General features: G+C 35.5%; 61 protein-coding genes and 1 other annotated feature (2 of these 62 only partly in view). Of the genes, 54 read left to right on the top strand and 7 right to left on the bottom strand.

The window, feature by feature from the left end; all coding sequences use genetic code 11:
- Positions 1-950, top strand: partial view of a serine hydrolase domain-containing protein gene (locus QM512_RS05010; protein ID WP_282806409.1) — the 3' portion only. It extends 70 nt beyond the left edge of the window; only the last 950 of its 1,020 coding nucleotides appear in the window; its start codon lies beyond the left edge, outside the window; its stop codon occupies positions 948-950.
- A gap of 38 nt (positions 951-988) precedes the next feature.
- Here the strand turns inward: QM512_RS05010 and QM512_RS05005 are convergent, their stop codons facing one another.
- Entirely contained in the window at positions 989-2,341 is a 1,353-nt protein-coding gene (locus QM512_RS05005) for a Mur ligase family protein (RefSeq protein WP_282806408.1), read from the bottom strand.
- Positions 2,342-2,499: 158 nt separating this feature from the next.
- Between QM512_RS05005 and QM512_RS05000 the strand changes: the two genes are divergently transcribed.
- The 19 genes from QM512_RS05000 to QM512_RS04910 all read left to right on the top strand — a co-directional run bounded on the left by QM512_RS05000 (position 2,500) and on the right by QM512_RS04910 (position 16,648).
- The gene (locus QM512_RS05000) at positions 2,500-3,099 is read left to right on the top strand and encodes a thymidine kinase (protein ID WP_282806407.1); all 600 of its coding nucleotides are present in this window, start codon (positions 2,500-2,502) and stop codon (positions 3,097-3,099) included.
- A gap of 21 nt (positions 3,100-3,120) precedes the next feature.
- Positions 3,121-4,209 carry a peptide chain release factor 1 gene (gene prfA, locus QM512_RS04995; protein ID WP_282806406.1) on the top strand — a complete coding sequence of 363 codons (1,089 nt, stop codon included), beginning with the start codon at positions 3,121-3,123 and terminating at the stop codon, positions 4,207-4,209.
- Positions 4,202-5,044, top strand: coding sequence for a peptide chain release factor N(5)-glutamine methyltransferase (gene prmC, locus QM512_RS04990; RefSeq protein WP_282806405.1), 843 nt, complete (start codon positions 4,202-4,204; stop codon positions 5,042-5,044). Before prfA ends, prmC begins: the two co-directional genes overlap by 8 nt.
- Positions 5,045-6,037: an L-threonylcarbamoyladenylate synthase gene (locus QM512_RS04985; RefSeq protein WP_282806404.1), complete on the top strand. Its 993-nt coding sequence runs from the start codon at positions 5,045-5,047 to the stop codon at positions 6,035-6,037. It begins immediately after the preceding gene.
- Positions 6,038-6,148: 111 nt separating this feature from the next.
- On the top strand, positions 6,149-6,778 hold the full coding sequence (gene upp, locus QM512_RS04980) for a uracil phosphoribosyltransferase (protein WP_004897613.1): 630 nt from the start codon (positions 6,149-6,151) through the stop codon (positions 6,776-6,778).
- 91 nt (positions 6,779-6,869) lie between these two features.
- Positions 6,870-7,586 carry a F0F1 ATP synthase subunit A gene (gene atpB, locus QM512_RS04975; RefSeq protein WP_282806403.1) on the top strand — a complete coding sequence of 239 codons (717 nt, stop codon included), beginning with the start codon at positions 6,870-6,872 and terminating at the stop codon, positions 7,584-7,586.
- A 19-nt stretch (positions 7,587-7,605) separates the two neighbouring features.
- Entirely contained in the window at positions 7,606-7,818 is a 213-nt protein-coding gene (atpE, locus tag QM512_RS04970) for a F0F1 ATP synthase subunit C (protein WP_003648563.1), read from the top strand.
- 49 nt (positions 7,819-7,867) lie between these two features.
- Positions 7,868-8,368: a F0F1 ATP synthase subunit B gene (gene atpF / locus QM512_RS04965; protein WP_282806402.1), complete on the top strand. Its 501-nt coding sequence runs from the start codon at positions 7,868-7,870 to the stop codon at positions 8,366-8,368.
- A complete protein-coding gene (locus QM512_RS04960; RefSeq protein ID WP_282806401.1) occupies positions 8,368-8,916 on the top strand; it encodes a F0F1 ATP synthase subunit delta in 549 nt (182 codons plus the stop codon). The genes atpF and QM512_RS04960 overlap by 1 nt, the downstream gene beginning before the upstream one ends.
- Positions 8,917-8,930: 14 nt before the next feature.
- The gene (gene atpA, locus QM512_RS04955) at positions 8,931-10,442 is read left to right on the top strand and encodes a F0F1 ATP synthase subunit alpha (protein WP_004897610.1); all 1,512 of its coding nucleotides are present in this window, start codon (positions 8,931-8,933) and stop codon (positions 10,440-10,442) included.
- Between the two features lie 17 nt (positions 10,443-10,459).
- Positions 10,460-11,416 carry a F0F1 ATP synthase subunit gamma gene (locus tag QM512_RS04950; RefSeq protein ID WP_282806400.1) on the top strand — a complete coding sequence of 319 codons (957 nt, stop codon included), beginning with the start codon at positions 10,460-10,462 and terminating at the stop codon, positions 11,414-11,416.
- A 22-nt stretch (positions 11,417-11,438) separates the two neighbouring features.
- Positions 11,439-12,881, top strand: a complete 1,443-nt coding sequence (atpD, locus tag QM512_RS04945; protein WP_003648568.1) for a F0F1 ATP synthase subunit beta — start codon at positions 11,439-11,441, stop codon at positions 12,879-12,881.
- A gap of 11 nt (positions 12,882-12,892) precedes the next feature.
- Positions 12,893-13,333: a F0F1 ATP synthase subunit epsilon gene (locus QM512_RS04940; RefSeq protein ID WP_282806399.1), complete on the top strand. Its 441-nt coding sequence runs from the start codon at positions 12,893-12,895 to the stop codon at positions 13,331-13,333.
- Between the two features lie 48 nt (positions 13,334-13,381).
- A complete protein-coding gene (locus tag QM512_RS04935) occupies positions 13,382-13,615 on the top strand; it encodes a DUF1146 family protein (protein WP_394358301.1) in 234 nt (77 codons plus the stop codon).
- Between the two features lie 107 nt (positions 13,616-13,722).
- Entirely contained in the window at positions 13,723-14,712 is a 990-nt protein-coding gene (mreB, locus tag QM512_RS04930) for a rod shape-determining protein (RefSeq protein WP_282806398.1), read from the top strand.
- A gap of 2 nt (positions 14,713-14,714) precedes the next feature.
- Positions 14,715-14,900: a DNA-directed RNA polymerase subunit beta gene (locus tag QM512_RS04925; protein WP_282806397.1), complete on the top strand. Its 186-nt coding sequence runs from the start codon at positions 14,715-14,717 to the stop codon at positions 14,898-14,900.
- A gap of 1 nt (position 14,901) precedes the next feature.
- The gene (gene yidD, locus QM512_RS04920; protein ID WP_282806396.1) at positions 14,902-15,195 is read left to right on the top strand and encodes a membrane protein insertion efficiency factor YidD; all 294 of its coding nucleotides are present in this window, start codon (positions 14,902-14,904) and stop codon (positions 15,193-15,195) included.
- 10 nt (positions 15,196-15,205) lie between these two features.
- Positions 15,206-15,433, top strand: coding sequence for a DUF2969 domain-containing protein (locus QM512_RS04915; RefSeq protein WP_282806395.1), 228 nt, complete (start codon positions 15,206-15,208; stop codon positions 15,431-15,433).
- Positions 15,434-15,451: 18 nt separating this feature from the next.
- Positions 15,452-16,648 (top strand): FtsW/RodA/SpoVE family cell cycle protein, encoded by a 1,197-nt coding sequence (locus QM512_RS04910; RefSeq protein ID WP_282806394.1) that lies wholly within the window; start codon positions 15,452-15,454, stop codon positions 16,646-16,648.
- A 51-nt stretch (positions 16,649-16,699) separates the two neighbouring features.
- Here the strand turns inward: QM512_RS04910 and QM512_RS04905 are convergent, their stop codons facing one another.
- From QM512_RS04905 to rpsD, 5 genes are all read right to left on the bottom strand, one after another.
- A complete protein-coding gene (locus QM512_RS04905; RefSeq protein WP_282806393.1) occupies positions 16,700-17,179 on the bottom strand; it encodes a universal stress protein in 480 nt (159 codons plus the stop codon).
- 57 nt (positions 17,180-17,236) lie between these two features.
- The gene (locus QM512_RS04900; RefSeq protein ID WP_282806392.1) at positions 17,237-17,521 is read right to left on the bottom strand and encodes a hypothetical protein; all 285 of its coding nucleotides are present in this window, start codon (positions 17,519-17,521) and stop codon (positions 17,237-17,239) included.
- Positions 17,522-17,806: 285 nt separating this feature from the next.
- Positions 17,807-19,105, bottom strand: a complete 1,299-nt coding sequence (locus tag QM512_RS04895; protein WP_282806391.1) for a replication-associated recombination protein A — start codon at positions 19,103-19,105, stop codon at positions 17,807-17,809.
- Positions 19,106-19,107: 2 nt separating this feature from the next.
- Positions 19,108-19,572, bottom strand: coding sequence for a YueI family protein (locus QM512_RS04890; RefSeq protein WP_282806390.1), 465 nt, complete (start codon positions 19,570-19,572; stop codon positions 19,108-19,110).
- Positions 19,573-19,689: 117 nt separating this feature from the next.
- Complete coding sequence (rpsD, locus tag QM512_RS04885; protein WP_003647084.1) at positions 19,690-20,301, bottom strand: 30S ribosomal protein S4; 612 nt, start codon at positions 20,299-20,301, stop codon at positions 19,690-19,692.
- Positions 20,302-20,580: 279 nt separating this feature from the next.
- Between rpsD and ezrA the strand changes: the two genes are divergently transcribed.
- The 13 genes from ezrA (at position 20,581) to mreD (ending at position 37,568) form a co-directional block, all read left to right on the top strand.
- Complete coding sequence (gene ezrA / locus QM512_RS04880; RefSeq protein WP_282806389.1) at positions 20,581-22,296, top strand: septation ring formation regulator EzrA; 1,716 nt, start codon at positions 20,581-20,583, stop codon at positions 22,294-22,296.
- A gap of 87 nt (positions 22,297-22,383) precedes the next feature.
- Entirely contained in the window at positions 22,384-23,538 is a 1,155-nt protein-coding gene (locus QM512_RS04875) for a cysteine desulfurase family protein (protein WP_282806388.1), read from the top strand.
- Between the two features lie 9 nt (positions 23,539-23,547).
- The gene (thiI, locus tag QM512_RS04870; RefSeq protein WP_282806387.1) at positions 23,548-24,765 is read left to right on the top strand and encodes a tRNA uracil 4-sulfurtransferase ThiI; all 1,218 of its coding nucleotides are present in this window, start codon (positions 23,548-23,550) and stop codon (positions 24,763-24,765) included.
- A 50-nt stretch (positions 24,766-24,815) separates the two neighbouring features.
- Positions 24,816-25,517 (top strand): pseudouridine synthase, encoded by a 702-nt coding sequence (locus tag QM512_RS04865; RefSeq protein WP_282806386.1) that lies wholly within the window; start codon positions 24,816-24,818, stop codon positions 25,515-25,517.
- A 10-nt stretch (positions 25,518-25,527) separates the two neighbouring features.
- Positions 25,528-26,625 carry a glycerophosphodiester phosphodiesterase gene (locus QM512_RS04860; RefSeq protein WP_282806385.1) on the top strand — a complete coding sequence of 366 codons (1,098 nt, stop codon included), beginning with the start codon at positions 25,528-25,530 and terminating at the stop codon, positions 26,623-26,625.
- A 211-nt stretch (positions 26,626-26,836) separates the two neighbouring features.
- A complete protein-coding gene (locus QM512_RS04855) occupies positions 26,837-29,464 on the top strand; it encodes a cation-translocating P-type ATPase (RefSeq protein WP_282806384.1) in 2,628 nt (875 codons plus the stop codon).
- Positions 29,465-29,505: 41 nt separating this feature from the next.
- Positions 29,506-29,714 (top strand) — a binding site (T-box leader).
- Positions 29,715-29,754: 40 nt separating this feature from the next.
- Positions 29,755-32,394 (top strand): valine--tRNA ligase, encoded by a 2,640-nt coding sequence (locus QM512_RS04850; protein WP_282806383.1) that lies wholly within the window; start codon positions 29,755-29,757, stop codon positions 32,392-32,394.
- 2 nt (positions 32,395-32,396) lie between these two features.
- A complete protein-coding gene (locus tag QM512_RS04845; protein ID WP_282806382.1) occupies positions 32,397-33,662 on the top strand; it encodes a bifunctional folylpolyglutamate synthase/dihydrofolate synthase in 1,266 nt (421 codons plus the stop codon).
- Positions 33,652-34,332, top strand: coding sequence for an HAD family hydrolase (locus tag QM512_RS04840; protein ID WP_282806381.1), 681 nt, complete (start codon positions 33,652-33,654; stop codon positions 34,330-34,332). The genes QM512_RS04845 and QM512_RS04840 overlap by 11 nt, the downstream gene beginning before the upstream one ends.
- 38 nt (positions 34,333-34,370) lie before the next feature.
- Positions 34,371-34,982: a JAB domain-containing protein gene (locus QM512_RS04835; RefSeq protein ID WP_282806380.1), complete on the top strand. Its 612-nt coding sequence runs from the start codon at positions 34,371-34,373 to the stop codon at positions 34,980-34,982.
- A gap of 136 nt (positions 34,983-35,118) precedes the next feature.
- Positions 35,119-36,120: a rod shape-determining protein gene (locus QM512_RS04830; protein ID WP_282806379.1), complete on the top strand. Its 1,002-nt coding sequence runs from the start codon at positions 35,119-35,121 to the stop codon at positions 36,118-36,120.
- Between the two features lie 63 nt (positions 36,121-36,183).
- Positions 36,184-37,035, top strand: a complete 852-nt coding sequence (mreC, locus tag QM512_RS04825; protein ID WP_282806378.1) for a rod shape-determining protein MreC — start codon at positions 36,184-36,186, stop codon at positions 37,033-37,035.
- A complete protein-coding gene (gene mreD, locus QM512_RS04820; RefSeq protein WP_282806377.1) occupies positions 37,035-37,568 on the top strand; it encodes a rod shape-determining protein MreD in 534 nt (177 codons plus the stop codon). The genes mreC and mreD overlap by 1 nt, the downstream gene beginning before the upstream one ends.
- A 50-nt stretch (positions 37,569-37,618) precedes the next feature.
- On the opposite strand, the gene QM512_RS04815 is transcribed toward mreD, so the two are convergent.
- Positions 37,619-37,747, bottom strand: a complete 129-nt coding sequence (locus QM512_RS04815) for a DUF4044 domain-containing protein (protein ID WP_003648594.1) — start codon at positions 37,745-37,747, stop codon at positions 37,619-37,621.
- A 98-nt stretch (positions 37,748-37,845) separates the two neighbouring features.
- On the opposite strand from QM512_RS04815, the gene QM512_RS04810 reads away from it, so the two are divergent.
- The 21 genes from QM512_RS04810 to QM512_RS04710 all read left to right on the top strand — a co-directional run.
- Complete coding sequence (locus tag QM512_RS04810; protein ID WP_282806376.1) at positions 37,846-38,181, top strand: DUF3397 domain-containing protein; 336 nt, start codon at positions 37,846-37,848, stop codon at positions 38,179-38,181.
- 179 nt (positions 38,182-38,360) lie between these two features.
- Positions 38,361-38,792 (top strand): division/cell wall cluster transcriptional repressor MraZ, encoded by a 432-nt coding sequence (gene mraZ, locus QM512_RS04805; RefSeq protein WP_282806375.1) that lies wholly within the window; start codon positions 38,361-38,363, stop codon positions 38,790-38,792.
- 6 nt (positions 38,793-38,798) lie between these two features.
- A complete protein-coding gene (gene rsmH / locus QM512_RS04800) occupies positions 38,799-39,746 on the top strand; it encodes a 16S rRNA (cytosine(1402)-N(4))-methyltransferase RsmH (RefSeq protein ID WP_282806374.1) in 948 nt (315 codons plus the stop codon).
- 28 nt (positions 39,747-39,774) lie between these two features.
- Positions 39,775-40,137: a cell division protein FtsL gene (gene ftsL / locus QM512_RS04795; protein WP_003647099.1), complete on the top strand. Its 363-nt coding sequence runs from the start codon at positions 39,775-39,777 to the stop codon at positions 40,135-40,137.
- Positions 40,137-42,287, top strand: a complete 2,151-nt coding sequence (locus tag QM512_RS04790) for a penicillin-binding protein (RefSeq protein WP_282806373.1) — start codon at positions 40,137-40,139, stop codon at positions 42,285-42,287. The genes ftsL and QM512_RS04790 overlap by 1 nt, the downstream gene beginning before the upstream one ends.
- Positions 42,288-42,313: 26 nt before the next feature.
- Entirely contained in the window at positions 42,314-43,273 is a 960-nt protein-coding gene (mraY, locus tag QM512_RS04785; protein WP_282806372.1) for a phospho-N-acetylmuramoyl-pentapeptide-transferase, read from the top strand.
- A 7-nt stretch (positions 43,274-43,280) separates the two neighbouring features.
- On the top strand, positions 43,281-44,663 hold the full coding sequence (murD, locus tag QM512_RS04780) for a UDP-N-acetylmuramoyl-L-alanine--D-glutamate ligase (protein WP_282806371.1): 1,383 nt from the start codon (positions 43,281-43,283) through the stop codon (positions 44,661-44,663).
- Position 44,664: 1 nt separating this feature from the next.
- Positions 44,665-45,777: an undecaprenyldiphospho-muramoylpentapeptide beta-N-acetylglucosaminyltransferase gene (murG, locus tag QM512_RS04775; RefSeq protein WP_282806370.1), complete on the top strand. Its 1,113-nt coding sequence runs from the start codon at positions 44,665-44,667 to the stop codon at positions 45,775-45,777.
- Between the two features lie 18 nt (positions 45,778-45,795).
- Complete coding sequence (locus tag QM512_RS04770) at positions 45,796-46,644, top strand: cell division protein FtsQ/DivIB (RefSeq protein WP_282806369.1); 849 nt, start codon at positions 45,796-45,798, stop codon at positions 46,642-46,644.
- A 64-nt stretch (positions 46,645-46,708) separates the two neighbouring features.
- The gene (ftsA, locus tag QM512_RS04765; RefSeq protein ID WP_282806368.1) at positions 46,709-48,079 is read left to right on the top strand and encodes a cell division protein FtsA; all 1,371 of its coding nucleotides are present in this window, start codon (positions 46,709-46,711) and stop codon (positions 48,077-48,079) included.
- A gap of 18 nt (positions 48,080-48,097) precedes the next feature.
- On the top strand, positions 48,098-49,477 hold the full coding sequence (gene ftsZ, locus QM512_RS04760; RefSeq protein WP_282806367.1) for a cell division protein FtsZ: 1,380 nt from the start codon (positions 48,098-48,100) through the stop codon (positions 49,475-49,477).
- Between the two features lie 18 nt (positions 49,478-49,495).
- Positions 49,496-49,930: a cell division protein SepF gene (locus QM512_RS04755; RefSeq protein ID WP_282806366.1), complete on the top strand. Its 435-nt coding sequence runs from the start codon at positions 49,496-49,498 to the stop codon at positions 49,928-49,930.
- Positions 49,930-50,226: a YggT family protein gene (locus QM512_RS04750; protein WP_282806365.1), complete on the top strand. Its 297-nt coding sequence runs from the start codon at positions 49,930-49,932 to the stop codon at positions 50,224-50,226. The genes QM512_RS04755 and QM512_RS04750 overlap by 1 nt, the downstream gene beginning before the upstream one ends.
- Position 50,227: 1 nt before the next feature.
- Positions 50,228-51,025: a YlmH family RNA-binding protein gene (locus tag QM512_RS04745; protein WP_282806364.1), complete on the top strand. Its 798-nt coding sequence runs from the start codon at positions 50,228-50,230 to the stop codon at positions 51,023-51,025.
- A 4-nt stretch (positions 51,026-51,029) separates the two neighbouring features.
- Positions 51,030-51,824 (top strand): DivIVA domain-containing protein, encoded by a 795-nt coding sequence (locus QM512_RS04740; protein ID WP_282806363.1) that lies wholly within the window; start codon positions 51,030-51,032, stop codon positions 51,822-51,824.
- Between the two features lie 227 nt (positions 51,825-52,051).
- Positions 52,052-54,853, top strand: a complete 2,802-nt coding sequence (ileS, locus tag QM512_RS04735; protein WP_282806362.1) for an isoleucine--tRNA ligase — start codon at positions 52,052-52,054, stop codon at positions 54,851-54,853.
- Positions 54,853-55,062: a cold-shock protein gene (locus QM512_RS04730; protein ID WP_282806361.1), complete on the top strand. Its 210-nt coding sequence runs from the start codon at positions 54,853-54,855 to the stop codon at positions 55,060-55,062. Before ileS ends, QM512_RS04730 begins: the two co-directional genes overlap by 1 nt.
- A 13-nt stretch (positions 55,063-55,075) precedes the next feature.
- Positions 55,076-55,639, top strand: a complete 564-nt coding sequence (locus tag QM512_RS04725) for an NUDIX hydrolase (protein ID WP_282806360.1) — start codon at positions 55,076-55,078, stop codon at positions 55,637-55,639.
- Positions 55,632-55,913 carry a hypothetical protein gene (locus QM512_RS04720; protein ID WP_282806359.1) on the top strand — a complete coding sequence of 94 codons (282 nt, stop codon included), beginning with the start codon at positions 55,632-55,634 and terminating at the stop codon, positions 55,911-55,913. The genes QM512_RS04725 and QM512_RS04720 overlap by 8 nt, the downstream gene beginning before the upstream one ends.
- A 15-nt stretch (positions 55,914-55,928) precedes the next feature.
- Positions 55,929-56,630, top strand: a complete 702-nt coding sequence (locus QM512_RS04715; protein WP_282806358.1) for a 5'-methylthioadenosine/adenosylhomocysteine nucleosidase — start codon at positions 55,929-55,931, stop codon at positions 56,628-56,630.
- A gap of 101 nt (positions 56,631-56,731) precedes the next feature.
- Positions 56,732-57,671, top strand: partial view of a cysteine desulfurase family protein gene (locus QM512_RS04710; RefSeq protein WP_282806357.1) — the 5' portion only. Its footprint extends 215 nt past the window's final position; the window shows 940 of its 1,155 coding nt (coding positions 1-940); its start codon is at positions 56,732-56,734; its stop codon lies off the right edge, out of view.

Genomic DNA, 57,671 nt, shown 5'->3' with positions numbered 1-57,671 from the left:
ACTATGCTTTTATTAAGAAAAAGCAAGTATTCACATCAACAGTTGGATTTGCTAGTTTAATGCCTAAAATAGAACAACTTAGCCCCTTTGCGCTTTATGATTTGGCCAGTTTGACTAAAGTCTTAGGAACTACTAATGTCTTCCTAAAATTAAAGGAAGAAGGAAAACTTAACTTTACTGAGCCACTTAAAGAATTTATTCCTGAATTTAAAGATGATCGAATTAGGTTAAGTCATTTATTAACTCATACTAGTGGTATTCGTGGTTGGATTCCTAACAGGGATGAGCTAGATGCTCCTGATCTCTTGAGGGCAATTATCGGATTACCTGTTACAGAAGAATTTGAAAATAAGATGCGCTATGCGGACACTAATTTTATTTTATTAGGTTTAGTTCTCGAAAAAATATATGGCTTACCTGTGCAAGATGTAATTATGCAGGAAATTATTTTGCCTGCTCGATTAAAAGAGACGACTTTTCAACCTAATCCGTTAGACTGCGTTCCTACTGCTTATACTGAAGAAGGTAAGCTACTTCAAGGAATTGTGCATGATCCTAAAGCACGTGTATTAGGTAAAGATTGTGGTTCTGCTGGATTATTTGCCAACTTAGAAGATTTAATAAAAATGACGCAGTCTTATTTGGGACTGCGTCAGGATATTTTGCCTTTAAAACAAGATACATTGGCTAGTTTATTTCAAATTGAAACACCTAAGAAAGTTCATCCTCGTTCTTGGGGATGGGATTTACGTTTTGATCCAATTGATCAACATCCGCTTATTTACCATACAGGATTTACGGGAACTTTTATCTTAATTGATCGTCTTAATCAGAGCGCAATGATTGTTTTGACGAATCGAATTCATCCTAGTGGCCATAATCATGTTTTTCTGGCAATGAGAGAAAAAATAGTTGATACGTTCTTAAAAGAAAATGTTTATAAGGACTAAAAAAGACCAGTGTCGCACAATCGACATTGGTCTTTTTACTACATTCCTGCTTTAATTATTTTCTTTTCACCCATTGTTTTACGTAGTGAGAGCATAGCGGTATAAGTAGCTAAGATATAAACTTTTTTAGTTGGTAATTTTGAAATTTCGTCTAATAAGGCTTCATTGTTGGTAGCTGTAGTCATTAGACCAGGATCAAATCCAGAAACTTCTAATCTAAAGCCCATGTCATGCCAACGTTTACCACCAACTAGTACTTTCTTGATTTTATCTTTGTTTAATCCTTCATAGTCAGCATCCCAGATCCAAGAAGTATCAATTCCGTCCGCGTGGTTAGCGTTTAAAAGGGTAACTAAAGAATAGTTATCTTTTTCAGTATTGAGCATATGAAGAACTTCATCAAGTCCAACTGGATTTTTAACCAAAATTAGGTCAATTTCCTTGCCAGCATAATTGATTAATTCTTGACGGCCAAAGATTCGCTTATTTTCAGCAAAGCTTTGTGCTACTTCTTCTTCGCTTAAGCCAAACTCTCTGGCTACAGAATAGGCAGCTAAGGCATTATAAATGTTGTATGTACCACCAATGCCGATGCTATAATCTTTTTCACCCATTCTAAATTTTAGGCTATTTGGAGTTTGATCGATAATTTGATTTACGCTATAGGTTAAATCAGGTCTATGATAGCCACAGTTAGGACAGAAATAGTCTCCTAAGTTTGCATAAATACGTTCATGATAATGTAAAATATGATCGCATTTTGGACATAACACACCATCAGTATTCACTGGAGCCTTAAAGTCATTTTCTGCTTTATCGTCAGGAAGTTGAAAACCATAAAATACTTTTTTGTTAGGAAGTTCAACTGATGAAAAAATACTTGCATCACCATTAGCAATAATAGTTGCATTTGGAGCGAGCTTAATTCCATCTACTATTTTTTGATATGTAGTGTAAATTTCACCGTATCGATCCATTTGATCACGGAAAATGTTGGTTAAGACAAATACGCTAGGATGGAGCAGTTTAGTTACCATTTTTACGTTTGCTTCATCAACTTCTAATACAGCAATTTTCTTTTTAGCTCTTTTATTTTTATGTGCCAAAAATGCTGTTACAATTCCTTGCTGCATGTTTGAACCAGATGGATTGGTTAAGATGTCGCCGTATTTTTTCTTCAATGCTTCTACGATTAAAGCGGTCGTCATTGTTTTACCGTTAGTTCCTGTAACAATGATTGTTTCATAGCCTTTTGCTAATGAATTTAATACTTCAGGATCAATTTTCATGGCAAATTTTCCAGGAAAACTCGTCCCGCCCTTTAATACATTATGAAGAAACCAGTAAGATGATTTACCGGCTGCCTTAGCGATGCCTGATTTTAAATTCATATTATTATCCCTCACTTTAAAACTAAATTTTACTATAGCATATCAATAAAATGAAAACGACCTTTTTATTTTTACCTGCACGATTTTTAAATTTACTTTATACTAATTAAGATAATATTAGTGAAGGTACATAAACTGAATAATGGAGGAATTTTGCAGTGGCCCAATTGTTTTTTCGCTATGGTGCAATGAGTAGTGGTAAGTCAATTGAAATACTAAAGGTTGCCCATAACTATGAGGCGCAAGGACGAAAGATTGCTTTAATGACAAGCAGTGTAGATGATAGAAGCGGAGTGGGGACAGTCGCTTCTAGAATCGGATTACACCGCAAGGCTGAACCAATCAGTGAAGACATGAACTTATTTGACTATGTTTCAGAAATGAATAAGAATGACGTTAAGTCTGGTAAAGGTACCGTAGCCTGTGTTTTAATTGACGAGGCGCAATTTTTAAAAAGGCACCATGTATTAGAATGTGCAAAAATCGTTGATGAATTAAAAATCCCCGTAATGGCATTTGGTTTAAAAAATGACTTCCAGAATCATTTATTTGAAGGTAGTGAAAATTTACTGATTTTTGCTGATAAAATAGAAGAAATGAAGACTATTTGTCACTATTGCGGTCATAAGGCTACAATGAATTTACGAATTAATTCTGGAAAACCTGTTTATGAGGGTGAACAAGTTCAAATTGGCGGAGATGAATCTTATTATCCCGTATGTCGTTTTCACTATTTTCATCCCGATAAGCAAAGATAGAAGTAAGGAAGGATAACAGATATGGATAAAGTGATGGCCCAATTGGAAGGATTAGTTGCCCATTATGAAGAACTTCAAGAAATGATGGCTGATCCTGAAGTTATTAATGATACTAAGCGCTATATGGAAATTTCTAAAGAAGAAGCCGATATGCGTGAAGTAGTACAAAAGTACAGAAAATATAAGTCAGATATCAAGGAAATTGATGATAATAAAGAAATTATCTCAAATGAATCTGATAATGACTTAGTTGAAATGGCTAAGGAAGAAAACTCTGAATTAGAAAAAGAAGTTGCTGAATTAGAAGATGAGATTAAAATCTTAATGCTTCCTAAAGATCCTAATGATGATAAAGATATTATTATGGAAATTAGAGGAGCTGCTGGTGGGGATGAAGCATCTCTATTTGCTGGCGACCTTCTTAGAATGTATGAAAAATATGCAGAAACTCAAGGCTGGAAAGTATCTTTAATTGATTCAGAACCAACTGAAGTTGGGGGTTATAAGCGCGTTGCAGTTATGATTACCGGTGACAAGGTTTACTCAAAATTAAAATATGAAAATGGAGCTCACCGTGTTCAACGCGTTCCTGTAACTGAATCTCAAGGTCGTGTTCACACTTCTACTGCAACAGTTGCAGTTATGCCAGAATACGAACAAGTTGATATTGATTTAGATCCTAAAGACATTCGTGTCGATGTTTACCGTTCATCTGGTGCTGGTGGTCAGCACATTAACAAAACTTCTAGTGCTGTTCGTATGACTCACCTTCCTACTGGAATTGTAGTTGCTATGCAAGATCAACGTAGTCAGCAACAAAACCGTGAAAAGGCAATGCAAATTTTGAAATCACGTGTTTATGATTACTATGAAAGTCAGAATCGTGACCAATATGATGCAAAGAGAAAAGATGCTGTTGGGACTGGAGATCGTTCAGAAAGAATTAGAACGTATAACTATCCTCAAAACCGTGTAACTGATCACAGAATTGGTTTAACTTTGAACAAGCTTGATCGAGTTATGAATGGTGAGCTAGACGAAATTATTAACGCTTTAGTTCTTTACTACCAAACTCAGCAACTAGAAAAGATGGCTGAAGAAAATGCCTAAAAGTTTAAAAACAATCAAAGATTCTGTATTAAAAGATAATCCGGAAATTCGTTCTGATGATATTGATTATGTTCTGGGGGAAAGATTAGGATATACTCCTTCAGAATTTGAGCTACATATTAACGATGAATTAGATTCAGAACAAGAGAAGCAAGCATTAAAAGATATGAAAAAATTGCGCCGAGGAATTTCTCCGCAATATATCTTGGGCTATGCTTGGTTTTATGGTTATAAAATTTTAGTTAATCGTGGAGTTTTAATACCTCGTTTTGAAACTGAAGAGTTAGTTAAGTGGGCTCTTGAAAACATTGATTCTGGTGAAAAAATTCTTGACCTAGGCACCGGATCGGGAGCAATTATGGTTGCTTTAGTAAAGCAGGCACACGATAAAGGCATTGATAATCTAACTTTATATGCTAGCGATATTACAGATTCTGCTTTACGTGAGAGTGAAGAAAACTTTTTAAAATACGATTTAGATGTTAAAACCCGTAAGGCTAATGTATTAGTGGGTTTAGAGAAATTTGATACTATCATTTCTAATCCTCCTTATATAAAAACTAGTGAAAAAGATTTGATGGATGCAAATGTAATAAAAAATGAGCCAGATACTGCCTTGTATGGTGGGGAAGACGGGTTAGATTTTTATCGTAAGTTTGCTAAGCAGATTCGTTTTCATTTAAATTCTCATGGACAATTTTTCTTAGAATTTGGTTTTAGTGAAAAGAGACAACTAGAAGAGCTATTTGAAACTGAATTACCGGATTTTGAAATTGAGTTTAGAGATGATTTAGCAGGTAAGCCAAGAATGGTTCATGGAAGGTGGAAAAAATAAATGGAAACTAAGATTTTCAATAAAGAACAAATTCCTGAAGCAGTTGAGTTTTTGAAAAAAGGTGAATTAGTAGCCTTTCCCACGGAAACCGTATATGGTCTTGGTGCATTAGCAACTAATGAAAAAGCTGTTAAGGGAGTCTATGCAGCTAAGGGACGTCCTAGCGACAATCCGTTAATTGTGACAGTGTCTGATGAGAAAATGATGGAGAACTATGTTAACGAGGTACCTGAACGAGCAAAGAAGCTAATTAAGCATTTTTGGCCTGGTCCGCTAACTATTATTCTCTTTGTTAAAAAGGGTAGCTTACCAAATGCCGTAACGGGCGGTCTTCCAACTGCAGCTTTTCGCTGTCCAGATGATGAAATGACTCATGATTTGATTAGTGAATTAGGGAAACCTATTGTCGGCCCATCTGCTAACACTTCAACTAAGCCAAGTCCGACAACTGCAGAACATGTTTATCATGATTTAAAAGGAAAAATTGCGGGAATTATTGATAACGGACCAACTGAGATTGGTTTAGAGTCAACAATTGTTGACTTGTCAGTTGAGACACCAACTGTTCTTCGTCCAGGTGAAATCACTCCCGAGGAAATTTCTTCAGTTTTAGGAGAAGAAGTTTTAATGAATAAGGGTACTACACAAACTAAGGGTGTACCTAAGGCTCCAGGGATGAAGTATCGTCATTATGCGCCTAGCGCTCCGGTTTTCATCGTTGATAAGGAAGAAGATTTCTCGAAAATTAAGTGGAATGATGAAACTGGTGTGGCTGCGTTAGACGAAGTATTAGAAAAGATTGATAGTCCTAATAAATATACTTTAGGTAAAACAATTGATAAAGCCGCTCATAATTTATTTGGTGCGTTAAGATACTTTGATGGTGAGAGCAAAATTAAGCGTATCTACGTTCAAGGATTTGATCATGGAGATATTAGTGCTGCTTACATGAATCGTTTGAATAAGGCCGCTGCTGGTCATCATTTTCATTAAAATAAAGGGCATGTAGAAAAACATGCCTTTTTTCGTATGATTTAGGAAACATTTATCTAATAATTTGTTAAAATAATGAACGAAGTATTATTTTTAAAATAGGAGGCCATTATGGGTAAGTTTACCGTTTTGAATCACCCGTTGATCCAACATAAGTTGACAATCATTCGTAAGAAAGATACAGGTACGAATGAATTTCGTCAAATTGTTGGTGAAATTGGTGGACTCATGGTGTATGAAATGACACGCGATTTGCCATTGAAGAATGTTGAGATTGAAACTCCAATCGGAAAGTCAACTCAAAAGGAATTAGCAGGTAAGAAGTTGGTTATTGTGCCAATTTTACGTGCTGGTCTTGGAATGGTTGATGGTGTTCTTCAAATGATCCCATCTGCAAAGGTAGGACATATTGGAATGTATCGTGATGAAGAAACTTTGAAGCCACATGAATATTTCTTCAAGATGCCACCAGATATTGAAGAGCGTGAATGTATTATTGTTGATCCAATGCTTGCAACAGGTGGATCAGCAAATATGGCTATTGAGGCATTAAAGAAGCGTGGCGCAAAGAACATTCGATTAGCTGTTTTAGTAGCTGCTCCTGAAGGTGTAAAGGCTGTTCAAGAAGCAAATCCAGATGTTGACATCTATGCTGCAGCAGAAGATGAAAAATTAATGGATAACGGTTACATCTACCCAGGTCTAGGGGATGCAGGAGATAGATTGTTCGGAACTAAGTAATTTTACTCAAAAATATTTTGAAATTGAAATTTTTGGGTGTTATCATTTTTAGTGTGTTTGAGGTATTCAGCACAAGAAGGGAGGTCACGAAGTGAATGAGAAATCTGTAGTCGTTAATTTATTCGGCTTGAATTTCAATGTAACTAACTGCTTAGGGGGAACGTTAGTCGCAATTGCGGTTTTCTTTCTTGTTTGGTATTTAGGACGCAATGTTTCTTTGAAACCTAATAAAAAGCAAAATTTGTTAGAATATCTAATTGATTTTACAAATGGAATTGTTAAAGATAATGTTGCTGATGTAGATGCACAAAAGCACCTATCTCTTTATGCCTTTACCCTATTTATGTTCATCTTCTTTATGAACCAGTTGGGTTTGTTCTTTGAGTTTTCAATTAATGACCATATCCTTGTCAAATCACCAACTGCCAACCCATTGATTACAATGACTATGGCGATGATGACATTGCTTTTGTCTTATAACTTTGGTGTTCAGAAGTTTGGTGCTAAAGGTTATTTTGCAAATTATGCAAAACCAGTTGGATTTTTACTTCCAATCAATATTATCGAGGAATTCACTAATTTCTTGACGTTGTCACTACGTCTTTACGGTAATATTTATGCCGGTGAAGTTTTACTAACTTTAATCGGTGGACGTTTTGCAAAGAGTGCGGGTTGGTTTACCGTCATCGCTTCGGTTCCACTAACTTTAATCTGGCAAGGCTTCTCTGTCTTTATTGGCTCTATCCAGGCATATGTATTCGTAACTCTATCGATGGTGTACATTGGTAAGAAGGTTACTGAAGAATAATTTTACGGAGGTTTTTTCTATGAAATATTTAGCTGCCGCAATTGCCGCCGGTTTAGCTGCTTTAGCTGCTTCCTGGGGTAACGGAAAAGTTATTTCAAAAACTATTGAAGGTATCGCAAGACAACCAGAATCTGCTAACAACTTAAGATCAACTATGTTTATCGGTGTTGGTTTGATCGAAGCCGTTCCTATTTTGGCTATCGTTATTGGTTTCTTGATTCTCTTCCTGTAATTTGCGTTTTAGAGATAAGATCGTAATTACGAGAAAGAAGGGTTGAGACATGCAATTTATGTTTGCAGCCTTAAAATTAGAGTTAGGAGATACGCTTTACTATCTTTTGATCTTTGCTGCTTTGCTCCTTTTAGTTAAGCATTTTGCTTGGGGCCCAGTAACAAAGATGATGGAAAAGCGTCGTCAAAAGGTGATCAGTGATCTTGATCAAGCAGAAAGCGACCGTAAAAAGGCAGCTCTTCTTGCTAATCAACGTGAAGCTGCATTGAAAGACTCTAAACAAGAGGCAACACAAATTCTTTCTACTGCAAAGAGCAATGCGGAAAAGACTAAGAATAGTATTATTAGTCAAGCTGATCAAGAAGCTGCCGCAATTAGAGAAAGAGCATCTAAAGATGCTGCACAAGCAAAGACTGATGCTCTAAACGAAGCTCGTGATCAAGTAGCGGATATTTCTGTTGCAATTGCTGAAAAAGTAATTAGTAAGAGTTTATCTGCTGCAGATCAGAAAGACTTGGTAGATCAATTTATCAAGGGGCTGAATGACTAATGGCTTTAAGTAGAGAAGAAATTGCTTCCAGATACAGTAAAGCTTTGTTTGCTTACGCACAGGATGCTAAAAAGCTTGATGAAGTACACGAAGATATGAATGTGTTGCTTCAAGTAGCTAAAGAAAATCCTGACATGCTACGCTTGTTAAGCGATCCAATTATTCGAAAGAATCAAAAAGAAGAATTTTTATCTAGTTTTAGTAATGAATTTTCTGCTGAGACAAAGAACTTTTTAGACTTTCTCTTAGAATACAGAAGATTTAATGCGTTAACTGAGATTATTAATGCATTCGATGCATTGTATGACCAAGATAAAAATATTGCTTCTGGTACAGCAGTTAGTGCTATTAAGCTTGAAGAAGATGAATTAAATCGTATTAGTCAAGCTTATGCCAAGAAGTATGGCTTTAAGGAATTGATTCTGACAAATGAAGTGGATTCCAGTATCTTGGGAGGTATCATCCTCAAAGTCGGGGATCGAATTATTGATGGTTCTATAAGAACTAGATTGCAACAAATTCGTGAGCAATTAATTGAAAATAGATAAAAGAGGTGAAACCATTGAGCATTAAAGCGGAAGAAATTAGCGCTTTGATCAAGCAACAACTTGAGAAATATGATGATAAGCTCAACGTCAACGAAGTTGGTACTGTTACCTACGTCGGTGACGGTATCGCCCGTGCTCACGGTCTAAACAACGTATTATCAAGTGAATTATTACAATTTTCTAATGGTTCATATGGTATTGCGCAAAACCTAGAAGCTAATGATGTTGGTATCATCATCTTGGGTCGCTTTGACGATATTCGTGAAGGTGACCAAGTTAAGCGTACTGGTCGAATTATGGAAGTTCCTGTTGGCGATCAATTAATTGGTCGTGTTGTGAACCCATTAGGACAACCAGTAGATGGTTTAGGTGAGATTAAGACTGATAAGACTAGACCTATTGAAAGTAAAGCTCCTGGTGTTATGGATAGACAATCCGTTAACCAACCTTTACAAACTGGTATTAAAGCTATTGACGCTTTAGTTCCAATTGGTCGAGGACAGCGTGAATTGATTATTGGTGACCGTAAGACAGGTAAAACTGCTCTTGCTTTGGACACTATTATTAATCAAAAGGGACAAGACGTCATTTGTATTTACGTTGCCATTGGTCAAAAGGAATCAACAGTTAAGAACTCTGTTGAAACCTTAAAACGATTTGGTGCTATGGACTACACAATCGTAGTTGAAGCTGGACCTAGTGAACCAGCACCAATGCTTTACATCGCTCCATATGCAGGTACTGCTATGGGTGAAGAGTTTATGTACAATGGTAAGGATGTATTAATTGTATTTGACGACTTAAGTAAACAAGCCGTTGCTTACCGTGAAATTTCCTTACTTCTTCGTCGTCCGCCTGGTCGTGAAGCTTACCCAGGTGACGTATTCTACTTACACTCTCGTTTACTAGAACGTAGTGCTAAGTTGAATAAGAAACTTGGTGGCGGTTCTATGACTGCCTTACCATTTATTCAAACCCAAGCTGGAGATATTTCAGCATATATTCCAACTAACGTTATTTCCATTACTGATGGACAGATTTTCTTGGAAGCTGATTTATTCTTTGCTGGTACTCGTCCTGCCATTAACGCTGGTGAATCTGTTTCTCGTGTTGGTGGTAGTGCACAGATCAAGGCTATGAAGAAAGTAGCAGGTACGTTGCGTGTGGACTTGGCTTCATATAGAGAGCTTGAAAGTTTCGCTCAATTTGGTAGTGATCTTGATCAAGCTACTCAGGCTAAGTTAAATCGTGGTCGTCGTACAGTTGAAGTATTGAAGCAGCCACTTCACAAGCCACTACCTGTTGAAGATGAAGTATTGATTCTTTATGCTTTAACACATGGCTTTTTGGATGCAATTCCTGTACCTGATATTCAACGTTATGAACTTGAATTATATGATTACTTCGCAAGTAACTATAATGACTTACTTGACGTAATCCGTACTACAGGAGATTTACCTGAGGAAGATAAGCTTAATGAGGCTTTAAAGAACTTCAACGAAGGTTTTTCAATCAGTAAGAAATAGAAGAGGAGGTTTTTTCATTGGCAGAATCTCTCCTTGAACTGAAAAAAAAGATTGCTTCAATCCAGAAGACTGGTCAAATCACCGAGGCTATGAGAATGGTTTCTGGTGTTAAATTGAACAGAACTGAAAAACTAGATCAAGAATATACTATTTACAACGATAAAGTTAGAGCAACAGTTTCTCACTTAATGAGTTCACAAATTGTTAAACAATTGGGTAAAGAAACTAAAGAATACAACGAATTTGGTGGCTCTGCTAGCATCGATTACAGTAATTTCTTTGATTTAGGTACTCTTGCGTCTTTAGTTCAACCTCGTAAAAAGATTAAATCTACTGGTTATTTAGTAATCAGTGGGGATAGAGGTTTAGTTGGTTCTTATAACAGTCAAGTTATTAAGAATATGATGAGTATCTTTAAAGATGCCGACGCTCAAGATAAAGACGTTAAGATTTTGGCAGTTGGTAGTGTAGCAGCACAATTCTTTAAGAAGCAAAATCTTAATGTTGTGTATGAATATAGCGGTGTGAGTGATGTTCCAACTTATAATGAAGTAAGAGATATTGTTCAAACTGCTGTGAAGATGTATTTAAATGGAGTTTATGACGAACTTTTCGTTTGTTATACTCACCACGTAAATACATTAACTTCTGCTTTTAGAGTAGAAAGTATGCTTCCAATTTCTGATATTGATATTAATCATAAAGATACAATGCCAAAGGATTACATCATTGAACCAGATGTTGATTCAGTATTAAAGACGGTTTTACCTCAATTTGCTAAATCAATGATCTTTGGGGCTATTTTGGATGCTAAAACAGCAGAACATGCAAGTTCAATGACTGCAATGCAAAGTGCATCTAAAAATGCTGATGATGTTGTTTCTGGTTTGAAGACTAAATTGAACCGAGCAAGACAGGCACAAATTACTACCGAAATTACCGAAATTATCGGTGGTGCAAATGCCTTAGAATAAAATAGAAAAGGAGGTAGATGTTTTGGGTAAAGGCGAAATTGTCCAAGTTATTGGACCTGTCGTTGATGTGGAATTCCCACTAGATAAAGATTTGCCTGATATTAATAACGCCTTACGTGTCACAAACAATAACGGTGATACACTTGTTCTTGAAGTTACACTAGAACTTGGTGATGGTGTTTTAAGAACTATCTCAATGGAATCTACCGACGGTTTGAGACGTGGAATGGAAGTTGAAGACACAGGTGCTCCAATTTCTGTTCCTGTTGGTAAAGATACTTTAGGACGTGTCTTTAACGTATTAGGTGATCCAATTGATGGTGGTCCTGCTTTAGGTAAAGATGTAAAACGTGAAGGTATTCATAAAGAAGCACCTAAGTACGATGAATTAAGTACGAGTGAAGAAATTCTTGAAACTGGTATTAAAGTTATTGATTTGCTTGAACCATATGTTCGTGGTGGTAAAGTTGGTCTATTCGGTGGTGCCGGTGTTGGTAAGACAACTATTATCCAAGAATTAATTCACAACATTGCTCAAGAACACGGTGGTATTTCAGTATTCACCGGTGTTGGTGAAAGAACACGTGAAGGTAATGACCTTTACTTTGAAATGAAGGCATCTGGAGTTCTATCAAAGACTGCCATGGTCTTTGGTCAGATGAACGAGCCACCTGGTGCCAGAATGCGTGTTGCATTAACTGGTTTGACTATTGCGGAATACTTCCGTGATGTTGAAGGCTTGGACGTATTATTGTTTATTGATAATATTTTCCGTTTCACTCAGGCTGGTTCTGAAGTTTCCGCTCTTCTTGGTCGTATGCCAAGTGCCGTTGGTTACCAACCAACTTTGGCAACTGAAATGGGTCAACTACAAGAGCGTATCACTTCTACTAAGAAGGGATCTATCACTTCAATTCAGGCTGTTTATGTTCCAGCTGACGACTATACTGACCCAGCTCCAGCAACTACATTCGCTCACTTGGATGCTACTACTAACCTAGAACGTCGTTTGGTTGAACAAGGTATTTATCCAGCTGTTGACCCACTTGAGTCAACTTCTAGTGCACTTGATCCTGAAGTTGTTGGTGAAGAACACTATGAAGTAGCTGTCCAAGTTCAACATATTTTGCAACGTTATCAAGAATTGCAAGATATCATTTCCGTTTTAGGTATGGATGAATTATCAGATGATGAAAAATTAATTGTTGAACGTGCAAGAAAGATTCAATTCTTCCTTTCACAAAACTTCTTTGTTGCTGAACAATTTACTGGTCTTCCAGGTTCATATGTTCCAATTAAAGAAACAATTAAAGGCTTCAAGATGATCATTGATGGTAAATTAGATGATCTTCCAGAAGATGCTTTCCGTAACGTTGGACCAATTGAAGACGTTGTTAAGAAGGCTGAAAAGATGGGAGTTACTCCTAAAAATCCTGAAGCAAAAGCAATGCTAGAAGCAAAGTAGGGTGATGCGTTATGGCAGATCCAGAAAAGATTTTAAAAGTTAGCGTTGTAACACCTGATGGGATTGTCTATTCTCATAATGCTACTATGGTAGCAATGAGGGCAATTGATGGTGAACGTACTATTATGTATGATCACCTTCCAATTGTTACACCTTTGGCTATTGGTGAAGTTCGTGTAAAGAGAACGCATGAAATGAATGATCGTATTGATCATATCGCTGTTAACGGTGGCTACATCGAGTTTTCAAACAATGAAGCTACAATTATAGCAGATAGTGCGGAACGTGCTCGAAACATTGATGTTCAACGTGCACGGTCAGCTAAGAAGCGGGCAGAACAACACATGCAAGAAGCTAAAGAAAAGCATAATGAGAGAGAAATGTTAGAAGCTGAAATTGCTTTACGTCGTGCGGTTAACAGATTGCATGTACGTGAAAATTACGGCAAATAAAAGAAAAAGACGAACATCTTGTTCGTCTTTTTTTATGGAGAAAATTATATGATGAAACAAGTAGGAATACATGCAATTGTTAGTCTTATAACGTATTTAGTAACTATTGCTTTTTCTTTCAGAGCAGTAAAAGGATTGAGAGTGGATCAACTATTTAAAAAAGGACATACTTTTGAAATTCAAGTATTTTTGCTCTTTGTATCCATTGCTTTAGGATTTTTAGTTGGACAGTTTATTTTAGCTTTAGTTGATCAGTCACTTGCTTTAAAAATGCTTTTTTAATGAATTTCATAAGAAATTATTTAGAATACTAGTTCTTTGTACTTGTTCTTAAAGTACAGCGGTATTTATGTTACAATTTTTAATGATTAAATACTGGAGGCACTAGCGTGGCAAGAGATATAGGAATTGATTTAGGAACTGCAAATGTTCTGATAAACGTATCTGGCAAAGGAATTGTTTTAAATGAACCTTCCGTTGTTGCTGTTGATACTGATAAAGATAAAGTTGTCGCAGTCGGTACTGAGGCATATAAGATGGTAGGGCGTACACCAGGTAATATTAGAGTAATTAGACCTTTAAAGAATGGTGTAATTGCTGATTTTGATATTACAGAAGAAATGTTAAGCTATTTTATTGAAAAATTAAATGTAAAAGGTTTTATGTCAAAACCTAACATTTTAATTTGTGCTCCTACTGGGGTTACTTCAATTGAGCAAAAAGCCATTATTCAAGCTGCTGAGAAGTCTGGAGGCGGTCGTGTATATTTAGACTTTGAACCTAAAGTTGCAGCTGTTGGGGCTGGTTTAGACATCTTTAAACCTCAAGGAAACATGGTTATTGATATTGGTGGTGGTACGACAGATATCGCAGTTTTGTCAATGGGAGAAATTGTAACTTCTCGTTCCCTTCGTTGGGCTGGTGACAAAATGAATCAAGCTATTGCAAGTTATATCAAGAGAAGCAAGAACCTTTTAATTGGACAACACACTGCTGAACAAATCAAAATTCAGTTGGGAACCGCTTTTGAAGCTGATCCAACTAAGAAAATGACTGTTCGTGGACGTGATATGGTTGATGGATTGCCAAAACAAGTTACTATTAACGAATTAGAGGTACAAAAAGCTCTTGAAGATGGTTTAATGTCAATTGTTGCAGCCACTAAAGAAGTTTTAGAACAAACACCGCCAGAGTTATCTGCTGATATTATTGATCGAGGTATTATGTTAACTGGTGGTGGGGCTTTACTTAAAAATATTGATAAATTGATTACTTATTATCTTCAAGTCCCTGTTTTAAAAGCTGATAATCCATTAGAAGCAGTTGCCAATGGTACAGGTGTATTACTTAAAAATATTGAAAATCACCAGAGACATTAATTATGAACAGAGAAAGTTTTAATTTTTCATTAGTAGGTAAGCATTTAAAAAAAGTGGGAAAGATTCTTTTGTACTTGTTTGTAACAATGCTGATTGGAGCATTGATTGGATGCGGTGTCGCAAGTGGTAATCCTTTTGCAATTTTCTTTCCTACCACATGGGTTCATTTTTTTGAATTTTTAAGTTAAAATGAATAGATTGTTAATTGGGTTGGTAAATGTTTATAAAAAATTTATTTCTCCAATTTTGCCGCCAACATGTAGGTATTATCCTACATGCTCAACCTATATGATTGACGCTTTGAAAAAGCATGGGGCAATCTTAGGCTTAATGATGGGAACATCGCGAATATTGCGTTGCAATCCCTTTGTTAAGGGAGGAGTAGATCCAGTACCGGATTATTTTACACTGCGTCGTAATCCTCATCCTGAAAGATATGAAGACGAAATTATTGCGCAGGCATTTCATTCGAATAAAAAGTAGGAGATTACATATGTCTAGAAAATTGGAAAGTATTGATATTGAAGTTAACGAAAGAAAAGGCACTTCAACACCTACCTGGGAAGTTATTATTCCAGGCAAGCGTTCAATTGGAATTATTGAACAAGAAGAAGAACGCTACCACGTAGTATCTTCTAAAACAAATCATAGTCTTTATTCTAAGACTTTAGAAAGTGCTATTAATGAATTGCTTTCATACTTTACTTTGCATGAAAAATAAACAAAGTAGGGATATACAATGACAAAAGTTGAAAATAAAGCAGATTGGTATGATCGCATCGCTTGGGGTGTAGTAGTTCCAGTCTTTTTATTAGCCGTCATCAGTTTGTATGGCATTTGGGTCGCTACTGTAAATGACCCTAAAATGGGTAGTCCCGTAAAGGCGGTTATTACACAAGCAGTTTGGTATCTTGTATCAATTGGACTAGTTATTTTTGTAATGCAATTTGATGCAGAGCAACTTTTTAAAATTGCTCCAATCGTATATGGAATTGGAATTGTATTACTTATTGCAGTTCTGTTTTTATATAACCGACAGGTTTTTGCGGATACTGGTGCTAAAAGTTGGTTCAAACTCGGACCCTTAACTTTTCAGCCGTCAGAAATTATGAAGCCAGCATTTATTTTAATGTTAGCCAGAGTTGTAGAACGACATAATGAACAATATGCTCATACGTTTAAAACGGACTGGCTTTTAATTGGAAAGATATTCGCATGGCTAATTCCAGTTGCAGTATTATTAAAACTACAAAATGACTTTGGTACTATGTTGGTTTTCTTCGCCATTGTTGGTGGAGTAATCTTAGTTTCTGGAATTACGTGGAAAATAATTGTCCCAGTTTATGGTTTGGTATTTATCATTGGTGCAACAGCTATTCTATTAGTTACTACTCCTGGAGGACAGGCATTCTTAGGAAGTGCATTTAATTTTAGAGCTTATCAGTTCCAAAGAATAAATTCATGGCTTAATCCGTCGCAAGATACTTCATCAGGAGCTTACCAATTGTGGCAAAGCATGAAGGCAGTCGGATCAGGACAAATTTGGGGTCATGGTTTTGGAAAAGTGAGTGTTTATGTTCCAGTTAGAACGTCAGATATGGTCTTTTCTGTGATTGGTGAATCCCTAGGATTTGTAGGATGCTGTGCTTTGATTTTGATTTATTTCTATCTAATCTTTCAAATGGTAAAGATTACTTTTGAAACTAAAAATGCCTTCTATTCTTACATCTCTACTGGAATAATTATGATGATTTTATTCCACGTTTTCGAAAACATCGGAATGGGCATTGATTTATTACCATTGACTGGTATTCCTTTGCCATTTGTTTCTCAAGGTGGATCAGCCTTACTAGGAAATATGATTGGAATTGGATTAATTTTATCAATGAAATGGCATCATAAAGATTATATTTTTAGTACTGCTGGAGACTTTTAATAGTATAAAAAAGACCTCGTCATTAATTTTGACGAGGCTTTTTTTATACCGTTAATTTTCTTGGTTTTTCTTAATATCTTCGTTTTGTGCAGCTGGTTGACGAATTACTAGAACATCACAAGCAGCTGTCCGTGTAACGTATTCAGTAATACTACCGATTAATAATCTTTCAACTGCATTTAAACCAGTGGCACCTAGAATAATTAAGTCGATGTTGTGTTCTTCAGGAAATTCGTGAGCAATGATATTCTTAGGAGAACCAAATTCAATTGAATAATGAACATCTTTAACGCCGGCTTCTTTTGCACGGTTATAATATTCTTCGATCTTAGTTTTTGCTTCTTCTGATACTTGTTCAACCATTGCAGAATCAAAGCTAGAAACATCTTGGAAAGCACGAGTATCTACTACGTGTAAAATTTCAAGAGTAGCGCCATTTCTTTTGGCTACTTCAACAGCTTTGCTGAATGCAACATCAGCTTCTTTAGAACCATCTACGGCAACTTGGATATGCTGGTATTGTTTTAACATGTTGATCACCTCTCCATCAATATTTTACCAAAATTTGATTTAAATTGAGTAATAAAACTATTCATTTAAATTCATAAAAGTAAAAGAGAAGATTGAAATTGCCATAGCAGCAACAATTAAAGTAATAAAGTTAAATACTTTAGGCAATGTAAATAAAATGATAATTCCAACAATACCGGTTAAAACTAATATAAGACTTGTAACAGAAAACAGAGTATTGATTTTTCTGTTGCCAATAAAAGTAAAGATAATAAACTGGCCCTTATTTTTACTTTTAATCAAATACCAAGCTGTGATAAATACTAATAAAATAAAGATTAGCATTAAAACTTTTAATACCACTTAATTAATCCTCACTTAATAAAAAAAGCGGCTTACGCCGCTTCCTTAAATTTCAATAAAATCTGAGTTGACTGCAACATAATGACGCTTGTTGAACCCGCAGTGTTCAAAAATTGAATCTATGTCGCAGTGAATATGGATCCTAGGTCAAGCTAGTATTCCGATTCAGATGTTATTCATAAATTCCAACGTCTTTAGTTTGATCGGTCAACTTTGTAATTAGGTTGATCAACTCAGATCACTATCTATTCTAGCAAAGATATATTTAATGTCAACAAATTGAATCTACTTTTGTAAGCCATCATGTTGCATTTTTTTTAGTCGTAAATATTGTCGTTTGAGCGCATCTTCAACTTTAGAATTTCCTTTGGGCTTAAAGTAGGAGACATCTTTTAAGTTGTTTGGTAAATACTGCTGGGCAACCCAATCCCCGTTAAAGTCGTGCGGATAAATATAAGAAACTCCATGATTTAGTTTATCCGCACCCTTATAATGAGCATCTTTTAAGCTATCAGGAATTGGATCATTTTGTTTACTTCGAATATCACTTAATGCTGAATCAATGGCAGTAATTGCGCTGTTGCTCTTTGGTGAAAGGCAAAGTTCAATTACGGCATTTGATAAGATGATTCGAGCTTCTGGTAGTCCGACCATCTGCGCAGCTTGTACTGCACTGACTACACGGCTGCAAGCAGGAGGGTTAGCAAGTCCAATGTCTTCATATGCAATTACTAATAGGCGTCTACAGATTGCCACGAGGTCGTCTGATTCGCAAAGATTTCCTAAGTAATAAAGAGCAGCATCAGTATCGGAACCCCTGATTGATTTTTGAAAAGCGGAGAGTAAATCATAATGACCATCGCCATTTGAGTCATAATTTTGAGACTTAAACTGAATTGAATCTTGCATTTCAGTTTTATCAATGACGAGTTTATCATGGTGATCTTTTTCTTTTCGCTCTTGATCGGTTGATAGGACTGCCAACTCTAAAGCGTTAAGAGTTGATCTTAAATCACCATTTCCTTTTTCTATTAGTAAAGCTCTCGCATCCTTGGTTAGTTCAACATTATATTTACCTAAGCCATTTTCAGGATCATTTAAAGCTCTGTCGATTGCTTTTGAAATATCATCACTTTTTAAACGATGCAATTCAAAAATTTGGCAGCGGGATCGAATTGCGGGAGAGATAGAGATGTATGGATTTTCTGTTGTTGCACCAATTAAAATAATATTGCCAGATTCTAACAGTGGCAGTAGAAAATCTTGCTTTGTCTTATCTAGACGATGAATTTCATCTAAAAGTAAGATAACAGTACCACTCATTTTTCCTTCTTCAGCAACAATTTGAAGATCCTTTTTTGTATCTGTTGCAGCATTAAGTTTCCTAAATGCATATTTAGTTGACCCAGCAATTGCACTGGCTATACTTGTTTTACCGATACCTGGTGGACCATAAAGAATCATTGAAGATAATAGTTTTGCTTCAACCATTCTTCTGATTATTTTTTTCTTTCCTACTAAATGTTCTTGTCCGACTACTTCATCTAAGTTTCTTGGACGCATACGATAAGCAAGAGGTTTCATGTTTAGTCCTTTTTTCTAAATAGTTTATCCCAAAAAGTTTCTTTTTTAGGTTCTGAAAGTTGCTCATGAGGAGCTTCGGGTGCATAAACTTGATTAATTTCAATTCGATAATGGTTAATAGCTGTTTTAGAAACGACTAAGATTCCCGTAGCATCCGGTTCATTTTTAGCTGTATCATCATTTATTAAAGTGAACTTAATATCTTTTTGAGAACATATTCCCATTAATTTATTAATAAAATCATTTTGAGGCATTTTTCCATTAATTAAAATAGTGTAGCCATTAAAGTCATTAATATTTTTTAAGAATAGGGTATCTAAGTTGTGATTATTGGTTTCTGCCACAGTCATTCTTACTAAAACTCGTTCGCGAAGAGAGCCTAAGTACTTTCTGCGTTCATCGGGACAAGTTTGAGGAGTTATTCCTTTGGCTGCATGTTCTAGACGTGTATTTAAATCTTCAGTCATAATTTATTTTTCCTTTATAGTAAACAATGTCACATTCATAGTGTAACAAAGCAGAAAAGAAGAAAACAAAAAAGTCTTTCCAAAATAGGAAAGACTTTTGTAATGAAGCAGTAAATATTAAAGCTTCTTGTTGTACCATTCAACGATAAGAGCTTCATCAACTTCTGGTTCCATTTCGTCACGTTCTGGAAGACGAACTAAAGTACCAGTCATCTTGCTGTCGTCAAATGAAACAAATGGTGGACGTGATACAACTGCATCTAAAGCGTCCTTAACTTGTTGCAAGTTCTTTGACTTATCTCTTAAGCTGATTTCTTGACCAACTTTAACTTCGTATGAAGGAATGTCAACACGCTTGCCATCTACTAAGATGTGACCGTGGTTAACAAGTTGTCTAGCTTGTTCTCTAGTTGAAGCTAAACCTAAACGGTAAACGATGTTGTCTAAACGTCTTTCAAGTAAAGCCATAAAGTTAACACCGTGCTTACCTTCACGAATCTTGCCGGCACGGATGAATAAGTTTTGGAATTGACGTTCATTTAAACCAAACATCCAACGTAACTTTTGCTTTTCCTTTAATTGTTGACCATATTCAGAAACCTTAGCACGGTTGTTAGGACCATGATCACCAGGTGCGTAGTTACGACGGCTAATTTCTTTACCAGTACCTGAAAGTGAGATACCTAAGCGTCTTGAACGTTTCCAACTTGGACCAGTATATCTTGACATAAAAAATCCTCCATAAAAAATAATAATTTTTTGGAGTAAAATATGAGAAATAAGTTCAACATTCGTGCATCTCGAGTTGCATGTTTCGCCCAGTGCAGCGCGGGTTACTCGTTCACTAAACGCCTCAAGATGTTGACGTTCTTGTCACTTATTGCTGCAAATATTTTACACGAAGACTATTATAGTAAGAAAATAGTTTTAAAGCAAGTAAAAGTAAGGATTTTCTGGCTGGGATTGAGATGAAGTCTGGTATAATTAATATGAAATATGGAGGGTATTATGTCATCAGGGTTATCTATTCTTATTATTGTAATATTAATTGCTATAATTGCTGCTATTGCTACAGTTGTTATTCTTAATAAATATTTTAATCATCAGATTGCGGAATTAGATGCGCTAACTGATGAATTAAAAGATCTGAGCGTTGAAGAAGATATTAAACGTCTAGAAAAAATGGAATTAGCCGGTAAAAGCTTGGAAACTTTTAAAAGATGGCAAAAAGTATATCAAAAAGTTGATACCAAAGATGTTGGAGAATTGAAGCATCTTCTTGAACAAGCAGCTGGACTTAATGCAAAATTTAATTTAATAAAAACGCGTCAATTAATTAAAGAAGCAACGGAATTACTGCAAACGAATCAAGATAATGTTGAACGCAGCAAGCAGATCTTTACTAATTTACTAGAGGCAAATCGTGATAATCAAAAGCATTATGCTGCTTTGTCAAAGGACTATCAACAATTGCGTAAAAAAATATTGTCGCAATCATTTAATTACGGAAATGCAATTGATCAGATTGAAGAAGATCTAGCAACCTTAGAAAGTGACTTTCAAACTGTAAAGAATTTATCAGGTGAAGGAGATCATGAAGAAGCTAAAAAGGTATTAACTAAAATTGATACGAAACTTAGTACTTTAAAGACTGATCTTCCTAAGGTAGAGAATTTTGATCAAGAGCTAAAAAATGTCTTTCCAGATCAACTAAATGAACTTAGCAATACTTACCGCCAAATGGTGAAAGATAAGTATAAGATTACTGAAGTTGATGTCTTAGAAGAGATTAAGAGCTTACGTGAATTAGTTGATAACACTAAAAAGAGCCTAAATAAGCTAGAACTTGAAAAGGTGGAAAAGAATAATAAGGAAATAAGTACACGAATTGATAGCTTGTACGATATTCTTACCAAAGAATTTAAAGCTCGCCCATTTGTTGATAATAATCAAGATAAAATTCTTCAAATTCTTTCCCATGTAGGTAACGCATCTAATCAGCTTGTAGCTAAGTTAGAGCATGTTGATCAAAGTTATGAGTTAACTCATGGTGAACTTGCTGAAGCTCGACAACTAAAGAGTCAGGTTAGTCGAATGAATTCTGATTTTGATGTTGATTGTCAAAAGATTGCTGACGGCAACGGTGTTTATTCGCAGATTGAGAATAAATGGCTGACAATGCTTGATAATTTAAAGGAAATTGAAAAAACTGAAAAGAAACTTTCAGGTGATGTAGATGGATTGTTTGATGCCGAAAAGATCGCTAATGATTCAATTATTCATTTCAAACAGGAGATTTCTTTAGTTTATCGCAAAGTAGAACGTCGTCAGCTACCTGGTAAACCTGAAAGTTTCATTCAGATGTATACTTTGGTTTTAAATGAGGTTAAGCATACTGACAATGAGTTGAATCAAGTTAGAATTAACATGGAAAAAATATCTAGCGAATTGATTCAAATTCAAGAAGATATTGAACGTTTAAAGAAGGAAGCAGACGAAATTCTAAATTCTTCTGATTTGGTTGAATTGACGATGCAGTATTCAAACAAATACATTTCAAATCCAGCAATTAAACGTGCTCGAAAAGAAGCATATGACTTATATCAAAATAAGTACGAATATAAAGAAGCTTTGGATGTAATTGCTACTGCTTTAGAAAAAGTAGAACCAGGAAGCTATCAAAGAATCGAAAAAGAATACTACAGCGAGCAAGAAGAAGAGTAAATGATTGAAGCAATAGTATTTTTAAGTTAAGATTTTATATGATTATCGAACGACCATTTAATGGTCGTTTTTTAGGGGAGAAAGAAAATGATCTATTTTGATAATAGTGCTACAACAGCAGTTTACCCTGCTGCTTTAGAAACATATGATAAGGTAACAAAGGATATCTGGGGAAATCCTTCAAGCTTACACAAAATGGGAGATCGCTCTCATCAACTTTTGGAAGCATCTAGAAAGCAGATTGCTAGTTTATTAAATGTAAAACCACATGAGATTTTTTTCACTTCAAGTGGAAGTGAATCAGATAACTGGGCTATCAAGGGAACTGCTTTAGCTAAAAAAGAATTTGGTAACCATATTATTACTTCGAGTGTTGAACATGCTGCTGTTTTGAATTCAGTACGTGCACTTGAAGATTTAGGCTTTCGTGTAACTGTTTTACCAGTTGATAAAAATGGTCAAGTTAACCCGGATGATTTAAAAGCTGCTCTTGATAAAGAAACAATTTTGGTTTCAATTATGGGCGTAAATAATGAAATTGGTACGATTCAGCCGATTAGAGAAATTAGTCAAATCTTAGCCGATTATCCAAATGTTACTTTTCATGTCGATAATGTCCAAGCTTTAGGAAAGGACATTTGGGATGAGGTATTTACTGATCGTGTAGATTTGATGAGTTTATCGGCTCATAAATTCCATGCACCTCGCGGAGTTGGTATTCTTTATAAAAAAGAAGGTAAGATGATAAAACCATTAATTGATGGCGGTGGTCAAGAAAAGGGTTTGCGCTCAAGTACAGAAAACTTGCCTGCAATTGCAGCAACAGCCAAAGCAATGCGACTCTACTTATCAGATGAAAAGAAGAATGCTGAAAAAGAGTTAGCAGTTAAAAAGAAAATTGTTTCCTATCTTGATGGAAAGCCTGGAATTCACATTTTTTCTCCAATAAACGATAACTTTATTCCTAGTGTTTTATGTTTTTCTTTAGAAGGTATTCGAGGAGAAACTTTGGTTCATACACTTGAATCAAAGGATATTTATGTTTCAACTACTAGTGCATGTTCTTCAAGAAGTGGTGTCGAAAGTGGAACATTAAATGCAATGAAAATAGAAGATGATTTAGCTACCGGTGCAATTAGATTGAGTTTTGATCCAAGTAATACAATAGAAGAAGCTGAGCAATTTATTTCAGTTTTTGATAAAATATATACGCACTTCGCTGAAATTAATCATTTGAAATAAGGTGAAAATATGCAATATACAGAAGTAATGGTTCGTTACGGTGAATTATCCACTAAAGGAAAAAATCGTAAAGATTTTATTGGAAGACTAGCAGGGAATGTAACTAGAGCCTTGCAAGATTTTCCAGAAATTGAAATACATCCTAAGCATGATCGGATGCATATTGTCTTAAATGGTGCTCCATTTGATAAAATTGATCAACGCTTAAAGCTTGTGTTTGGTATTCAAACTTATTCACCAACTATCAAAGTTGAAAAAAATCTTGATGCCATTAAGAAAGCATCGCTTGAATTAATGCAAGCAACTTTTAAAGATGGAATGACTTTTAAAGTTAATACTAGACGTAGTGATCATGACTTTGAATATGATACAAATCAATTAAACACTATGATTGGTGACTACTTATTTGATAATATGGATAATTTAAAGGTTAAGATGAAAAAGCCTGACTTGGTCTTGAGAATTGAAGTTCGTCAAGATGCAATCTATATTTCAAATCAACTCCTTCATGGTGCAGGTGGAATGCCAGTTGGTACAGCAGGAAGAGCTGTAATGATGCTTTCAGGTGGAATTGATTCTCCCGTAGCTTCTTATTTAGCAATGAAGCGTGGAGTTGAAATTGATATGGTTCACTTCTTTAGTCCTCCATACACTACTGAAAAGGCGCTTGCTAAAGCAAAGGAACTTACTGGAATTTTAGCTAATTATTCAGGAAAGATTAACTTTATTGCGGTACCTTTTACTGAGATTCAGGAACAGATTAAGGAAAAGTTGCCAGAAGGTTATTTGATGACAATCCAGCGTCGTTTTATGCTTCAATTAGCAGATCGCATTCGTGCCATGCGTGGCGGTTTGGCAATTTTTAACGGTGAGTCAGTTGGACAAGTAGCTTCTCAAACACTGGAATCAATGGTTGCAATTAACGATGTAACTTCTACACCTGTGCTCCGTCCAGTGGCTACCATGGATAAAACTGAAATCATTAAGCTGGCTGAACAAATTGGTACGTTTGATCTTTCTATTGAACCATTTGAAGATTGTTGTACAATTTTCGCGCCACCTCGTCCAAAGACTAAGCCTAAGCTAGACGAAGCTCGTAAGTTAGAGGGTAGACTTGATGCTGAAGGAATGATCCAACGCGCAATTGATGGAATGGAGATTACACCAATTTATCCAAATCAAAAATTCTTGGATGACAAGGCTCAAGAAGACGCAGATTTATTGTAAAAAAGTGCTAGCAAAAAGCTAGCGCTTTTTATTTTAGAAAGATATAGCAGATGAGAATTGATAAGTATTTAGCCAATATGAATGTTGGCTCGCGGAAACAAGTTCATACTCTTATTAAAAATAAAGTAGTGACTGTTAATGGTGAACTAGTAACAACGCCGAAGCAACAAGTTGAAGAAGATGATCAAGTGGTAGTTTCAGGTGAAAAGATTAGCTATCAGCAATATCATTATTTCTTATTAAATAAACCTAAAGGTGTAATTTCTGCCACAGAAGACAGGAGTCAGCAAACTGTTATTTCATTATTAGATGATAAGGATCGCTATCAAGGAATTGCTCCTGTGGGTAGGTTAGATAAGGATACGACCGGCTTGCTCCTTTTAACAAATGATGGTGCGTTAGCTCATGAATTATTAGCGCCTAATAAACACGTTGCCAAAATATATCGTGCAAAAATAGCAGGTATAGCTGATGAAAAAACAGTAAAAACTTTTGCCAGTGGAATGATCTTAGGGGATGGTACCAAGTTAAAACCAGCAAAGTTAAAGATCTTAAAACAAGATAGAGCCCAAGATTTATCAGAGATTGAGATTGAAATACAAGAAGGTAAGTATCATCAAATCAAGCGTATGTTTAGGGCTGTCGGGATGAAGGTAATAGAATTAGACCGGCTTTCAATGGGAAAATTGCGTTTGCCGGCTGATTTAAAACGTGGAAAATACAAAGAAATAGATCGAAAAGAAATTAAGTAAGGAAAGGTTTATGAAAAAAGTTATTTTTGTTTTCTTCATTTTGGTTTTTCCTTTTACTTGTGGTTTTTTAAATATCGCGCATCGCGGAGATAATGAAGGTGGGAAGTTTGCAGAACATAGCTGGGTTGCTTATGATCGAGCACTTTGTGTGCAAGCTAATTATTTAGAGCTTGATTTACAAAAAACATCAGATAATGTCTTAGTAGTAAGTCATGATGAGAATTTAAGTAGAGTATTCGGTATCGATAAAACTATTAGTGATAGTTCTTATCAAGATCTCCTGAGGTATAAAAACCAAAATGGTGAATCTATTCATAGTCTTGAAGAAGTATTTAAACGTTATCGCAATTCAAAAGTGAGGTTTATGATTGAGCCTAAGGGAGATAGTGAAAAGGATATTAAGCTTTTACTTGATTTAATTAAGCAATATCATCTAGAGAATCGTGTTTTATTAGAGTCATTTTCTAAAGCTATTCTGATTAATGCTTTAAAACTTGATCACCAAATTCCTACAGCTCAATTGTCTGGTGATTTTAAAATATCGCCTTTAACGCAATCTTATGCGAATAATTTTTATTCAAAAAAAGCTGCAAATTACTTAAATGATACGGGGAAAGATTATTTGCTCTGGGGCGTTAATTCGAAAGAAAAGATGCAGCAATATTTACAAGGCGGGGAAGTATCAGGCATCTTAACTGATTATCCAGTTAAACTAGCTCAAATTTTGCATAAAAATAATATTTTTAAAATAAAATATGTCGATATTTCTTTCCCTAGTGAATCAATTTCTGGGCAGATGGATTTAAAAAATGGAAATTCATTTTATGTAGATCAGGTAAAAATGAAAAATAATCAACTTTTTTATCATGTAAAACCTGGTATTTGGGTTAGCTATGATAAATTTAAAAATTATGATGGCTTTGCTCCAAAATTGCGTCAAGGCAAAATCAAATTGCAGCAAGCAGCATTGATTTATACAGATCCTTCCTTTGAAAAATGCTCTGGCAGGAAACTACCTAAGAATAGTAGCTGGAATTATTTTGCAGAGAAAAAAGTGCAGGGAAAAATTGCCTATAATTTAGGTGGATCTCAATGGATAAAACAGTAAATTTTTTATTGCTAGCTTAAATGAAAAATGATAAACTTATAATCAACATATAGGGAGTAACCGGCATAAGGTGTACTTACGGCGTCAGAACGAAAATAATTTTTCCGCTGTAAGTTTAAATGGTGAGACTATTGGCTAAACGTTTTTTGTTCAGACAATGGTCTCTTTTTTTATGCCAAAGTCTGGTTTTTCCATTAGATGGAGGGTTTAAGTGAAAGCATACTATCGTGAAGGTAAAGAAGAGCTTCTAAAAGAATTAGGAGCAAATGAAAAGCAGGGCTTGACTAATAAGGCCGCTCAAGAAAAATTAGCTCAAGTGGGACCTAATGCCTTAGTGGAAGGTAAGAAAAAAGGCATCTTAGAAGTCTTTTTAGAACAATTCAAAGACTTAATGGTCATTATCTTGATCGTTGCCGCTATAATTTCCGCATTTACCGGTAATTTAGAAAGTACAGCAGTAATCATTGTTGTTTTGATTTTGAATGCAATTTTAGGAACTGTGCAACATGTTAAGGCTGAAAAATCATTAGAAGCTTTAAAATCACTATCAGCGCCTGTTGCTAAAGTTTTAAGGAGTGGCAAGAAGCAGGAAATTGCTGCAAAAGATGTTGTCCCAGGCGATATTCTTTTACTTGAGGCAGGAGACTTGGTTACTGCTGACGGTAGAATTTTAGATAACTTTTCATTACAGGTAAATGAAAGCTCGTTAACTGGTGAATCAACAAATATTGATAAGCTTGATACGACCTTTGATAAGGAAGTTCCCTTAGCAGACCGAGTAAATATGGTTTATTCTAGTTCGCTTGTAACATATGGACGGGCAAATGTTTTGGTTACAGCAACTGGAATGGACACTGAAATTGGTAAAATTGCTACTTTAATGAATGAAACTAAGGAGCGTAGAACGCCCCTTCAAGTTTCACTTGATCAATTTTCTTCTCGTTTGGCAACCGCAATTTTGATTTTTTGTGCCTTGATCTTAGGATTACAAATGTGGCGCGGACAACCTTTACTAGATGCTCTGTTATTTGCAGTGGCTTTAGCGGTTGCTGCTATTCCAGAAGCTTTAAGTTCGATTGTTACAATTGTGCAAGCTATGGGAACACAAAAAATGGCAAGGGAACATGCCATTATCAAAAATTTAGCAGCTGTTGAATCCTTGGGTTCGGTTTCTGTAATATGTTCTGATAAAACTGGAACTTTGACTCAAAATAAGATGACTGTTGAAGATATTTATATCGGTGGTAAGATTCTTAAACCTGAAGAACTTGATTTAAGTAATCAATTACATCGTTATTTACTATATGATGTAGTTCTAAATAATGATGCTAGCTTTTCAGATGGTAAGAAGATTGGTGACCCAACAGAATCAGCTTTGCTTGAAATGTATCGCAAGGTTCCGGGAATTGATCTTGGAGATGGAAAGTTAGGATTATCAGAAAGTGAATTGAGAAATCACTTAGATCGTTTGGAAGAAGTACCTTTTGATTCTGATCGAAAGTTGATGAGTACAAAGCACCTGATACATACTGTTCCTACAATTTTCGTTAAAGGGGCAATCGATGTTTTACTTAAGCGTTGTATAAATATTCGTTTTGGGGATGAAGTACGGCCAATCACTGAGCAGGATCGAAAAGAGATCTTAGCACAAAATAATCATTTTTCTGAAAATGGCTTAAGAGTCTTAGCATTTGCTTACAAAGAAAGCGATGAAGAATTATCTACAGATACTGAAAAAGATTTGACTTTCATTGGTTTGGTTTCAGAAATGGATCCACCAAGAAAGGAAAGTGTTGCAGCCGTTGCCCGTGCAAAAGAAGCTGGTATTAGAACAGTGATGATTACGGGTGACCATAAAGTGACTGCAGTAGCAATTGCTAAAAAGATTGGTATCTTTACAGATGGAGACTTGGCATTAACTGGCTTAGAATTAGATGCCCTAAGCGATGAAGAATTAGATCAACAAATCGAAAAAGTTGCAGTATATGCTCGTGTTTCTCCAGAAAATAAGATCAGAATTGTTAATGCATGGCAAAGAAAGAACCACATTGTATCAATGACTGGGGACGGTGTTAACGATGCACCGGCTCTTAAAAAAGCTGATGTTGGGGTTGCCATGGGAATTACTGGTACTGAGGTGTCAAAAGATGCCGCAAGTATGATCTTAACTGACGATAACTTTGCTACGATCATCAAGGCTGTAGCTAATGGTAGAACTGTTTATGAAAATATCAAGAATGCGATTGGCTACTTATTATCAGGTAACTTGTCAGCGATTATTACAGTTCTTTTTGCTTCAATTGCGGGATTGCCAGTGCCATTTGTTGCAGTACAACTTTTATTCATTAACTTGGTTACTGACTCTCTTCCAGCTTTAGCAATCGGAATGGAGCCAGGAAATCCTGATATTTTGAAGCGTAAACCGCGAGATCCTAAAGCTAGCTTATTAGATAAACCATTTGTTACTCAAATAAGTACGCAAGGCTTTTTGATTTCATTGAGTGTTATTGCTGCATTCTTAATTGGTTTAAAAGACAGTCCTGCAATTGCATGTACTATGGCCTTTTCAACTTTAACATTTGCACGTTTACTTCATGGCTTTAATTGTCGTTCACAGCGTAGTATTTTTAAGATTGGATTTAAAAATAATTGGTACAGTTTGGCAGCTTTTGCATTAGGCACTGCACTTTTAGCCTTAATTCTCTTTGTACCAGCACTTCATGGATTATTTGCCGTTCAGCCATTAAGCGGACAAGAAGTTTGGCTGATTGTGGTTTTAGCAATTATTCCAACCATTTTAATCCAATTAGTAAAAGTAATTAGAGAAAATAGAGCTTAATTCTCACCTTTTATCTTGTTTTCTTTCATGCTATAATCATAAACAAAGCAAGAATCAAGAGGAGTAAATTCGCATTACAGAGAAAAGTCAGTATGCTGAGAGACTTAAGAATTTTACGAGTAGCTTGATTAGCTGATTAATTGAACTTTAGTAGGTTAATCCGGACACTTCAGCGCCGTTATCGCTTATAAGAGAGATATACATTTGTATATCTAACGTAGGTGGTACCGCGGAAAATTTCGTCCTAGACAATATAAGTTGTCTAGGACTTTTTTATTGGAGGAATTTTAATGACAGATTTAGCACCTAAATATAATCCTAATGAGGTTGAAAAGGGGAGATATCAAGAGTGGCTTGATGAAGATCTTTTTAAGCCATCTGGCGATAAAAAAGCTCATCCTTATTCAATTGTTATTCCACCACCAAACGTAACTGGTAAGTTGCACTTGGGACATGCTTGGGATACAGCAATTCAAGATACATTAATTCGTTTCAAACGAATGGAAGGCTATGATACTCTTTACCTTCCTGGTATGGATCATGCTGGTATTGCAACTCAAGCTAAAGTTGAAGCAAAATTGCGCAAGCAAGGTAAAGATCGTCACCAAATGGGGCGTGAAGCTTTTGTTAAGCAAGTTTGGGACTGGAAAGATGAATATGCAAATATCATCAAGGGCCAATGGGCTAAAATGGGATTATCTCTTGATTATTCAAGAGAAAGATTTACCCTTGATAAAGGTCTATCCAAAGCAGTTAGAAAAGTTTTCGTTCAATTATATAACGAAGGACTAATCTACCGCGGTGAATACATTATTAACTGGGATCCAGAATTACAAACAGCTCTTAGTGATATAGAAGTTATTCACAAAGATGACAAGGGTGCATTTTACCATGTGAAATATCCATTTGCAGATGGATCAGGCTTTGTTGAAATTGCAACTACACGTCCTGAAACTATGTTTGGTGATACTGCTGTTGCTGTTGCACCAGGGGATGAACGCTACAAGGATATTGTGGGTAAAGAATTAGTACTTCCACTTGTTGGCCGTCATATTCCAATTATTGAAGACCAACATGTAGATCCAGAATTTGGTACTGGTTTAGTTAAAATTACACCAGCGCACGATCCTAACGACTTCCAAGTAGGTAACCGTCACAATCTTGAAAGAATTAATGTAATGAATGATGACGGAACTATGAACGAAGAAGCTGGTAAGTATGCTGGTATGGATCGTTTTGAAGCTCGTGAAGCTTTAGTAAAGGACTTAAAAGAAGAGGGCTACTTAATTAAAGTAGAGCCAATCGTCCACTCAGTTGGTCACTCAGAACGTTCAGGCGTTCAAGTAGAGCCAAGACTTTCTAAGCAATGGTTTGTTAAGATGAAGCCACTTGCAGAAGAAGTTCTTAAGAATCAAAAGACTGACGGCAAAGTTAACTTTGTTCCAGAGCGATTTGAAGGAACTTTGAACCACTGGATGGAAGACGTTCATGACTGGGTAATTTCTCGTCAATTATGGTGGGGTCACCGTATTCCAGCTTGGTATAATAAGAAGACTGGTGAAACTTATGTTGGTGAAGAAGCACCTAAGGATATTGAAAACTGGGAACAAGATCCAGATGTTTTAGATACTTGGTTCTCAAGTGCTCTTTGGCCATTTTCAACATTAGGTTGGCCAGATACAGATAATCCTGACTTTAAACGTTACTTCCCAACTAATACTTTAGTTACTGGTTACGACATTATTTTCTTCTGGGTATCAAGAATGATCTTCCAAGGTCTTCACTTTACTAAGAAGCGTCCATTTAAGGATGTCGTTTTGCATGGTTTAATGCGTGACGAACAAGGACGTAAGATGAGTAAGTCACTTGGCAATGGTGTTGATCCGATGGATGTTGTTGATAAGTATGGTGCTGATGCTTTACGTTGGTTCCTATTAAACGGTACTGCTCCTGGTCAAGATACTCGTTATGATCCAAAGAAGTTAGCTGCAGCCTGGAACTTCATCAACAAGATTTGGAATGCAAGTCGTTTTGTAATTATGAACTTGCCAGCTGATGCTCAACCAGCTCATATGCCAGATACTACTAAATTTGATTTAGCAGATAGCTGGATTTTTGATAGATTAAATCACACTGTATCAGAAGTTACCCGTTTGTTTGATGAATACAAATTCGGTGAAGCTGGTCGTGAACTTTACAATTTCATTTGGAATGACTTTTGTGACTGGTATATTGAAATTTCTAAGGTTGCTTTAAATGGCGACGATGAAGAATTAAAGGCAAGAAAACAAGAAAATCTAATTTGGATTCTTGATCAAATCTTACGTTTAATGCACCCAATTATGCCATTTGTTACTGAAAAGTTATGGCTTTCAATGCCTCATGAAGGTAAATCAATTATGACTGCTAAATATCCTGAAACTCATGAAGAGTTTGAAAACAAGCAAGCAGATAATGATATGGCCTTCTTAATTGAAGTTATTAAAGCTGTACGTAATATTCGAATGGAAGTTAATGCTCCTATGTCTTCACAAATTGATATTATGATTCAATTAGACGATGAAGCAAATAAACATATTTTAGATGACAATGCTGAATATGTAGAAAACTTCTTACATCCTAAAGATTTACAAGTTTCAGCTGATATTGAAGCACCGAAACTTGCTAAGACTGCTGTGATTCCGGGCGCTCAAATTTTTGTCCCATTGACTGAATTAGTTAATGTTGATGATGAAATTAAGAAGATGGAAAAAGAAGAAAAGCGTCTTGAAGAAGAAGTACAAAGAGCTGAAAAGAAACTTTCAAACCAAGGCTTTGTTGCTCATGCTCCTGAAGCTGTTGTAAATAAAGAAAAAGAAAAGAAGGCTGACTACGAAAGTCAACTTGCTGGTGTTCGTGAACGAATGAAAGAATTAAAGGAAAGTAAATAGAAGTGAGATTTACTAATGTTGACCAAGTAATTAAAAGAATATATTCATTGCCAAAGCTCCATCCTAAGAATGATCTAAGCTATATCAAAAGGATTTTAAGAGAGTTAAATAATCCCCAAGATAGTGTTAAGACTATTCATGTTACCGGGACGAATGGTAAAGGGTCGACATCCTATTATTTGAGTAGTTTATTGCAAAAGGCCGGTCAAAAGACTGGCCTTTTTGTGTCTCCTTATATTTATGAATTTAATGAAAGAATTCAATTAAATGGTGAGAATATAAGTGATGCCGATCTGATTAGTCAGGCTAATGAAATCGAACTTGCAATTGATACTCTTAGAAAAGATGATCCTAACTTTTCTCTAGTGACATTTGAATATGAAGTAGCTCTGGCTTTTCAATTTTTTGCTCAGAAGAAATGCGACTATGCAGTAATCGAAGTTGGAATTGGTGGAGAGCATGATAAGACTAATGTAATTATTCCTGAAGTCAGTGTGATTACAACTATTGGCCTTGACCATGAAAAAATAATTGGACCTACTTTAACAGATATTGCTAGAGAAAAAAGTGGCATAATTAAAGAGAATCGGCCTGTTGTACTAGGGAATATCCCAAAAGATGTTTTAAAGATCTTGCTCGATAAAGCTCGTGGTAAAAATTCAAAGTCCTTTTTATTGGGGAGAGATTTTCGAATTGAAGTATCTAAAAATGCGATTAAATATCGAGATTCAGAGAATTGTTATCAATTTTTGCTGCGTCCATTAGTAGAAGCCTATGATATTGGGGTAGCAGTTCAAGCGATTCAGCTTTTGAATTTGAGCTTAAGCAAGCAAATGATCGAAGAGGCAATTAATGAAACTCATATTCCCGGCAGATATGATGTAGTTCAAACTAAGCCTGAAATAATTGTTGATGGAGCACATAATTTACAAGCAATGACAAATTTACTTCAAATAGTTCGAAAAAAGAATAAAGGCCAGTTATATGTACTTCTTGGGATGATGAAAGACAAGGACTTGGGTTTGATTACAGAATTATTCAAGGATGAAAAGGTTACTTTAACGCGAATAAATTATCCTAGAGCGGCTAAGCTAGAAGATTTTCCTAAAGAAGCTCAAGAAAAATATAATTATGAGGAAAATTTTGAACTAGCATACAATAATTTAAAGAATAGATTGAAGCCAGATGATATGCTGTTAGTGACAGGGTCTTTTTATTTAGTTGGTGCAGTTTTGGCTAACTGCAAAAGAGGTAAAAATGAAAATTAAAGATATCACTGAACCAATTGAAGGCGTCATTTTTGATATGGATGGGTTACTTGTTAACTCAGAAAAGTTGTATTGGGATGCTAATATTGTTGCAGCCAAAGAAGCAAACTTGGATATACCTGACGACAGCTATTTGAAACTAGTTGGCTCCTCAGTTAAAGAAATGGAAGAGTTTTATCATCGACATTTTAAAACTAAAGCGGATCGAGATAAGTTTATTAAAAGAACTGATGAATTGGTTTGGAAATGGACTGATGAAGGAAAACTAAAACTTCAACCTGGTGTGCTAGAGGCGTTACAACTATTTAAGAAAAGGCAGGTTAAATTAGCAATTGCATCAAGTAATTACGATGAAGTAGTTGCCCATAATTTGGATGTTTTAAAAATAAAAGATTATTTTGATTTTTATCTAAGTTATAAAGACGTTGAGGCAGGAAAAATTAAAGCAAAACCTGCACCAGATATTTATTTGCTAGCGGCAAAAAAGATGCAACTTCCGGCAGATAATCTATTAGTATTTGAAGATTCAAGTACCGGTGTTGCGGCTGCAAGTGCTGCGGGTTTAAAATGCGTAATGGTTCCAGACTTAAAGCAAGCAACAGATTTAGATAAAAAGAATGCGACATTAATTTGTAAAGATTTTTATACTTTTATTGAAAAAATTGAGTAGTTTTTTCGTAATAAATATCAAAGGAGTAATTGATATTTATGAAAAAAGAAGAACTATTGCAAACTGATGTTGATTTAGTAAAGAAATTAGCTAAATCGTTAGATAGAAAGAATATTGCTACGTTTGATAGCTTGTTTGAGCTATTAAATCAAGTGGGAATAAAGAGTTTTAAAGAATTATGGCAGTACGCAGCTAGTCCTGAATGTGATGATGAAACGGCTATTCTATTGCAGCTGATATTAGAGCGAATAAAGAGCGTTAATAGCAAGAAGATAGAAAGTTTTTATTCTAGCTCACAAGTGGGATGCTATATAGCTGATAAGTTGTGTGGCCGCAAGCAAGAAGAGTTGTATGGTATTTATCTTGATTCTAAAAATAAAATTATTGCTGAAAAACTAATTTTTCAAGGAACGGTAAACAGAGCGGTAGCCCATCCTAGAGATATCTTTCGCTGGGCCGTAATCTATAATAGTACTGCTTTTTTTATTGCGCATAATCATCCAAGCGGAGACGAGCAACCTTCGCAGCATGATTTACGTTTTACTAAAAAACTAGTAGAAGCAAGTAAATGCATGGGAATTGATTTTCTAGATCATTTTATTGTGACTGATAACACTTACTTAAGTTTTCGAGAGATGGAACTTCTTTAAGTCTTCCTTAAGTATGGGCAAAATTCCTTAAAGCAAATTTTTACATTAGAGTTTCTATGCTATAATATCTAAGACTAAATAAAGATACGATTTAGGCTAAAATAATTAAAGAGATAAATTTAAGGAGAGATTTTGCGTGTTTGGATTAGGATCTAAAAATATTGGGATTGATTTGGGAACTGCCAACACACTCGTTTATATTGAAGGTAAGGGTATTGTTTTACGTGAACCTTCTGTTGTTGCTAAGAACACTCAAACGGGTGAAGTTATTGCCGTCGGTTCAGAAGCCAAAGAAATGATTGGTAGAACTCCTGGCTCAATTGTTGCTATTCGTCCAATGAAAGATGGAGTAATTGCCGATTACGATACAACTGCTGCAATGCTTAAATACTTCATGGAAAAGACAGTTGGTAACTCAAAGCCTGCAGCTATGATCTGTGTGCCTTCTGGTGTAACTGAAGTTGAAAAGAGAGCCGTAATTGATGCAGCTAGAGTTGCTGGTGCACGTGAAGCATATGTTATTGAAGAACCATTTGCAGCAGCTATTGGTGCTGGTCTTCCTGTTATGGATCCAACAGGTTCAATGGTTGTTGATATTGGTGGTGGTACTACTGACGTTGCAACTATTTCATTAGGTGGTATTGTTTCATCTCGTTCTACTAGAATGGCTGGAGATAAGTTTAACAGTGCTATCGCAACTTACATTCATCAAAATTACAATTTATTAATTGGTGAAAGAACTGCTGAAACTATTAAGATTCAAATTGCTTCTGCTTCAGTTGAAAAGGCAAAAGAAATTGAATCTATGAATATTCGTGGTCGTGACCTAGTAACAGGATTACCAAAATCAATTGATATTAATGCTGAAGATGTTGCAAAAGCTATTCAAGAAGTAGTTCAAAATATTATTGTAGCAATTAAAGAAACTTTGGAAGAGACATCTCCAGAAATTGCTGCTGATGTTATCGATCATGGTATTGTGTTAACTGGTGGTGGAGCTCTATTAAAGAACTTGCCAGAAGTTATTTCTGATGCTACTAAAGTTCCAGTCTTTATTGCTCAAGATCCACTTGATTGTGTTGCAATTGGTACCGGTGAATCTCTCAAAAATATTGAAGTTATGCGTAAGAGACGTTAATTTAGAGACCGGCGTGAAAGCCGGTCTTTTTTATTAACTTGTAAATTAGGAAGATAGTAGTAGATGAAAAAATTTCTCAAAAACAAAAAGTTATTGACGATTTTTGTGCTAGTTATTTTAGTTTTAAGTATGTTATCTATTTCCGTTCGCTTACGTAATAAGAGAGAATCACCTTTCTTAGTTCAAAAAATTGGTAATGATACAGTTTCTATTGTTACTAGGGTAGTTAACTGGCCAATAAATTTAGTTTCTAATGGCGTTGCCAACGTTGAGGACTTGTTTAATGCTCAAGCTGAAAATGATCACTTGAAAAAGCAAATTGATAACTTGGCTCAAACTAAAGCTCGTAATAGTTCACTTGAATCTGAAAATACGCAATTAAAGCAGGCGTTAGAATTAAAGAAAACCCTAACTGACTATACTATTATTAACGGTTCGGTAATTTCACGTGCTGCAGATACTTGGTCTGATTTATTAATCATCGATCAAGGATCAAGAGCGGGTGTCAGAAAAAACATGCCGGTTATGTCAGGTAAAGGGGTTATCGGACGTGTAGTAGAAGTAAACAGTACTACCTCTAAAGTTGAATTGATTACTACAACTGATAAATCAACAAATAAGTTTGCTGTTGAAGCAGATGCAGACAATGGTAAAAAGGTTCATGGGGTAATATCTGTTACTAGCAATAATCAATTGGCATTTACTCAAGTTGTTGATGGTCAAAAGTTAAAAAAGGGTACGCGTGTTTATACTAGTGGTATGGGTGGTTTATCACCAAAAGGATTATTAGTAGGTACAGTTAAGAAAACAACGCGTGATACGTTTGGACTATCTGATGTTGTTGAAATTCAACCTGCAGGAAATCTTAATGATCCATCTGTTGTGTCTGTAATTAAAAGAAAGGTTGAAGAGTAATGGCAGAATTACGTCGATGGTATGTTGCCATTGCCTTATTTATGGCACTAATTTTAGATGGAGTATTAGCCTTTAATTTACAGACTTTTATTTTTCATCAAAGTTTTTCTGGAAGCTGTTGGTTAACAGTTATTGGAATTACTTTAATAGCATTATGTGATGATAAAAATGACGCGAATATCTGGCTTTGTTTGGGATTAGGAGTAATAGCAGATCTTTACTATTTAGGAATAATTGGAATCTATACTGTTGCTTTTCCTTTGATTTGCTTTCTTCTTCAACAAAGCGCTAGATTTTTACCAGAGGTATTTTGGTTTCGCTTATTAATTTGTTTAGTTACTTATTTCTGTGTAAGTGTTTATGTTTTCTTGATGTTGAACTTAGTAGGTTTAATTCAATTATCTTTTGCTAGTTTTTCACGCAGTATTTTATCTAATTTATTGTGGTGCTTGATTTTAGTCTTATGTACTTATTGGTTCTGGGTAAAACTTGCAGAAGAGTATCCATTTTTGAAAAAAGAATATTATTTTTAAACCAAAAAAGGAGTCGCGATATCGCGACTCCTTTTAACATGCAAAATATTTTAAAACTGAAAGACACCAGTTCCAATTAGAGCAGTAGCTACTACACCAAGAAGGGTAATAACTGCCATGAACCAGGCCATAACAATAGTTAATTTTTGAAATCCAGATTTTTTCTTACGTTTTCTCATGTGTCCCTCCTAAATTAATAATTCTAGTGTACCATGATTTTAATTATAATTTTATATTTAATTGAAATAGTTTAAAATAAACTTATTGGAGGTCTTTCATGAATTTTTTGCTTATCTTTTTGATTCCATTATGTGGAATTGTGGTTGCTGCTTTTTTAGTTAAACTATTTCCTAAAGCACAATTTAGCGGTTATGATATTTTACCATTTTTCTTTATTGTTGCTTGCCAGTTGTTAACGCAAGAAACAAAGCAACCATCCTTTTTACCTTATGGATTTCTACTATACTTTATTTTGGTAGTAATCGTGTCAGTTTATACGGCTGTCAAAAATAAAAATATTTCTGTCGGAAAAACTTTTGGTATGTTGTGGCATTATTTAGCCGCTTCATCAATTGTTTGGTATGTTGGTCTTCTAATTTTGCTCTTATTATAACGAACTCCCCACAATTTTTATAAAAACTTAAAGTGCTCTTATCCTTGAGATAAGGGCATTTTATTTTGAATAAAATTTTAATTATCATAAAATAACAGAATATCTAAATAAAAAGTGTAAAACTTGTGGTAGAAAGTGGGGAAGTGTGGTAAATTATTCATTGGAAAGGGGGCTAGACCATGTTCATGGGCGAGTATCATCACAATCTCGACAGCAAGGGGCGGCTAATTATACCGGCCAAATTTAGAGACGAGATTGGTGATAAGATGGTATTTACTCGTGGAATGGAAGGCTGTATTTTTGGCTATCCAATTGAAGAATGGCAAAAAATTGAGGCTAAGTTAGCCAAACTTCCACTGACGAAGAGAAGTGCGCGTAAATTTACGCGACTTTTCTACTCAGGTGCGATGGAGAGTGAGTTCGACAAGCAAGGACGTGTTAATCTGACCATGACACTGAAAGAGCATGCCGCACTCATTAAGGAATGTGTGATTGTTGGTGTTTCCGACCGAATTGAAATTTGGTCAGCAGAACGCTGGAATGATTTCTCGGAAGAAGCCAATGAAAACTATGACGATATCGCAGAAGACTTGGATGACATCGAGTTATAGAAAATTATGAAATTCAAGCATAAAAGCGTGCTTTTGCACGAAACAATAGACAATTTAAATCCAAAAGATGATGGTCTTTATGTTGACGCAACTTTTGGTGGTGGTGGTCACGCTCGATATTTACTCAGTAAATTGAACAGAGGAACTGTTATTGGATTTGATCAAGATGAATATGCAATTTCGATGGCAAAAGAGAGTTTTGCTGAGAAATTGAAACCAGGAGCTGAACCAAGATTAATGTTGGTTCATGATAACTTCTGTCATTTGAAAGAAAATCTGGTAGAGCTGGGAATTTCAGATGGAATAGATGGTATTTATTACGATCTTGGAGTTTCGTCTCCGCAGTTTGATCAACCTGAACGTGGTTTTTCTTATCGGTTTGATGCACGATTAGATATGAGGATGGACCAAAGCCAAGAGTTAGATGCCTATACAATAGTCAATACTTGGTCTCAAAAAGAACTAAGTGACATTTTATATAGGTATGGGGATGAGAAGTTTTCTCGTCAGATCGCTAGAAAGATAGTTGATCGAAGAAAAGAAAAACCTATTGTAACTACATTTGATTTAGTTGATGTGATTAAAGATGCGATTCCAGCATATGCAAGACGAAGTGGAGGGCATCCTGCTAAGAAGAGCTTTCAAGCAATTCGAGTTGCAGTTAACAACGAATTAGGTGTATTGCAAGAATCTCTTGAAGAGGCAATTAAGCTATTGAAGCCGGGTGGCCGAATTAGCGTAATTACTTTTCAGTCTCATGAAGATAAGATCGTCAAAAAGATCTTTAAGAAGTATTCTGAAGTCGAGATACCACGGGGAATGCCGATGGTTCCGGCTGACAGTAAACCAACATTGCGGCTGGTTAGTCGCAAACCTATCATGGCAAGTAGTGATGAATTAGAGGAAAATAACCGCTCACACAGTGCCAAGTTAAGGGTTGCAGAGAAATTATAGTTTTTAGTTAAAATTTAAGGAGAAGAAAATGGCTGATAGCTCAGCAAGAAATTTAAATTATCAACAAAGTCAACAGCAGACTGAGCAGCCAAAGAAAGCAATTGTTCTTAATCCCAAAAGCGTTCCTTGGACAGCATTCGAAAAAAGTTTAGTCGTTCTAGGTTCACTCATTACTTTAGGATTAATGATCTTATTGGTTTCAGCCAGCATTTCTGCTACTAGTGCACAGCATCAGTTAGCAAATGTTGAGCAAACAATAATTTCTCAAAAAAGTCATAACACTGATCTTCGTCAGGAGATTGGTGAATTAACGTCAACTACTAGAATTAATAAAATTGCTCGTGATCAAGGCTTGCACTTGGTTGAGAGTAACATTAGGAATGTCCGTTAATGAAAAAGTTTAATAACTTAAATAGAAATAGATCCAAAGCCCACGGCTACCGCTTTACGGTGGGGAGAATCCTCCAGCTAGTCTTGGCTTTGGTTTTTCTTGTATTTATAGGTAGATTTTTATATATAGGAATTTCAAATCAAGTTGCCGGTGAAGATTTGAATAAGCGTGTAAATCAAATATACCGTCGAAATGAAGTCTTAAAGGCAACTCGAGGAACTATTTATGATAAGAATGGTTTAACTCTTGCAGAAGATGCTCATGTGTTTACCGTGTATGCAATTTTAGATAAGAGTTCTATTGATTACCATAATAAGCCAATGTATGTTACTAATAAGCGCAAAACAGCACAAAAATTGGCTGAAGTACTTCCATTAAGTGAAGAAAAAATATATTCATATTTAACTCCTAAACATAAGGCTTTTCAGGTTGAATTTGGTTCGGCTGGTACTGGTTTGACTTTATCTCAAAAGAATAGAATTGAAGATATGAAGTTGCCAGGAATTAAATTTATTGAAACCCCATCTCGCCTTTATCCAAATGGAAATTTTGCTTCTCACATTATTGGTCTGGCTCAACCACAAAAGAGTCAAGGAACTAGTAATTTAGTGGGGACAATGGGAATTGAAGCTTATTTTAATAAGCAATTAGCTGGTAAAGATGGTTATCGTGAAGCATTTGTAGATGCTGAAAACTATCAATTGCCTAATAGCCAGAAGAATGCTCGAGCAACAAAAGATGGAGATAATATTTACTTAACACTTGACTCAAGATTGCAAACTTATCTAGAAGTTTTAATGTCGCAAGTTCAAGATAAATATAAGCCTAAAGCACTAACAGCAGTTGTAGAAGATATTAAGACTGGTAAAATTTTAGCTGCTTCCCAGCGTCCTACTTTTAATCCTCAAACTAAAAAGGGTTTGGATACTTCATGGCGAAATATGTTAGTTCAAGATTCATATGAACCAGGTTCTGTGTTTAAAGTCTTGACTTATTCAAGTGCTATTCAAAGTGGCAATTATAATCCTAACGAACAATACAAGTCTGGATCAGTAACAGTTCAGGGTTCAACAATCCACGACTGGAATAATAGTGGTTGGGGAACGATTCCATTTAGTCAGGCTTTTCCTAGATCAAGTAATGTTGGTTTTGTAAAGCTAGAACAAAAGATGGGAGCAAAGACTTGGAAAGAATATTTGAATAAATACAGAATTGGTAAAAAGACGGGAGTAACACTTCCTGGAGAAACGGCTGGGATTTTAAACTTTTCAACGCCTTTGAATCAAGCAGTTACTGCATTTGGACAGGGTGTTAACGTTAATGCAATGCAAATGATGCAGGCTTATAGTGCTTTGGCAAATAACGGCCAAATGGTGAAACCGCAATTTGTTGAAAAAATAGTTTCTCCATCAGGTAAGGTAGTCGAAAAATTCCACCGAACAAAGGTTGGTGAGCCTATTTATTCCGCTAAGACCGCTAAGGCAGTACTGAAAGGTATGCAGGATGTTGTTAATGCTTCCTATGGTACTGGAGCGGCTTACAAAATGCCTGGAAAGAGTATTGCAGTAAAAACTGGTACCGCTCAAATTGCAGGACCTCATGGTGGTTATTTAACAGGGGATAATAATTATATTTTCTCAGTGGTTGGAGTAACTCCTGCTAATAATCCAAGATATTGTGTTTATTTAACCATGAAACAACCACAAAAGATGTCCAAGCCAGCAGAAACGATTCTTTCTTCTATCTTTAAGCCAATTATGAATCGTTTGATTTCAATTTCAGATTCTTCGGCAAAAGTTAATGAAAAAGTGTCTGTACCAGCTTTAACTGGTAAAAGCGTTGAAAAAGCAAAAGAAGACGCTAATAATGCTGGAGTTTCAGTTGAAGTTATCGGAACTGGCAAGACAGTTAGTCGTCAATCAGTTGGTGCTGGCGTAAAGCAAGATACTGATTCTAAAATTTTCTTGTTTACCGGAGGGCAAGTTACTTGTCCAAATATGGTTGGCTGGACTGAAGATGAGGTTAACAGCTTTATGACTACTACGGATATTCCGATTACGATTAACGGAAAAGGGAAAGTTACTAAGCAGTCTATTTCAGCTGGAAAAGTAATTGATAAAAATAGTAAGCTATCTGTAAACTTAAAATAGTAAAAAAGTTAAAGGAGTAATACAAAATGCAGTTTTCTTTGATACCGTTCATTAGCAGTTTTGCTCTTACGGTTATCTTCTTACCGTTGTTTATTGGCTTTATGCGCATGAAGCATGAGGGACAAGTTATTAGAGATGAAGGTCCAAAATGGCATGAGAAAAAATCTGGTACCCCCACTATGGGTGGAGTTGTCTTTATGCTTGCCAGTGTTATCTCAACTTTATGGGTTGCGCTTTGGCAAAAAGATATTAATAAAACTGCATGGATTTTAATCATTGCGTTTTTAGGCTATGGAATTATTGGTTTCTTAGATGATGGAATCAAATTGTATTTTAAACGCAACTTGGGATTAAGAGCATGGCAAAAATTATTGGGTCAAATTATTATTGCGGCTTTAATTATTGCACTTGCATTTAGCGATCATTTTGCATTTGAATTATATATTCCATTTGCGGGGATGGTAAGAAATTCATTCTTGTTCAGTTTATTAGTACTTTTCTGGTTAGTTGGATTTTCTAACGCTGTTAACTTATCTGATGGGCTAGATGGTTTAGCAACAGGTTTATCTATTATTGCCTATGCTACTTATGCTTGGATAGCTTACCAAGAAAAAAATTGGATTATTCTTATCTTTACCATGAGTGTAATCGGTGGTTTAGTTGGTTTCTTTATCTTTAACCACAAGCCAGCTAAAATTTTCATGGGGGATGCAGGTTCACTAGCTCTTGGTGGTGGATTAGCTACTGTATCAATCTTCCTTCACCGTCCATGGTCATTACTTTTAATCGGAATCGTCTTTGTGTTAGAAACTTTGAGTGTTATCTTGCAGGTTATTTCTTTCCAAACTACTGGAAAGAGAATCTTTAAGATGACACCGATTCACCACCACTTTGAAATGCTTGGATGGTCTGAATGGAAAGTTGATATTGTCTTTTGGATTGTTGGTTTAATTGGAAGTATTATCTATTTAATTATCTGGGGTTAATTTTAAAATGAAACAAATAAAAACATATGAAAATAAAAATATTTTGATTTTGGGTTTAGGAAAAAGTGGTTTTTCTGTAGCTAAACTGCTTTTAAAATTAGGAGCTAAGCTTACCTTAAATGATAAAAAAGATCTATCTAACGATGATCGAGCTGCTGAATTAGAGAAGTTAGGCGTTCGAGTTATTTCAGGATATCATCCAGTAGAGATTTTTGATGAGGAAAAATTTGATTATCTTGTTAAAAACCCCGGTATTCCTTATGAAAATCCAATGGTTGAAAAAGCATTAAAATTAGATATTCCAGTTATCACTGAGCCTGAAATTGCTCTTAATGTTAGTGAAGCACCATATGTTTGTGTTACTGGTTCAAATGGTAAGACAACTACAGTAATGCTTACTCAGAGAATCATGGATCATCATTTATCTAAAAATGGTGGTCATGCTTATGCAGTTGGTAATATTGGTGTACCAATTTCAGAAGTTGTTGAAAAAGCAACTAGTAAAGATTTGCTTGTAGTAGAAATGTCTAGTTTCCAGTTGCTAGGTGTAACAGATATTAAGCCTAAGGTAGCAGCTATCGTTGATATTTATAATAATGTCCATCTTGATTATCATAAGACTTTTGATAATTATGTGGAAGCCAAACTTAGAATTACTCAATCTCAAGATCAAGATGATTATTTCATTGCTAACTTTGATCAAAAAGATATTTTGGATAGAGAATTAAAGAAGACCAAAGCCAAAGTTCAAACATTTTCAGAAACAGATAAGATGGCAGATTATTTTATTGGTGATGAATATCTTGAAAGTAAAGATGATCATCAGATTATGAAGATCAGCGATATCAAGATCCCAGGTATTCATAACCAACAAAATTGTTTAGTAGCAATTGCTATTTCTAAATTGATGGGTGCAGATGACAGTGACATTCAATATGCACTAAGTACTTTTACAGGTGCTACACACCGTCTGCAATATGTGATGACTTACAATGATCGTAAGATTTATAACGATTCAAAATCTACTAATATTGAAGCTGCTACTGTAGCTATTCCTTCATTTAAAGAACCTGAAGTTTTGATTGCTGGTGGATTAGATCGTGGTTTTATGTTTGATTCATTAGTTCCACTGTTTAAGAAACATGTAAAGTCAATTGTACTTTACGGTGAAACTAAATATCTTTTAGCTGATGCTGCTCGTAAAGCAGGGATTAAAGATATTGTAATTGTTAATACTCTACAAGAAGCTGTTCCACGGGCATATGAATTGAGTGAAGCAGGAGATGTTATTTTGTTCTCACCAGCATGTGCTTCTTGGGATCAATTTAATACTTTTGAAGAACGTGGAGACTTTTTTGTAAAATTTATTAAGGAATTAAAGACTAAGTAAAATGAGAGTAATTTTTTCTGGTGGCGGAACTGGTGGCCACATTTACCCAATTATGGCATTGATTGAACGTTTGAAAGAACGTAAGTTAGTTACAGACGATGAAATTTTATTTGTCGGAACTGATCGCGGACTAGAATCTAAGATAGTTCCAGCAGCTGGTATTCCTTTTAAAACTCTAAAAATTAAAGGTTTTGATCGAAAACATCCTTTGAAGAATTTTGAAACAATTGAGCTTTTCATCAAGGCTACTAAAGAAGCAAAGCAAATTATTAAAAACTTCAAGCCAGATGTAGTCGTAGGAACCGGTGGTTATGTATCAGGTGCGATAGTTTATGAAGCAGCTAAGATGCATGTCCCAACTATTATCCATGAATCCAATTCTGTTGTTGGTTTAGCTAATAAGTTCTTAGCTCATTATGTTGACAAAATTTGTTACACATTTGATGATGCAGCTAAGCAATTTTCAGAAAAGAAAAAACTAGTTAAAACGGGTAACCCACGTTCTCAGCAAGTTCTAGGTCTCAATAAAGAAAATGTCGATATTGCTAAAAAATGGGATTTAAATCCTAATATGCCAACAGTATTAATCTTCGGCGGTTCGCGTGGTGCTTTAGCAATTAATCAAATTGTCGAAAAATCATTATCCGAACTTGAAACTAAGCCTTATCAAGTTATTTGGGCAACTGGACAACTATATTATGGGGACGTTAAAAAGAAATTAGCTGGTAAAGAAATTAGCTCAAATATTAAGATTGTTCCTTATATCGACAATATGCCAGGCTTATTACCACAAATGACATGTGTTGTTGCAAGATCTGGAGCAACTAGTTTAGCTGAATTCACTGCTTTGGGTGTTCCTGTAATTTTAATTCCTAGTCCAAATGTTACTCATAACCATCAAATGAAGAATGCAATGGATATGGAGAAGGCTGGAGCTGCTTTAGTTATTGCAGAAGATGACCTAAATCCAAATAACTTTGTTTCATCAATTGATCATATTTTGCTAGATACAAATTATGCAAAGAAGATGAGTGAAGCTTCTAAGCGATTAGGTGTGCCGGATGCATCTGATCAAGTTATCTCAGTGATGGAAAATTTGATAAAGAATAAATAATGAAAGGAAGTGAGGCATGTGGCCAAAAAGAAAATAACCAAGAAAGATCCTAAGAAAGAATTATCGGGATGGATTGATTATAAAAATAAAGCTAATAACAATGAGAAAAGAAGGGTCTCTGCCTCACTGACTAAACTACAAGCTGAGCGACGTCATGCTTTATTAACTCGTTTAGGTTTTATAATTTTCTTTTCGTTATGCTGTATTTTAGCTTTAGGTTACTATATTTCACCAAAAGCTAATGTGGCAAGTGTACAAGTTAAAGGCGCTCCTGAGTTAAATAGTAAGCAGGTTGTTAAGACATTAGATATTACCCCAGAAAATAAAGTTGTATTTTGCTTATTGAAGGGTAAAAAATATAGTCAAAAACTCTCAGCTGCCTTTCCTGAAATAGAAAAAGTACAGGTGGGCGTAGAAAAGACTAATCATCTAATTTTAAATATTAAAGAGCGACCAGTGATCGGATATATCCATGAAGGCGATGGTTACCGTAAAATACTAGCTACTGGAAAAGTTGGTAGCCAAGTTATTGCAAGTAACAAAATTGATAAAAGCAAACCTTTGTTTATTGGATATAATCAAAAAGTTTCTCTTAGTGAAGATATCAAGGTTTATGCCAGTCTCCCACAACATATACGTGACCAAGTGAAAATGCTGAGTGGTGAAACGCGCAGACCGACACAGATCATTTTAGTGATGAAAGATAATAATATTGTTATTGGTAATCTTTCGACAATTAAAAGTAAAATACGCTACTATGACAAGATTAAAAGTCAGCTTAAGGAACCATCTGTAGTTGACTTTGAAATTGGAGCTTATAGTAGACCGCTCACACAAGCAGAAAAAGTCAAATTGGGACTGACTTGATATTAGTTAGAACTAAAACCATATGTTAAAATTTATTATATAGTTATGTTTTGGGGGCATTACCTTGGATAAAACTGATTTACTTGTAGGCTTGGATATAGGAACAACAAGCGTAAAAGCAGTTGTCGCTGACACTGCATCTAATGAAATGCAAATTATTGGTGCTGCAAATGGTCCTACTAAAGGAATGAGGCATGGAAAGATTGTCGATATTGATCAAACGGCTGAAAGTATTAGTGCTGTTTTGAAAAAAGTAGCACAAAAGACAAATTCTAAGATCTATCGTGTAGTAACTGGTATTCCAGTAGGACTACTTCAATTAGAAAATGCAGTTGGTTTAATCAATATTGAAGAAAATGGTAGAGAGGTTACAGACAATGATGTTAAACGCGTCTTGGTAACTGCAATTGATACCGCCTTGAAAGATGGACGAGAAGCAATTGCTTTTCTACCCAATAAGTTTTTAATTGATGGAAAAACTGACGTTGACGATCCAAGAAAGATGATCGCACACTCTCTTGAAGTGCATGGTATTTTGTTAACTGCACCAAGTGCAGATTTGCATAATATCCGAAAGGCTATTGAAAGAGCAGGCTATCAAAATAATTTCTTTGTTCCTACACCTTTAGCAATTGCCAGTGTTGCTCTTGACGAGGGAGAGAGAACATTTGGAACTATTATTCTTGATTTAGGTGGAGGTTCAACTACAGCTACTGTAATTCATGAGAATAAAATTAAGTATGCAACAATTGATTTAGAAGGCGGAATTGACATTACCAATGATATTTCAGTTGTTTTAAATACGTCGAAAAAAGAAGCTGAAAAGATCAAATTGCAGTTTGGTTATGCCGATCCGAGTTTAACTTCTAGTGATAACCAATTCCCAGTAAATGTAGTAGGCGAAAATGCTCCTAAGATGATTGATGAAGAGTATCTAAGTGAAATAATTAATGCTCGTCTCGATCAGACATTTAGTCGAATTGGAAAGGGATTAAAGTCACATGATGCATTTAACTTGCCAGGTGGTGTTGTAATTACTGGTGGTACTAGTGCATTGCAAGGCATTGATGATATTGTTAAAGAAGATTTTGGCGTAAAAGCTAGAATTTTCCAACCTGATCAAATGGGATTGCGAAATCCAATGTATGCAGCAGGCTACGGCGTAGTAAACTATGCTTATAACTTGGCTGATATTGACTACTTGGTTAACAGTGTTATTTATGGAAATCAGGTCACTTCGCCTGTTTCTAATCAATCTTCGTCTCAAGAAAATATGAAATTTTTCAAAAGACGCGTAACTCCTAGTGAAATGGAGCAGAAAGAAGATTATAATAAGACTAGTGCTACATCAACGGTCTCTACGTCTGAAGAGAATGATGATAAGAAGAATAATAAAAAAGGAATCAAAGAATTCTTTAAGAAATTTTTTGATTAAAAATAAGGTGGTTTAGTAATGGATTTTACTTTCGATTCTGATGACAACAAGAATGCAGTCATTAAAGTAATCGGTGTTGGTGGTGCCGGTGGTAACGCTGTAAACCGAATGATTGATGAAGGAGTACAAGGAGTTTCCTTTATCGCAGCTAACACTGACGTACAAGCTTTAAATAGTAATAAAGCAGAAAACAAGATTCAACTTGGACCTAAGCTTACTCGTGGGCTAGGTGCAGGTTCTCATCCTGAAGTTGGTCAAAAGGCAGCCGAAGAGAGTCAACAAACAATTGAAGATTCTTTAAAGGGTGCTGATATGATCTTCATTACTGCGGGTATGGGAGGCGGTACTGGTACTGGTGCTGCTCCTGTAATTGCTAAGATTGCGCGTGAAACTGGTGCTTTAACTGTTGGGGTAGTTACACGTCCTTTTACTTTTGAAGGTCCAAAACGTTCAAAAAATGCAGCTGAAGGTATTGCACAATTAAAGCAATATGTAGATACTTTAGTTATCATTGCTAATAACCGTTTGTTAGAAATGGTTGATAAGAAGACTCCGATGATGGACGCCTTCAAAGAAGCTGATAATGTGCTTCGTCAAGGTGTTCAAGGTATTTCAGATTTGATCACTTCAACAGACTATGTGAACCTTGACTTTGCTGATGTAAAGACTGTCATGGAAAATCAAGGAGCAGCTTTGATGGGAATTGGTCGTGCTAGTGGTGAAAACAGAACTGTTGAAGCTACTAAGCTTGCTATTTCTTCTCCACTTCTTGAAGTTTCAATTGATGGAGCAAAGCAAGTATTGCTTAACATCACTGGTGGACCAGACTTAACTTTATTTGAAGCTCAAGATGCTTCTGATATTGTTTCAAAGGCTGCTGGCGATGGCGTAAACATCATCTTTGGTACATCAATTAATGCAAACTTAGGTGATGAAGTAGTAGTTACTGTAATTGCAACTGGTATTGATTCAAAGGCTGAAGAAGAAGCTTCAAAGCAACCAATTCGTCGTCCTTCACGCCCAGCGCGTCAAGAAGTAGTAACTCCTGAACCTGCTAAAAAAGAACAAGCAGAAGTAGCTACACCTGCACCAGCAGAAACTGCAGAAGCTAAAGTTGAAAATACAGTTACCAAAGAAGCATCTGTACAAACTACTCCTGAAGTAAAAGAAGAAAAGAAAGAATCTCAAGATACTTTACTTGACCCCACAAGCGTTTGGAAGCAAGATAGAAAAGAGAACAATCGTCCACAACAACCAGTAGAAAACGAAGAAAAAGATGACGATGAGTTTGATTCATTCAGTTCAGACGACTCCACTAGCATTTCTCAAATTGAAACTAGTGCAGATGATGAATCAGATAATGATATTCCATTCTTCAAACATCGTCGTCAAGATTAGTATTTGGAGGAAGAAATTATGGCTTTTGATAAATTAGGCAGATTTTTTGGAATTGCTGAAGATGATGAGATGAATGAAGCACCTTACACTGAAGCAGAAGAACAACAAGAAGAAATTCCTCAAGCTCAAAAGAATGAAAGAAGAGCTAATGTTGTATCTATCAATTCTGGTGTTAGTGCTACTAGCAAGATTGTTTTGTATGAACCTCGTGTATATTCCGATGCAAAAGAAGTTGCTCAAAATCTTCTAAATAACAAGGCTGTTATTATTAATTTTGCACGTATGGATGACGAACAAGCTCGTAGAATCGTTGACTTCATCACTGGTACTGTTTATGCATTGAATGGTGAAATTCAACGCGTTGGTGATAAAATCTTCTTAGCAACTCCACCAAAATTTGAGACTGACGGTAAAATTGCCGAATTAGTTGAAAAGAAAGATAAAATGGATTAATGATATTTTCAATTGTAGGCTGGATATTACGGATTATTTCTGATTTACTGAATATCTATAGCTTTCTGATTGTAATTTATACTTTACTAACTTGGATTCCAAGGTTGCTTGTGACTAAAGTTGGACGAGTACTGGGAAAAATCGTTGAGCCTTATTTAGAGATATTCGAACGTTTTATTCCACCGATAGCAGGAATTTCCTTTGCTCCTGTTGTGGCTTTATTAGTAATTTATTTTGTAAATAACTATGTCCTTTATTGGATAGCAAATATAATTAGGTACATACTTATTAGGTAAAATGGAAAAAAGACAAGCTAGTAGTTTTTATCAACATTTTGATGAAAGTGAAAGACCGACGGTAGATTACTTCGTCGGTCTTTTTAATAGATTTTTATTTAAAAGCGAACCAATACTTACAGATTTCTTGAATCCAAGACAGCAGTATATATTTAAAGAAATTGTGGGTGGCTATGCACAATTGTATAGTTTTGGCGGCTTTGCAAACGCAGAAAAAAAGCGAATGTTTCTATGTGATTGGGATCAAGGATATGATCCTGATATGTTTAAAATTACACTTTTTGAAATTGATTATCCGCAAAAATGGTCGGATCTTACACATAGTCAAATCTTGGGTGTTTTAACGCATTTAGGTATTGAACTAGACACTTTTGGTGATATTATCAATGACGAAAATGAAAATTGGCAGTTCTTTGTTAAGAGTGAACTAAAAGATTATTTTGTTGAACAAATTGATCGAATTGGTAGAACAAAAGTAAAATTGCATGAGGTGCCTTTATCTAGTGTTTTAGTGCAAGAAGATGATAGTATAGAAACGAGTGCGGTCGCAATATCGCTTCGGCTCGACGCTGTCATTAGCGCGATTACCAATTTAAGCAGAAGCCAAGTTAAGAAGATTATTGAAGACGGAGAAGTGAAATTAAATTGGCATCTTGTAACGCAATCTAATATAATTGTTTCTGTACAGGATATGCTTAGTATTCGCCATTATGGTAGATATGAAATTATTAATCTTACCACTACGAAGAAAGGTAAGAAACGACTTGAAATAAAGGTATGGCAGGCAAAGAAAAGGTGATAATATGACATTAACGCCAATGGATATTCATAATAAGGAGTTTAGTACCAAGCTTCGTGGATATGATTCCAAGCAGGTAGATAGTTTTTTAGATCGAATTGTTGATGCATATGGGGATGCACTTGATCAAATTGTTGATTTAAAAAATGAAAATGTTGAATTAAAGAAAAAAGTTGATAAGTTTGAAAAAGTAAAAGATTCAATTAATGAATCTTTAATTTCAGCACAAGAAAATGCTGAAGAAATTAAGAAAAGAACAAATAAAGAAGCTAAAGAAATCATCCAGAAGGCTAATCAAGATGCCGATGATATACTTAAAAAGGCACAGGAGGATGGCGATAAAAAGAAAGCAGAGCTCCAAAGTCAGTATGATACTTTGAATCATGATTATGATTTACTCAAAGCAAAAGTTGAAGACTTTAGAGAAGCTATCCAAGGTATGTTAAAAGATCAGATAAAAGAATTAAGTGATTCTGATTGGCAATACTACCTTGATAAGTATTATGGTCGCTCCCGTCTTTATCCAGCAGATGGATCTCAACCTTTAGAAGATGCACCAATTCCTGATGGGCCAATGGATGACAATGTTCAATCAACTGAAGAAAATGTAGTGGCATCTAATCCAGAGGTTGACAATAATGCTGTAAATGAAGTAAACTCTGTTCAAGAAAAGGAAGATAATACAGAAGTTTTAGCTGGAGATAGTCCAGTTAAAGAGACTATGCATGCGACAGAAGAGAATACTGAACGTCGTGATGGCCCAGTGATTATTTTCCCAGATGATTTAAAAGATAACTAAAATTTAAGTCGACAGTACCAACAAGTAGACATCTTAGCGAGTTAGTGATGGTGAAAGACTAACATTCGTCGAAAGTTAATCAGCTGCCAATTGACTTAAACGTTTTTCTGTACGATACACAGAAAATAAGTGGAATAGAATATTTTTATTCTATTCAATTTAGGTGGTACCACGAGAAGCTTCGTCCTATTTAGGATGGAGCTTTTTTTGTTAAGAAAGGATTTTTTATGAGAGTCAAAGATACATTAAATTTAGGCAAGACTAAATTTAAAATGCGCGGTAATCTTCCAGTACGTGAAGCTCAATGGCAAAAAGAGTGGGAAGAAAATAAATTATATGAACAAAGATTAAAGCTTAACGAAGGTAAACCTCGTTTTGACCTTCACGATGGCCCTCCATTCGCTAATGGTAATATTCATATGGGACACTCTCTAAACAAGATTTCCAAGGATATTATCGTTCGCTTTAAGAATATGAATGGTTACTATGCTCCTTATGTTCCTGGTTGGGATACTCATGGACTTCCAGTTGAGCAACAATTAGCTAAAAAGGGCGTTGATCGTAAAACTATGGATCGTGCAAAGTATAGAGAGCTTTGCCGTCAATTTGCCGAAGAACAAGTTCAAAAGCAAATGGCAGATTTTAAACGCCTTGGCGTAATGGCAGATTGGGATCACCCATACATCACATTGCAACCTAAATTTGAAGCTGAAGAAATTAGAGTCTTTGGTGAAATGTTCAAAAAAGGTTACATCTACAAGGGTAAAAAACCTGTTTACTGGTCATGGTCAAGTGAATCAACTTTGGCTGAAGCAGAAGTTGAGTACCATGATATCAAGTCACCAAGAATTTATGTTGCTTTTCCAATTGAAGATGGAAAGGGAATTTTAGATTCTGATACTTCTTTAGTAATTTGGACTACTACTCCTTGGACTATTCCAAGTAATGTCGGAATTACGGTAAATCCAAAATTCGATTACTCAGTTGTTGAAGTTAACGGTAAAAAGTACGTAATTGGTGCTGACCGACTTTCAGCAGTTGCTGAAGATTTAGGTTGGGAAGACTATAAGGTTCTTAAGACCTTAAAGGGTACTGATTTTGATCGTATGACTTACAAGCATCCTCTTTATGGTAAAACTGGCTTAGGCGAATATGGTCTAGTTATGAATGATACTTACGTTACTGATGATGACGGTACTGGTTTAGTTCACAACGCTACTGGTTTTGGTGAAGATGACTACAATGTTGGGCGTCGTTATGGTTTACCAGTATTTGGCCCAATGGATGCGCAAGGTAGATTCACTAAGGAAGTTCCAGATCCAGACCTAGTTGGTATGTTCTACGACGATGCTAACAAAATTGTTGCCGATAAGCTTGAAAAGGCTGGAGCACTCTTAAAACTTAGTTTCTTTACTCACTCATATCCACATGACTGGCGTACTAAGAAACCTGTTATCTACCGTGCAACTACTCAATGGTTTGCTTCAATTGATAAATTTAGAGATCAAATTTTAGCAGAAATTGAAAAAGCTGACTTTATTCCTTCTTGGGGTAAAACTCGTCTTTACAACATGATCAAAGATCGTGGTGATTGGGTAATTTCTCGTCAACGTGCATGGGGGGTTCCACTTCCAATTTTCTATGCAGAAGATGATACTCCAATTGTTACTCCAGAAACAATTGAACACGTTGCTAAGATCTTTGAAAAGGAAGGTTCTAACGCTTGGTACACTCACACTGCAGAAGAATTACTTCCTGAAGGATTTAAGTCAGAACACTCACCAAACGGTAAGTTTAGAAAAGAAACTGATATCTTAGATGTTTGGTTTGACTCAGGCTCATCCTGGGCTGGTGTAATGCAAGAAAGAGACGGTTTGGGCTTCCCAGCAGACTTATACCTTGAAGGTAGCGATCAATATCGTGGTTGGTTTAACTCAAGTTTAATTACTTCAGTTGCCGTAACTGGAAAAGCACCTTATAAGCAAGTTTTATCACAAGGATTTGTGTTAGACGATAAGGGACATAAAATGTCTAAGTCATTAGGTAATGTAATTTCACCTAATGATGTAATCAAGCAAATGGGTGCGGAAATTATTCGTTTGTGGGTTGCAGGAGCAGATACTACTTCTGACGTTGCAGTTTCTCAAGATATCTTACGTCAATCTGCTGAAAGTTACCGTAAGATTAGAAATACTATGCGCTTTATGCTTGCAAACACTTCTGATTTTGATCCTAAGCAAAATTCAATTGCTTACCCAGATATGTCTGGTGTTGATCAATACATGGAAATCAAGTTGAATCACTTGATTGAAGAAGCTATTGAAGCATACAATAAGTTTGATTTTAATAGTGTTTATAAGAAGGTATTCAGCTTTATTTCTAATGACTTATCAGCATTTTACTTAGATTTTGCCAAGGATATTCTTTACATTGATCCAGAAAATAGTGAAACTCGTCGTTCAATGCAAACTGTAATTTACGACGTATTAGTGAAGTTAACTAAGTTGATGACACCAATTTTGCCACATACTATGGAAGAAGTTTGGGGCTACTTAAAGGAACCAGAAGACTACGTTCAACTTGCTAACATGCCAGAAGTAGAACATTTTGCTAATGAAGATGAAGTTTTAGCAGACTGGAACGACTTCATGAAGGTTCGCTCAGATGTTTTGAAGGCACTTGAAGAAGCACGTAGTGCCAAGGTAATTGGTAAGTCATTTGAAGCACACGTTACTCTTTATCCAACTGAAGAAACTAAGGCACTTCTTGATAAATTAAATGCAAATATCAGACAAATCTTGATTGTTTCTGATTTAACTATCAGTGATGAACAAGCTCCTGAAAATGTTGAGAAGTTGCCAACTGCTTCAATTGTAGTAGAACACGCTGCTGGTGAGGTTTGTCCAAGATGTCGTCGTACTACAACCGATGTTGGTAGTGACACACGCTTCCCAGAATTGTGTGCACGTTGTGCAGCTATTGTTGCTGAAAACTTTCCTGAAGCAGAAAAAGAAGGCTTAGAAAAATAATGCGTAAAGGTACTGTTAAACAATTCGATTCAAATTCTGCGTATGGATTTATTGAGGATGATCTAACTCATTCATCCTACTTTGTTTTTTATAAGTCAATCAAAGAAGAAGGCTATAAAAAACTTGATGTAGGTCAAAGAGTTCGTTATCAATTAGCGCAAGGAAAAAAAGGTCTACAATGTATCAATGTTTATGTTGATCATGACTAAAAGGAGAAATTAAGTGAATCTGAGAGAAACTGAAATCTCGAATAAGCCCATTTTTGAAGGTAGGCTTATCGACTTAAATGTCGAGACTATTAGTCTACCTAATGGAAAAACAGCTACTCGTGAGATAGTTAAACACCCGGATGCTAGTGCAGCAATTGCTATCAATGATGACAAAAAGATGTTGCTTGTAAAGCAGTGGCGTGAGCCTATCAAACAATTAACTTTGGAGATTCCGGCAGGTTTAATTGATGAGACAGATGCATCCCCTCTTGATGCGATGAAAAGAGAGCTGAATGAAGAGGGCGGCTATAAGGCAGAATATTGGGAAAAAGTAAGTGAGTTTTACACGTCTGTAGGTTTTTGCGATGAAAAAATTCATTTATTCTATTGCGATACTTTGTCGAAGATTGAAAATAAGCGTCCTCTTGATGAAGATGAATTTTTAACCCAAGAATGGTACAGTCTCCCTGAATTGAAGCAGTTAATTGCTTCTGGAAAAATTATGGATGCCAAGACTGTAATGGCGATTACATTTTGGGAAAATATGATTTTAACAGGAAACCAAAGCAATGACTGAAAAACGAGCAGATTATCGTAAGAAGCAACGACAAGAAAAAGTTAAAAATATTTTTGATAAATTTAAACGTAAAAAAAAGAATGATCAGTCACTTGATGTAGTAGATCAAAATACAGAAACTAAAGGTCATTCAGAATTTGAACCACGAGAAAATTCTTCTCTTGAAGAAGAGCGTGAAAATAAAATTAGTCGTTTAAAGAAACGGTTGAATTATGCAATTTTAATTGTTGTCGTTTTGCTAGTTATAATTTTGTTCGCTTTATTTAAACTTTAAATTTAGAGGTAAAAAATGAAAATTGCAATTATTGTCCCAATGGAAGAAGAAGCTAAGTTCTATAAAAAGCACTTCAAATCTGAAACTAAAGAAACCTTTGGTACAACTGAATTTGATCATTTTTCAGTAAATGGAAATGACATTTACTTGGGGCTGAGTGGAATTGGTAAAGTTAACGCGGCTATGAACTTGTCTAGTTTATTAACTAAAGAAAAGATTGATGTAATTTTTATGACTGGTTCTGCTGGTTCATTACAAGAAGATGTTAAAAGGAAAGATCTAATTTTACCTAATAAATTTATGTATTATGACGCTCATAATACTAGTGCTGGTAATTATGTTGAAGGTCAAATTCCACAGGAACCTGCAGGATACACATTAGATAATGTATTTCGTACCAAATTTGCATCATATTTAAAAGATCAAAATATACCTTTTAAAGAAGGGTTAATTGTAACTGGTGATAGCTTTGTAGCTTCTGAAAACCAAAAGGATGAGATTAAAAAGAATTTCTCTGATGCGCTTGGAGTAGAAATGGAAGGTGCGGCATTTGCGCAAGTTGCAAGACACTTTAATACTCCGCTAGTCGCAATTCGTGCTATTTCAGACAATGGTGACGCTAATGCTGACAACGACTTTGACAAGTTTGTTAAAGAAGTTGGAGCTAAGGCTGCCAGTGTAATTTCATCTTATCTTGAAGAGACAGTTTTAGATTAAGATATGATAGACTAAGTTCATCTGAACTTAGTCTATTTTTTATGTTAAAATATAATAGCCACTTCCAAAATGTAAGAAAGATAAAGAGGTATATGTATAACATGACTAGAAAAAATATATACTTGGATAATGCGGCAACTACGCCAATGGATCCAAAAGTTATTGAAAAAATTAGTAGTGAGATGACCAATGATTTTGGGAATGCTTCTAGTCAACATGCATTTGGACGTCAAGCACGTCAGGTAGTTGAAACAGCTCGCCACCAATTAGCAGAAACGATTAATGCTCAAGATAAGGAGATTATTTTTACTAGTGGTGGATCTGAAAGCAACAATAATGCTATTTTCGGAACAGCGCGTGCTAGAAAAGATATTGGAAAGAAAATTATTACGACCAAGATTGAACATCCTTCTGTTTTGAATCCAATGAAACGCTTAGCCAAAGAAGGATATGAAATTGTATATCTTGATGTAGATGAGACTGGTCACATTAACTTGGATGACTTAAAGAAAGAATTAACACCAGATACAATCTTAGTTTCAATAATGGCAGTTAATAATGAAGTTGGCTCAATTATGCCTCTAAAGGAAATAGGAGAATTAGTAAAAGATTCCAATGCCTATTTCCATGTTGATGATGTGCAAGGTTTTGGGAATATTGAAATTGATGTTAAAGAAATGAACATCGATTTATTATCAACTTCTGCTCATAAAGTTAATGGTCCAAAATTTTTAGGTTTTCTTTATGAAAAAGATGGCTTAAAAGTAAGCGACTTGCTTTTAGGAGGAGAACAAGAGTTAAAACGTCGACCAGGTACTGAAAATGTTCCAGGAATTGCAGGCTTTGGCGTAGCTGCTCAAGAATTAAACGAGATGGATAAGAAGCAGCTTCAAGAAAAATACAAAAACTTCCAGAAGATAATTTTAACTGCACTTGATCAAAATAATATTGATTATGAGATTAATGGCTCACTTGAAGGAGCAGTCTCTCACCATGTTTTAAACTTATGGCTCAAGGGTGTAGGGACATATTCTGCCTTAA

This window comes from Lactobacillus isalae (assembly GCF_947539375.1).
Classification (GTDB): domain Bacteria; phylum Bacillota; class Bacilli; order Lactobacillales; family Lactobacillaceae; genus Lactobacillus; species Lactobacillus isalae.
This window is presented reverse-complemented; position numbering and strand designations above follow the sequence as displayed.

Excerpts from the sequence above, each read along its gene's own strand:
- prfA (WP_282806406.1), top strand. The coding sequence starts at position 3,121 with ATGGATAAAGTGATGGCCCAATTGGAAGGATTAGTTGCCCATTATGAA.
- atpE (WP_003648563.1), top strand. The coding sequence starts at position 7,606 with ATGAAATATTTAGCTGCCGCAATTGCCGCCGGTTTAGCTGCTTTAGCT.
- QM512_RS04715 (WP_282806358.1), top strand. The coding sequence starts at position 55,929 with ATGAAAATTGCAATTATTGTCCCAATGGAAGAAGAAGCTAAGTTCTAT.
- atpF (WP_282806402.1), top strand. The coding sequence starts at position 7,868 with ATGCAATTTATGTTTGCAGCCTTAAAATTAGAGTTAGGAGATACGCTT.
- QM512_RS04960 (WP_282806401.1), top strand. The coding sequence starts at position 8,368 with ATGGCTTTAAGTAGAGAAGAAATTGCTTCCAGATACAGTAAAGCTTTG.
- QM512_RS05005 (WP_282806408.1), bottom strand. The coding sequence starts at position 2,341 with ATGAATTTAAAATCAGGCATCGCTAAGGCAGCCGGTAAATCATCTTAC.
- QM512_RS04915 (WP_282806395.1), top strand. The coding sequence starts at position 15,206 with ATGTCTAGAAAATTGGAAAGTATTGATATTGAAGTTAACGAAAGAAAA.
- QM512_RS04890 (WP_282806390.1), bottom strand. The coding sequence starts at position 19,572 with ATGACTGAAGATTTAAATACACGTCTAGAACATGCAGCCAAAGGAATA.
- QM512_RS04810 (WP_282806376.1), top strand. The coding sequence starts at position 37,846 with ATGAATTTTTTGCTTATCTTTTTGATTCCATTATGTGGAATTGTGGTT.
- QM512_RS04865 (WP_282806386.1), top strand. The coding sequence starts at position 24,816 with ATGAGAATTGATAAGTATTTAGCCAATATGAATGTTGGCTCGCGGAAA.
- QM512_RS04790 (WP_282806373.1), top strand. The coding sequence starts at position 40,137 with ATGAAAAAGTTTAATAACTTAAATAGAAATAGATCCAAAGCCCACGGC.
- QM512_RS04860 (WP_282806385.1), top strand. The coding sequence starts at position 25,528 with ATGAAAAAAGTTATTTTTGTTTTCTTCATTTTGGTTTTTCCTTTTACT.
- QM512_RS04730 (WP_282806361.1), top strand. The coding sequence starts at position 54,853 with ATGCGTAAAGGTACTGTTAAACAATTCGATTCAAATTCTGCGTATGGA.
- QM512_RS04940 (WP_282806399.1), top strand. The coding sequence starts at position 12,893 with ATGGCAGATCCAGAAAAGATTTTAAAAGTTAGCGTTGTAACACCTGAT.
- rpsD (WP_003647084.1), bottom strand. The coding sequence starts at position 20,301 with ATGTCAAGATATACTGGTCCAAGTTGGAAACGTTCAAGACGCTTAGGT.
- thiI (WP_282806387.1), top strand. The coding sequence starts at position 23,548 with ATGCAATATACAGAAGTAATGGTTCGTTACGGTGAATTATCCACTAAA.
- QM512_RS04850 (WP_282806383.1), top strand. The coding sequence starts at position 29,755 with ATGACAGATTTAGCACCTAAATATAATCCTAATGAGGTTGAAAAGGGG.
- rsmH (WP_282806374.1), top strand. The coding sequence starts at position 38,799 with ATGAAATTCAAGCATAAAAGCGTGCTTTTGCACGAAACAATAGACAAT.
- QM512_RS04720 (WP_282806359.1), top strand. The coding sequence starts at position 55,632 with ATGACTGAAAAACGAGCAGATTATCGTAAGAAGCAACGACAAGAAAAA.
- QM512_RS04985 (WP_282806404.1), top strand. The coding sequence starts at position 5,045 with ATGGAAACTAAGATTTTCAATAAAGAACAAATTCCTGAAGCAGTTGAG.
- prmC (WP_282806405.1), top strand. The coding sequence starts at position 4,202 with ATGCCTAAAAGTTTAAAAACAATCAAAGATTCTGTATTAAAAGATAAT.
- yidD (WP_282806396.1), top strand. The coding sequence starts at position 14,902 with ATGAATAGATTGTTAATTGGGTTGGTAAATGTTTATAAAAAATTTATT.
- ftsL (WP_003647099.1), top strand. The coding sequence starts at position 39,775 with ATGGCTGATAGCTCAGCAAGAAATTTAAATTATCAACAAAGTCAACAG.
- QM512_RS04840 (WP_282806381.1), top strand. The coding sequence starts at position 33,652 with ATGAAAATTAAAGATATCACTGAACCAATTGAAGGCGTCATTTTTGAT.
- QM512_RS04755 (WP_282806366.1), top strand. The coding sequence starts at position 49,496 with ATGGCTTTTGATAAATTAGGCAGATTTTTTGGAATTGCTGAAGATGAT.
- QM512_RS04925 (WP_282806397.1), top strand. The coding sequence starts at position 14,715 with ATGAACAGAGAAAGTTTTAATTTTTCATTAGTAGGTAAGCATTTAAAA.
- QM512_RS04935 (WP_394358301.1), top strand. The coding sequence starts at position 13,382 with ATGATGAAACAAGTAGGAATACATGCAATTGTTAGTCTTATAACGTAT.
- ezrA (WP_282806389.1), top strand. The coding sequence starts at position 20,581 with ATGTCATCAGGGTTATCTATTCTTATTATTGTAATATTAATTGCTATA.
- ileS (WP_282806362.1), top strand. The coding sequence starts at position 52,052 with ATGAGAGTCAAAGATACATTAAATTTAGGCAAGACTAAATTTAAAATG.
- QM512_RS04815 (WP_003648594.1), bottom strand. The coding sequence starts at position 37,747 with ATGAGAAAACGTAAGAAAAAATCTGGATTTCAAAAATTAACTATTGTT.
- QM512_RS04905 (WP_282806393.1), bottom strand. The coding sequence starts at position 17,179 with ATGTTAAAACAATACCAGCATATCCAAGTTGCCGTAGATGGTTCTAAA.
- QM512_RS04910 (WP_282806394.1), top strand. The coding sequence starts at position 15,452 with ATGACAAAAGTTGAAAATAAAGCAGATTGGTATGATCGCATCGCTTGG.
- ftsZ (WP_282806367.1), top strand. The coding sequence starts at position 48,098 with ATGGATTTTACTTTCGATTCTGATGACAACAAGAATGCAGTCATTAAA.
- murD (WP_282806371.1), top strand. The coding sequence starts at position 43,281 with ATGAAACAAATAAAAACATATGAAAATAAAAATATTTTGATTTTGGGT.
- mraZ (WP_282806375.1), top strand. The coding sequence starts at position 38,361 with ATGTTCATGGGCGAGTATCATCACAATCTCGACAGCAAGGGGCGGCTA.
- QM512_RS04740 (WP_282806363.1), top strand. The coding sequence starts at position 51,030 with ATGACATTAACGCCAATGGATATTCATAATAAGGAGTTTAGTACCAAG.
- mreD (WP_282806377.1), top strand. The coding sequence starts at position 37,035 with ATGGCAGAATTACGTCGATGGTATGTTGCCATTGCCTTATTTATGGCA.
- QM512_RS04895 (WP_282806391.1), bottom strand. The coding sequence starts at position 19,105 with ATGAAACCTCTTGCTTATCGTATGCGTCCAAGAAACTTAGATGAAGTA.
- QM512_RS04835 (WP_282806380.1), top strand. The coding sequence starts at position 34,371 with ATGAAAAAAGAAGAACTATTGCAAACTGATGTTGATTTAGTAAAGAAA.
- mreC (WP_282806378.1), top strand. The coding sequence starts at position 36,184 with ATGAAAAAATTTCTCAAAAACAAAAAGTTATTGACGATTTTTGTGCTA.
- QM512_RS04745 (WP_282806364.1), top strand. The coding sequence starts at position 50,228 with ATGGAAAAAAGACAAGCTAGTAGTTTTTATCAACATTTTGATGAAAGT.
- upp (WP_004897613.1), top strand. The coding sequence starts at position 6,149 with ATGGGTAAGTTTACCGTTTTGAATCACCCGTTGATCCAACATAAGTTG.
- murG (WP_282806370.1), top strand. The coding sequence starts at position 44,665 with ATGAGAGTAATTTTTTCTGGTGGCGGAACTGGTGGCCACATTTACCCA.
- QM512_RS04750 (WP_282806365.1), top strand. The coding sequence starts at position 49,930 with ATGATATTTTCAATTGTAGGCTGGATATTACGGATTATTTCTGATTTA.
- mraY (WP_282806372.1), top strand. The coding sequence starts at position 42,314 with ATGCAGTTTTCTTTGATACCGTTCATTAGCAGTTTTGCTCTTACGGTT.
- QM512_RS04875 (WP_282806388.1), top strand. The coding sequence starts at position 22,384 with ATGATCTATTTTGATAATAGTGCTACAACAGCAGTTTACCCTGCTGCT.